Here is a 57,671-nt window from a genome sequence, read left to right as displayed (position 1 = left end):
TTGGCCTGGGTCGATAACAACGCCGCTTCTCCCGCTTTTACGCGCACGCTGTGCCCTTCACTGTCGCGGTACTCGGCTTCCCCCTGTAATACCAGATTCAATACATCCACACGTGGATAAGTTCGTGGCTGAAAACTGGCACCTGGCGCCAGCACTTCCTGATTCAGCACGCGCAATGAGGCGTAGCCCATCAATTTAGGATCGAAGTAGTGGCCAAAGGAAAACGTGTAGCGGGCTTGCAGCCAGCCAAAGTCAGCGGTGCCGCACTCTTTTGCCGTTCTGCTGGTAATCATGGCGGTCGCCTCAGTTAAAAATTTCAATGGATAAATGGTAAGCGTCTGGACGTGTGATTGTTAGCCAGTTAATCTGGTCGCTATATTCAAATTTCCTGAAAGAGAAAAGAATGGCTAAGGATCGCGCACTCACACTGGAAGCTTTAAGGGTCATGGACGCCATAGACCGGCGGGGCAGTTTTGCCGCCGCTGCCGATGAGCTGGGCCGCGTCCCGTCAGCCCTGAGCTACACCATGCAAAAGCTGGAAGAGGAGCTGGACGTAGTGCTGTTTGACCGTTCAGGTCATCGGACAAAATTCACCAATGTGGGCCGTATGCTGCTCGAACGTGGCCGCGTACTGCTGGAAGCGGCGGATAAACTGACCGTCGATGCCGAAGCGCTGGCGCGTGGCTGGGAAACGCAGATCACCATCGTCTGTGAAGCGCTGTCACCGGCGACTAAACTCTTTCCGCTGGTTGAAAAACTGGCGCTGAAAGCCAATACGCAGGTGTCGCTAATCACCGAAGTCCTGGCCGGTGCCTGGGAACGTCTTGAGCAGGGCCGCGCTGACATCGTCATCGCCCCCGATATGCACTTCCGCTCATCGACGGAAATCAACAGCCGTAAGCTGTATAAGCTGGTCAGCGTGTACGTGGCCGCACCGGATCATCCCATCCATCTGGAAGCGGAACCGCTTTCAGACGTCAGTCGCGTAAAATATCGCGGGATTGCCGTGGCCGATACCGCCCGCGAGCGCCCGGTGCTGACCGTGCAGCTGCTGGACAAACAACAACGTCTGACGGTAAGTACGCTGGAAGAAAAACGTCAGGCCCTGCTGGCAGGCTTAGGTGTGGCGACGATGCCGTATCCGATGGTGGAAAAAGACATCGCCGAAGGGCGTTTGCGGGTGGTGAGTGCGGAATACAATCACGAAACCGACATCATTATGGCGTGGCGTCGCGACAGCATGGGCGAGGCCAAAGCCTGGTTCCTGCGTGAAATCGTTAAACTGCTGGGCACGCGCGAAGCGAAGTGATTTTGTCTTCGCTCATCACTCCCATACTTTTCCAGCCTTCCCCCTTGTGAAAGGGGAAGGAGCAGGTCAGAAGCGGGTATCGCGACCGTGATCCGATTCTAAATCCTGCGCCGGGCCGGTGGAGATAATGCCGTAAGGATTGATCGTCGCGTGGCTGCGGTAATAGTGGTTGCGGATATGCGCGAAGTCGGTGGTATCACGGATGCCCGGCATCTGATAGATATCGCGCAGAAAGCCGTAAAGATTTGGGTAATCGCTGATGCGGTGACGGTCGCATTTGAAATGCGTAACGTAAACCGGATCAAATCGCACCAGCGTAGTCCACAGGCGAAGATCGGCCTCGGTCAGCTGATTGCCGGTCAGAAAACGGTGTTTACCCAGTAAATCCTCCGCGCGTTCCAGCGCAGTAAACACGCCATTCACCGCTTCATCGTAAGCATCCTGAGACGTTGCGAAACCGGCTTTATACACGCCGTTGTTGATCTGCGGATATACCCATTCATTAATCTCATCGATCGCCGGACGTAAAGACTGCGGATAATAATCGCCCGCTCGCGCACCCACGGCGTCAAACGCGCTGTTGAACATACGGATGATATCGGCGGATTCATTGCTGACGATGGTCTGCTGCTTTTTGTCCCACAGGATCGGCACCGTGACGCGTCCGGTGTAATCCTTCTGCGCGCGCAGATAGATTTCATAGGCAAAGTTCAGGTGATACAGATCGTCGCCCGTGGCGGCCGGGAAATCGGTCCCGAAGGTCCAGCCATTTTCCAGCATCAGCGGATGTACTACGGAAACCGGAATAATATCCTCAAGGCCTTTTAGCGTACGCATCAGCAAAGTCCGGTGCGCCCACGGGCAGGCGAGAGAAACATACAGATGATAGCGGTCGCGTTCTGCCGCAAAGCCGCCCACGCCATGTTCACCGGGAGTGCCGTCTGCAGTTACCCAGTTACGGAATTGCGATACGGAACGTTTGAAGTGTCCGCCGGTAGACTTGGTGTCGTACCAGGTGTCTTGCCAGATACCATCTACTAATTGTCCCATGGTCTTCTACCTTGCTTTCAGATGTTTTTTCAGAAATAAAAAAGGGCGAGGTGATAAATCACATCGCCCTGCAGGTCTTACATATTATCTAATTATTCAAGTATAGCCGGGTATTGCCGGCGCGATGTCCGGCGTTATCCCTGGTGTCGGACGATTACCAGTTTTTCTTGATCAAACGGTCGATGCTGAATGCACCAGGACCTGAAGCAAACAGGACGAAGAAACCACCGGCAATGGACAGGTTTTTCATGAACATCATCTGGTTAACGCCCTGAGCGAAATCAGTATGGAAGATAAGCGCGGTCAGGATGGTGAAGACGGCGGTAATCAGCGCGGTAGTACGGGTCAGGAAACCGAAAAGAATTGCCAGGCCGCCGCCGAATTCCAGCAGGATGGTCAGTGGCAGGAAGAAGCTTGGCACGCCCATGGAAGTCATGTAACCGGCGGTTGCGGTGTAACCATTGATTTTGCCCCAGCCTGCGACGATAAACAGAATTGGCATCAGAATACGGGCAACCAGCAGGGCAGTGTCTTGTAACTTAGTCATCTAATTTCTCTCCGAACGTCATGTGCTCAAATTGAGCTTTAAATGTTACCGGCCCGGTCGGAAAATGTTTCCTGCCGTTACCGCATCAGTTGATGACGAGATAATAGGGGGAATGACGATGCTTTGTTAGCAAGTAAATCTGTCTGAAAGCTTCAAAAAAATTGAACGGGCTTAGGATTGTTATTCAAAAAGAAAAGGGCCAGATGAATGTTCATCCGGCCCTCAGAAGTGAAAGCATTGACGTGAAGAGCAGAGCGCTTATTTCTGAGCGAAGGTCTTACGGAACAAACGTACCGTTCCCCAGATCCCGAAAGCACGTCGTGACCAGCGGACAATCACGCTGGGATGGCGAATACCGTAGACGGCGACCAGACTGGAGCCAACCACCAGATATTTACGCATATCCACGAGTTTCACCCAGCCGCGGTCGATTTTTGCAGTGGCATCCAGCCAGTCAGCACCGGCATGAGATAACTCATTCCGCTGGCGCTGTATCTTGCGCAAAATTCTGACTTTCTCGATAGCGCGGTCCGGGGTGCTCATTGCTCGTCATCCTTCTCAAGCAGGGCGCGATCGACGTCAAGTTGCTTGCGCGTGAGGCTGAGCAGTGTGGATCGCTTAGCTTTCGCCAGCGTCATTGCACCAAGAATCACCGCCAGCAGCAGCAGTACGCCGGTCGTAGTGCCCATGGCCATCAGGCGATAAGCCGGATCGATTGCCCAGAAGAGGACAACCAGCAGGCTCATCAGGCCGAAGGCAGTAAAGATCAGGGTAATACCGGCCATGAGCAGCAATTGGAAAATATTGGCCTTTTCCTCTTCCAGCTCAATTACGGCCAGTCTGACGCGCGTTTCGACAATGCCGACCACCACGGTGGCGACACGTTGAATGATGTCGAAAAGCCCTTTACCCGGTCCTTGTGGTGCAGGTTTTAACGGTTCAGCCATAATTATCGGCGAGCTAACAGAACGCCGATGACTACGCCGACCGCGGCACCAATACCGACGCCCGTCCAGGGTTTTTCATGTACATAATCGTCGGCTTTGCCGGCAATTTCTTTTGTCTGATAGGCAATTTTGTCACCCGTATCGCTCAGACGTGCGCGCGTGTCTTTGAGCAGGGATTCTGCTTTACCGCGCAGTTTATCGAGTTCAGCTTTCGGCTTATCGGTAGAAGTCTGGAGCACCTCTTCCAGGGTATCTGCCAATGACTTTAATTCAGCCCGCAGTTGTTCTGATGTATTACTCGCCATGTGTAAGTCACTCCATACGTTAACTGATTCGAACTTTTAACATAGCGGATATTCAGGTGATCGCAAATGCGAATTGTCTGTTTCAAAAAGCAAGATCACCCAAAAATCCTCCGTGGCAGGGTGCAAAATCACCTCTGACGGAACGAAATTAGTGGCCCTGAGCCTCTTTCAATTCCGCTTGTGCTTCCTGTAACTTCTGCTGTTTTTTAACGATTTTATCGTGATCGCCTTTTGCCTGAGCTTCTTTCAGCTCCTGCTCGCGCTCGCTGACTTTTTCACGTTTCTCTTTAACACCTTTTTCATTCTCAGCTTTCAAGCCAGCGTCGGTACAATGCGCCTTATTTTCACGCAGCGCTTTCTCAAGACCATTAACGCGGTTCTGATTTTTGTGCGCGCGGGCTTCGTCGATTTGTTTCTGAATTTCGTGTTGTTTGGTCACGCAGCTTTCAGGCTGTGGTGCAGCAAAGCTGGTTGTGGTGAAGAGTAACGCAGGGGTGAGCAGCAGTGCAGATAAGGTCAGTTTCATCGTATAGCTTCCTTTTGATGTTTAAGTGAGTGTGGCACTTAATTCCTTGAACAGAGAACGTCAAACAATAGATTTTGTGTATAACTAGCTTATAAATAATATCACCGCCAAATGGGCGGTGATATCAGACAATTTAACCAAAACAGCCGAAGTGCTTACCCAAACTTCAACCGGTCCCGGTTGAGCTTATCCAGCCACACCCTCGCATGGGGCGGCTCACAGTTCTGAATAAGGAATCCTGGCGGCAGAATATCCTGCAAAACGCTTTGCGCCATCTGGCGCTGTTCAGAGGAATCGAGCTGAATAACCAGTCCGTCATCGAGTGGCGTAATGCTTTTGATATGGATCCCACGCTGGCTGAGCCCCTGATATACAAAAAAGCCGTCAGGTAGCGAAATACCTGCTTTAGCCGGGCGGATTTGCAGCGCATTGCCGCTGGCGGGTATCCGTGAAACAGCCAGCCCTATCATGGCGGCGGCGGCCAGCAGCATGATCATCACCGGCAAAAGAAAAGAACGTTTAAGAAACCTGCGGCTCATTATGCGCTTTTGCCTTTATTCTGGCGGTCGGCGTGCTTTTTACGCCACAGCACCACAATCGAACCGACCAGCCCGCCGATCAGCAACAGCACCGGTAATAACATCAGACAGTTCATCACCTGATCTTCATATTTGAGGAACAGCGGCGTTTTACCGAGGAAATAGCCCAGCGAGGTAAGGATCATGATCCACAGGAATCCGCTGACCCAGTTGAAGAACTGAAAGCGGCTGCTGCTAAGCCCTGATAAACCGGCGATGGTCGGCAACAGGGTGCGGACGAAGGCCAGAAAACGGCCCACCAGCAGGGCCGAAAGACCGTGTTTATGGAACAGCGCGTGGGCGCGTTCGTGATAATGAACAGGCAAGTGCCCGAGCCAGCTTTGGACTATTCGCGTATTTCCCAGCCATTTCCCCTGCACATAACTGAGCCAGCAACCCAGGCTGGCAGCGCTGGTCAGCAGGAAAATGGTGAGCGGGAAATTCATCGCGTCTTTGGCGATCAGCACACCGACCAAAATTAACAGGCTGTCGCCGGGCAAAAACGCCGCAGGTAGCAGGCCGTTTTCAAGAAAAATGATCATGAATAAAATCAGGTACAGCGCCCAGACCAGCGATGGGTCAGCCAGGGTTTTATAATCTTGTTGCCAGAGTGCATCGATGAGAGAACTGATAATTTCCATCTGTTTCTTAAAACTCCATCATGTTCAGTGAGTCAGCGAAATACATCAGCGGAGAAACTGTCTCGACGCTACCTGTAAGGCTGATATTGGTCGCCTCTTCCCTGGCGTGCGGTCTGGTTGCGAGTCTTGTGCGTTCCTACGCGTCGTTTTGCCGTGTTTCACCTGGCGCAAACGGGTAAGAAAAGTCGTCTAACTGTAACAAAATAACAATAGCTCAGACAGGTAAATATAGCGCGTCGGGGCCGATCATTTAAGCCTGAAGCACGTTATGGAAAAGGGTTTTACATTGACTGACACTACTCGACAGTGACTGACAGGGAAGAGAAGTTTCTTGCAGAGGCAGGAAAATGGCAGGTTGGGTGAATGAACCTGCCGTAATGCGGGTTTATTTATTATTCACCAGAGGCTGATCGAGATGAACCACCGGATTTTCTGAATACAGATAACGGTCTACATTGAACTCGAAATCATCACTGGTGGCGCGGAAAAGCATTTGTTTGGTGTTTTCCAGATGCTGCCACATTGCCAGTTTTGCCGCGTGCGGATCGCGGCGGATCAACGCTTTAAGGATCAGGTCATGATCTTCACACCAGCTTTCGATCGACTTTTCGTCGATATGTTCATGCAGCTTGCGCCAGTACGGGTTGTGCAGACGCTGGCTCCACATCTTTTCGACGATGGTGGCCAGCGCGCTGTTTTGCGTCGCCTGCGCCACCTGCACGTGAAATTTAAGATCCCATTCTGAATCACGGAACCGGTCTTCCTGCCGCGCATGCTCCTGAATTTCCATCAGGCGCATGATGTCCTGCTTGGTGACCTGCGTGGCGGCAAACTCCGCAATGTTACTTTCAATCAACTGGCGCGCCTGCAATAACTCAAACGGACCTGCGGTGCCAAATTCACTGCCGCAATCCGGCACGACCAGATGGCGCTGCTGGTTGGACATCACATGAATGCCCGATCCTTTACGGACTTCCACATAACCTTCCACTTCCAGCATGATTATCGCTTCGCGTACCACGGTGCGGCTGACGTTCATTTCATCGGAAATCAGACGTTCGGCGGGAAGTTTCTCGCCAACCGGATAGACTCCGGTCTCAACGCGCTCCTTGAGCGTGGCAGCCAGTTGTTGATAAAGGCGTCTGGTGTCTGTGGATTCCATGTGAGTGCTCTTTAAAGTAGTGAACCTGCAACGAATGAGTCTGACAGATCCCGGGACCTGTTATACAAGTACCAGTATACGGTTTAAGAAGAGGGGATGCACCGTGCATTGGTCAGAAAGGCAGGGGGGATATCTCAGAAAAAGCAAAGCCCGGCAAAGGATCTTACCGGGCTGCAATCAGCGGATCAGGCTTTCGCGGTTTTTAGCGGAGCCGGTACCGGTTCAACGGCGGAACGGTTCTGCAATACTGTCCAGATGATGATTGCACCCAGCAAGTCGAAGACGGCGAGCGCCGCAAACAGCGGGCTGAAACCGATGGTATCGGCCAGCGCACCAACGACCAGTGCAAACAGGGTACTTGCTGTCCAGGCGGCCATCCCGGTCAGTCCGTTGGCTGTCGCCACTTCGTTACGACCAAACACATCAGAAGAGAGCGTAATCAGCGCGCCAGACAGTGACTGGTGAGCAAAGCCACCCACACACAATAAAGCGATAGCAGCGTAAGGGCTGGTGAACAGGCCGATCATGCCAGGGCCTATCATCAGGACTGCACCCATGGTCACGACCATTTTGCGGGAAACGATCAAGTTCACTTTAAAATGTTTCTGGAAGAACGGCGGCAGATAACCACCCAGGATACAACCGAGGTCAGCAAACAGCATCGGCATCCAGGCGAACATCGCGATTTCTTTCAGGTTGAAGCCATACACCTTGAACATAAACAATGGGATCCAGGCATTGAATGTGCCCCAGGCCGGTTCAGCCAGAAAACGTGGCAGCGCGATACCCCAGAACTGACGGTTACGCAGGATCTCCCAGGCAGACATTTTCTTGCCGTTGGTGGTTTGGTGCTGTGCTTCCTGACCTTCCAGAATGTAATCGCGTTCTTCGTTACTGAGTTTTTTCTGGTCTTTCGGGTGTTTGTAGAGAACTAACCAGCTGATTGCCCAAAGCATGCTGAGCCCACCGGTGATGACGAACGCGAGCTGCCAGCTGTGCATGATGATGCACCAGACAACCAGCGGTGGCGCAATCATCCCGCCGATAGAAGAACCAACGTTAAAGTAACCGACGGCAATAGAACGTTCTTTTGCCGGGAACCATTCGCTGCTGGCTTTCAGGCCGGCAGGGATCATCGCGGCTTCTGCCATACCGACAGCACCACGCGCGATAGCGAGTCCACCCCAGCTGCTGGCCAGCGCGGTCGCCATACAGAAGATGGCCCACATGATGGCAAACATGGCGTAACCGACTTTGGTGCCCATCACGTCGAGAACATAACCGGCTACCGGCTGCATCAGGGTATAGCAGGCAGAATAGGCGGCGATAATATAAGAATATTGTTGTGTACTGATGTTGAGCTGACTCATCAGTGTCGGTGCTGCAGCGGCTATGGCGTTACGTGTTAAATAACCCAGTACAGTCCCGACTGTGACCAGCCCGATCATGTACCAGCGTAACCCTTTGATCTTACCCATTTAACTCACTCCCAGTAAATAATCCGGCAATGACGGCTGAGCCTGTCATCGCACATTTCGCGCCATCTGACTCAGCATGGGCTTCTGGCTTTTCCTTAAAGTGTTTTCCGGGAACATCGCCGCCAGAGGATTTCGCTGGGGGAGCTGCCCGATGACTCACGCACTGCTTTATTCTTATCTGTGCGTAAGGATCCGATGAACTTCCTGCACACCAGAACAACTGCTTCACCTTCCGGCTGACTGCACCTGAGAAGTGTTGTCCGGCAACAGCGAAAGGACGTGGCAGGTAATCTCTGACGCTCTTGTCCGGACGCAGCAAAGATAACTTGTCATACAGATTTAAAATTTGAATGACATCACAAAACCACATTTAAACTGTGTGCTTACTTAACTTTTTTAACTTCACGGTTATTTACTTGATTTTACAGAGTTAATAGTTTTTTTGTCGACATGCGTCACACTTTTCACTGGTTACGTAACAACCAGTACCGGAAAAATCAAACGAAAGTGGTGTAACAACTTTACGATTTGTTCACAATCGAGGAAAAGAGAGTTAAAACGGCTTTATGCAAGCCGTCAGCGGGCGGCGGGGATTGCTGACAGAGAAATAACTTGTCATACCGATTTAAAGTTTGAGTGACATCACAAAATCACACTCGGAATGTGAGGATAATAGCGGTCAGTGCTTAAAGACTCTAAAGTTTTTGTTTTACAGAGAATTAGTGTGTGTTTTACAACGGAAATCGCCCACTTTCGCGGAAGAGTACCCCTAAAAAGAGCTGGACGATAAACTGAATTGGTGTGATAACTTCTCACCATTGAGAGACAACTCTACAGAATTCATGATGAGGATCCTAAGATGGCGCAGTTTTTAACGGAAGATTTCCTTCTCGACACAGAATTCGCACGTCGCCTGTATCACGACTACGCGAAAGATGAGCCCATTTTCGACTACCACTGCCATTTGCCGCCTGAGCTGATTGCGCAGGATTATAAATTTAAAAACATGTACGACGTATGGCTGAAAGGCGATCACTACAAATGGCGCGCGATGCGTACCAATGGTGTGCCTGAGCGTATGTGTACCGGTGATGCTACTGACCGCGAGAAGTTTGACGCCTGGGCAGCAACGGTTCCGCACACCATCGGTAACCCGCTGTACCACTGGACTCACCTCGAGCTGCGTCGTCCGTTCGGCATCACCGGTAAATTGCTTTCTCCGTCTACCGCAGGCGAAATCTGGGAGCGCGGTAATGCTTTACTGGCGCAGGATAACTTTTCTGCCCGTGGCATCATGAAACAGATGAACGTGAAAATGGTCGGCACCACCGATGATCCGATCGATTCTCTGGAACATCACAAAGCCGTGGCGCAGGACAGTAGTTTTGACGTTAAAGTTCTGCCGAGCTGGCGTCCGGACAAAGCCTTCAACATCCAGGCCGCGACGTTCGTGGACTATATGAAGAAACTGGAAGCGGCCTCTGATGTGTCAATTACCCGTTTCAGCGATCTGCGTGATGCCCTGAAAAAACGTATGGATCATTTCGCAGCGCACGGCTGCAAAGTCTCCGACCACGCACTGGATGTTGTGGTGTTTGGCGAAGCGGATGATGCGACGCTGGACGGCATTCTGGCCCGTCGTCTGAACGGTGAAACGCCAACGACTGAAGAAATTGCCCAGTTCAAAACCGGCGTTCTGCTGTATCTGGCTTCTGAATATCAGCGTCGTGAATGGGTGCAGCAGTACCATATTGGCGCGCTGCGTGACAATAACACCCGTATGTTCCAGCTGATTGGTGCGGACGTTGGTTTCGATTCTATCAACGACCAACCGCTGGCAGAGCCGCTGTCTAAGCTGCTGGGTGCGCAGGGTATGGCTGGTGGCCTGCCAAAAACTATTTTGTACTGCCTGAATCCGCGCGATAACGAAGTGATCGGCACCATGGTCGGTAATTTCCAGGGTGAAGGGATGCCGGGCAAGATGCAGTTTGGTTCCGGCTGGTGGTTCAACGATCAGAAAGACGGTATGCAACGCCAGATGACTCAGCTCGCCAACCTCGGCTTACTCAGTCGTTTCGTGGGCATGCTGACCGACAGCCGCAGCTTCCTGTCTTATACGCGTCATGAATACTTCCGCCGCATTCTGTGCCAGATGATCGGCCGCTGGGTGGAAGATGGCGAAGCGCCGGCGGATATCGAACTGCTGGGCAGCATGGTGAAAAACATCTGCTTTGACAACGCCAAACAGTATTTCCAAATCGAGCTGAATTAAAAACGCACGACGGAGCGCAGATTCCTGCGCTCCGATAATAAGCAGAGTAATAACAACTAATTATCCCCTTTAGCACGGCGGCCACAGGACACATTCTTTGTCCTCAAAGACCGGCGTCTGAGCAAATTAAGGTAAATGTGAGATGCAAAGGTTAAATCGCCGTGACTTTCCAGGCCGTCATCATCCCGACAAAATTATTCAGTTCGGTGAAGGTAACTTTTTGCGGGCGTTCGTTGACTGGCAAATCGACCTGTTAAATGAACATACCGATCTGAACGCCGGTATCGTGATCGTTCGCCCGATTGACACCGATTTTCCGCCTTCGCTCAGCACGCAGGATGGCCTGTACACCACCATCATCAGCGGCCTGAACGAGCAGGGCGAAACAGTGCGTGATACGCGCATCATTCGTTCCGTAAACCGCGAAATCAATATCTACCATCAGTTTGACGAATATCTGGCGCTGGCGCGCGATCCTAATATCCGCTTTGTGTTTTCCAACACCACCGAAGCAGGGATCAGCTACGTCGAGAGCGATCGTCTTGAAGACGCGCCACCGGCCAGCTTCCCGGCCAAACTGACCCGTTTGCTGTTCGAGCGTTTCACTCACTTCTCCGGCGCCGCCGATAAAGGCTGGGTTTTACTGCCGTGTGAACTGATCGACTACAATGGCGAAGCCTTACAAGAACTGGTGCTGCGTTACGCACAACAGTGGGCGTTACCTGCTTCCTTCACCCACTGGCTGGAAACCAGCAACACCTTCTGCTCAACGCTGGTTGACCGCATCGTGACCGGTTATCCGCGCAGCGAAGTGGACAGCCTGCAGCAGGAACTGGGCTATCAGGACAGCTTCTTCGACAGCGCCGAACACTTCTACCTGTTCGTGATCCAGGGGCCGAAAAGTCTGGCCCAGGAGCTGCGTCTGGACAAACTTTCGCTGAACATCCGTCTGGTTGATGACATTAAACCGTACAAAGAACGCAAAGTGGCGATCCTCAACGGTGCGCACACCGCGCTGGTACCGGTGGCATTTCTTTGTGGTCTGAACACCGTCGGCGAATCGATGAATGATGCGCAGTTAAGCCGCTTTGTAGAGCTGGCTATCGCTGAAGAAATCTCGCCGGTGCTGGATCTGCCGCAGGATGAACTGACCTCCTTCGCGCAGGCAGTGCTAAGCCGTTTCCGCAACCCGTTCATTCAGCATCAGCTGTTGTCGATTGCCCTGAACGGCATGACTAAATACCGTACCCGCATTCTGCCTCAGCTGCTGGCGAGTCAGGAAAAGCATCAGATCCTGCCACCACGCCTGACCTTCGCGCTGGCCGCCTTGCTGGCGTTTTACCGTGGCGAACGCCATGGTGAAATCTATCCGTTGCAGGATGATGCCCACTGGCTGAGCCGTTTCTCAGAATTGTGGAGCGGCGTGCGTACCGGCGAATTACCGCTGGCCGGGCTGGTGGAGAGCGTGCTGGCCGATGAAGAACACTGGGGACGGGATCTCAACACCGTACCTGGCCTGACCGCCAAAGTGACCGAACAGTTACAGGCGATCGAAGACCGTGGCATGCGCGATGCGCTGGCGGCTTACAGCTAAGAGGGCGACTATGCAAAGTATCATTCAAATTCATCCTGCTGATAACGTTGCCGTGGCACTGCGCGACATTGAAGCCGGTGAGCGCGTCGAAGCGGGCGATTATCATGTCGTATTGCCAGAAGCGGTTGCCCGTGGTCACAAATTTGCCCTGCGCCCGATTGCGGCCGGGGAAGATATTGTCAAATACGGTCTGCCGATTGGCCATGCACTGACTGCGATCGAACCAGGTGTGCATATTCATTCACAAAACGGTAAAACCAATTTAAGCGATCTGGATCAGTACCAGTATCAGCCGGAATTTGTGACCGTGCCTGAGCAGATGGCCGATCGCGAAGTCCAGATCTACCGTCGTAAAGACGGTCAGGTGGGGATCCGCAACGAGCTATGGTTAATCCCGACCGTCGGCTGTGTGAACGGTATCGCCCGTCAGATCCAGACGCGCTTTCTCAAAGAGACCAATGACGCAGAAGGTACCGACGGGGTTTATCTGTTCACGCATCCGTTTGGCTGTTCGCAGCTGGGCGACGATCACGTCAACACCCGCACCATGCTGCAAAATATGGTGCGCCACCCGAACGCCGGGGCGGTGCTGGTGATCGGCCTGGGTTGTGAAAACAATCAGGTGGACGTATTCCGCGAGACGCTGGGTGAAGTCGACGAAGATCGCGTGCGTTTCATGACGCTGCAAAAATTCGATGACGAAGTGGAAGCCGGTCTGGAGCGTCTGCGCGAGCTGTATGCCGTCATGCGTGATGACAAGCGCGAGAGCGGCAAACTCAGCGAGCTGAAGTTTGGTCTGGAATGCGGTGGCTCCGACGGGCTGTCCGGCATCACCGCCAACCCGCTGCTGGGGCGCTTCTCCGACTATGTGATTGCCAACGGCGGCACCTCCGTGCTGACCGAAGTGCCGGAAATGTTTGGCGCAGAACGTATTCTGATGAGCCGTTGCCGCGACGAATCGACGTTTGAAAAAACCGTTCATATGGTGAACGACTTCAAGCAGTACTTCATCGAGCACAATCAGCCGATTTACGAAAACCCGTCTCCGGGCAATAAAGCCGGGGGGATCACTACGCTTGAAGAGAAGTCGCTAGGCTGTACGCAGAAAGCCGGTCAGAGCCCGGTCATGGACGTACTGAAATACGGCGAGCGTCTGACCACGCCGGGGCTAAACCTGCTGAGCGCGCCGGGTAACGACGCCGTCGCGACCAGCGCCTTAGCCGGTGCCGGCTGCCATATGGTGCTGTTCAGCACCGGTCGCGGTACGCCTTATGGCGGTTTTGTTCCGACGGTGAAACTGGCGACCAACAGCGAGCTGGCGGCGAAAAAACCGCACTGGATCGATTTCGACGCAGGCCAGCTGATCCACGATGTCAGTATGGATCAACTGCTGGGCGAATTTGTGGATCTGATCGTGGCGATCGCTGATGGCCGCAAAGCTAAAAACGAACTGAATGATTTCCGTGAATTAGCGATTTTTAAAAGCGGTGTCACATTGTAACCCTGCGGCTTTATCGTTAGGATGAAACGGCGTTTCAATTATGAAACGCCGTTTTTACGTTAGAGCTTTGCGTAGCAGCGATACGTAAAAAAATCGACGAAGTCTTCTACGCAGAGAGCCTGATAAATGACGTATTACTGGTTTGCCCAGTCGATTGGTGTGGTGGCTTTTGTTGTCGGCATCACCATGTTTTTCAACCGCAGCGATCGACGTTTCAAACAGCAACTTTCCGCCTACAGCGCCATTATCGGCGTGCATTTTCTGCTGATGGGCGCCGCACCCGCAGGCATGAGCGCCTTGCTCAACTCCATCCGTACTCTGATTTCTCTGCGCACCCGCAACCAGTGGATTATGGTGATTTTCATCGTCCTGACGCTGGTGCTGGGCCTGAGCCGCGCGCATCACTGGATGGAATTATTACCGGTAGGCGCCACCGTGGTCAGTACCTGGGCGCTGTTCCGCACCAGCGGGCTGACCACGCGCTGCATCATGTGGTGTTCAACCTGCTGCTGGGTGGCTCATAACATCTGGCTTGGCTCGATTGGTGGCTCGCTTATCGAAGGCAGTTTCCTCGTCATGAACGGTTTTAACATCATCCGCTTCCGCCGCCTGCAACTGCGGGGCATCGATCCTTTCGAGGTGGAAAAGAAGATTGTGAAGAAGATGGATGAGAACAACGCGGCGGAGTGAGATTTCACTCCGTCTCAGGAAAATTACTCTTCCAGCTTAAGCGGCGGCAGCTGCGCGAAGATACTCAGCAAGCCTTCTCCCCAGCCTTTGCGGATCATGTCGAAATATGGGTGTGTTTCGGTTATCCGGTATTGTTGCGCGGTGCTGTAGCTGTCAGTCGGATAAGTCAGAACGTCCAGCGGCAGGCCGACGGACAGATTGCTGCGCAGCGTCGAATCCATCGAAATCAGCGCGCACTGCATCGCCTGATCCAGCGGGGTATCGAAGCTCAGCACGCGATCGATAATCGGCTTGCCGTACTTGCTTTCACCCACCTGAAAATAGGGCGTGTCGTGCGTGGCTTCGATGAAGTTGCCCTGCGGATAAATGTGGAACAGCCGCAGGCCTTCGCCCTTGATCTGGCCGCCGAGCAGCAGGTTGCAGCTGAAATCCGTGGTGCTGCCCTGATTGGCGCCGCTGTCGCGGGCAATCACTTCACGCACCGTTTCCCCGAGCAGGCTGGCGGCGTCATACATCGACTCCACGTTGAGCAGGTTTTCCCGATGATCATCCAGACAGCGGCGATGGAGCAGGCTGATAATGCTCTGTGTGGTTGCCAGATTTCCGGCACTTTGGAGCACCAGCACGCGTTCATCGCTTTGATGAAAAACGTGCAGTTTTCGGAAAGTGGAAATATGGTCCACCCCGGCGTTAGTACGCGAATCTGATACAAACACCAGGCCAGAGGACAAGCGCATGGCCACACAGTAAGTCATAGAAAAATCTTCCTATTTTAAGCAGTCAGGATTATTGCGGAATGTCGAACATCTCAACCGCCGCGACAGTGCGCATGTCTTCGCATCCCCCACCTAACCGGATACCGCGGACCGGGCACGCATCAAGATAATCTATGCCGATAGCCAGTTTCAAATGCTGATTGGGCTGGCAGGTATTATTCGTGACATCGAAGCTTTGCCAGCGGTCATCCAGCCAGGCTTCTGCCCACGCGTGCATTGCCACATGGGCGGAGTCCTGGGTATAGAGATAACCGCTGACGTAACGCGCCGGAATGCCCAGACTGCGGCAGCAGGCGAGGAAAACGTGGGTATGATCCTGACACACGCCCTGTTGCGCGGAAAACGCCTGTGAGGCGCTGTCTTTCACGGTGGTAGTGCCGGGGCTGTAGGGCATTTTCAGCAACAGTTCACCCATCAGACTACACAAACTTTCGTGTTGTGCCTGCGGCCGGTAATAACGGTTTGCGAAATCGCGGATCGCCCCATCGGCCAGCGTCAGTGGGCTGGTGCGCAAAAACACCAGCGGCGAAAGATGCCCGCAATTATCGTCTTCGGTATTGTCTTCAATCTCCACTACGCCGTTGGCTTCAATGGTGATCGCCTGATGCGGCTGATCCAGCGTCAGCACATGCAGTACATTGCCGTAAGCATCGAATGTGCGGGTGGCGTATTCCGGCAGCGTTAAATCCCACGACAGGATTTTTTGATGGCTGGAGTTCTGCGGCGTGAGGCGCAGATACTGTGTGCTGTGCTTGACCTGTTGTGCATAGGTGTAATGCGTCTGATGACTGACATTCAGTTTCATTATTGTGCCTCCAGATAGGTCTGATGGATGCTTTCTGCGATAGCGCCGGTCTGGTCGAGGAACTGCATCAACCAAGGGCTAAGACCCATTTCGACAATTTCTTCCATTTCGGTGAAGCGTAGCTGTGCATGCAGGGTGTGAACGCGGCGACGTGGCAGATTGCCCGCCGTACCGCCGATTTCTTCCAGCTGCTCGGCCATGATTTCCACGCATGACAGCAGGGATCGCGGCAACTCACGGCGCAGGATCAGCAGCTCGGCGATGTGCTTCTGGCTGAGCTGCTGTTTGTAGAGCGTGTGGAAGGCTTCACGGGCGCTGACGGCGCGCAGCAAGGTATCCATCCGGTAATATTCGCGCACCGGATCTTCATCGGCATTGAGCAACTGATTTTTGGCATCCAGCAGGCGTGCAGTGCTGTCTGCACGTTCAAGCATGGTGCCGAGCCGGATGAAATTTTGGGCATCGCTGCGCAGCAAAGTGCCGAACATCGCGCCACGGAACAGATGTGAGCGCTCCTTAACCCAGTCGAAGAAGGAATCCGCACCGGCGGAACCGACACCCTGACGGCGGATGAGTTTCATCTCAATCCATGTGGCGTTGATGCTTTCCCAGACTTCGGAAGACAGGCTGCCGCGCACCGCATGAGCGTTGTTCCACGCCATTTGCAGACAGCTGTAAATACTGCCGTGATTGATGTTATCCAGCGCGAAAAAGTTGAGCAGATTGCTCATGGTCAGCTGCGGATAATGTTCATTGAACAGCGTGCGGGTACCGGTCATGGTCAGCGGCACCAGCAGATCGTTATTTTCATCGCGCGCCGTGACGTCACGGATCGACATCATCGACAGCTTGTTGGTGACGTCCAACAGACGGGCGATATTCTCGGCGCGTTCCAGATAACGCGCCATCCAGTACAGCTCACTGGCGGTTCTGCTTAGCATGCGTCATCCTCCGTCGAATCTTCTTCTTCCAGCACCCAGGTATCTTTGGTGCCGCCGCCCTGCGATGAGTTGACCACCAGGGATCCTTCGGCGAGCGCCACGCGGGTTAAACCGCCGGGAACCAGACGGATTTCCGCACCGGTGAGCGCGAAGGGCCGCAAATCGATATGGCGTGGTGCCAGACCGTTTTCGACAAACGTCGGGCAGGTTGAGAGCGCGAGCGTTTCCTGCGCGATGTAATTCTCGGGGCGGGTTTTCAGCAAATCGCGAAAACGCGCCAGTTCCTCCAGGCTGGCGGTCGGGCCAATTAACATGCCGTAACCGCCCGCGCCGTGAACTTCTTTCACCACCATTTTGTCCAGATTCGCCAGTACGAAAGACAGGTCGGATTCTTTGCGGCATTGCCACGTCGGCACATTGTTGAGGATCGGATCTTCACCCAGGTAATAACGGATCATCTCAGGCACATACGGGTAGATGGATTTGTCGTCGGCAACGCCGGTGCCGATGGCATTTGCCAGCACCACGCCACCGGCACGATAGACCGACAGCAGGCCGGGCACGCCAAGCATGGAGTCAGCGCGGAATGCCAGCGGATCTAAAAACGCATCGTCGATGCGCCGGTAGATAACGTCGATCTTGCACGGGCCTGCCGTGGTACGCATCAGCACCGCTCCGTCTTTAACGAACAAATCGGCGCTTTCTACCAGTTCAACGCCCATTTGCTGCGCCAGGAAACTGTGCTCGAAATAGGCGCTGTTAAAGCGCCCCGGCGTCAGTACGACGACGGTCGGATCGTTAACCGGCGTGCTTTCACGCAAAGTTTGCAGCAGATGAGAAGGGTAGCGTGAGACCGGCGCGATACGCTGCTCGGCAAACAGTTCCGGGTACAGCCGCATCATCATTTTGCGGTTTTCCATCATGTAGGAAACGCCGGACGGTGTGCGCAGGTTGTCTTCCAGCACGTAATATTCGCCATCGCCGCCACGCACCATGTCGGTTCCGGCGATGTGGGCATAGGTATCGCGATGAAGATCAATGCCCTGCATGCAGGGTTGATACTGATCGTTGGCCAGCACCTGTTCGGCAGGTACCAGTCCGGCTTTGAGTATTTTCTGGTCGTGATAAATATCATGCAAAAACGCGTTCAGCGCCTGTACCCGCTGGCGGATCCCGCGATCGAGCATTTTCCATTCCCCGGCGGGAATAATGCGCGGCACGCTGTCAAACGGGATCAGCCGCTCTGCGCCATCATCTTCGCCGTAAACATTAAAGGTAATCCCCACCCGGTGGAAAAGCAGCGCTGCTTCCTCTTTTTTGCGCTGGACGGCCTGTTGATCGGCCTGCTGCAACCATTGCCAGTAAGCCTGATAATGGCTGCGGTGTTTCCCTTCAGCCATTAACATTTCATCAAAAAAGGGTGAATCGGAAAGGTCAATCTTAATCATCATCACCTCACAAACTGGACCGGCTGCAATGGAATCGTTCAATAACAATGAAGATCACGCATAAAGTGTGCCATCGTGCAAAACCCGCGGGAAATCAGGAGTCAGGACGTGCATCTGCTCTCAAAAGGTGCAGAAAAAACCACGGCTGAGTGAAAAGAGGGCAAAAAAGGTCGGGATATAATGAGTATGGTCGCTGATGAGGCAATCGCCACTGCCGGGCGAAAACAACAGAAAGGCTAATGGGTGAGGGGATGCGTAAAAAGCAGGCGAAAAAAAACCAGCCCGAAGGCTGGCTCATCAAAACCTGATGCTTTGGCGAATTAACGGCGAACAGCGATGGCTTCGATTTCGATTTTCACGTCTTTTGGCAGACGGGCAACTTCAACGCATGAACGCGCAGGGAAAGGCGCTTTATGCTCGGTGAAGAATGCTTCGTAAGTGGCGTTAACGGTGGCGAAATCATTCAGATCTTTCACGAAAACGGTAGTTTTCACGATGTCTGAGACTTTCAGGCCAGCAGCTTCGACGATAGCTTGTACGTTTTCCAGTGACTGACGCGCCTGAGCGGCGATGTCTTCGGCTACGGCACCGGTTTTAGGATCCACAGGGATCTGACCGGAAGTGATGATCATGCTGCCAAGATCTACGCCCTGAACATAAGGACCGATGGCGGCTGGAGCGTTTTCAGTGCTGATTTCGCGGGACATAATGTCTCCTGATTATTGAGTAGTGGGAACGAGATTCGCGCCAGTATAATCGGTCAGTCGTTGTTGAGCACGACCTGATGCTCAAACTCTTTCTCGCAATACTTACATTTCAGATGCACGCCGTCAGCACGCTGTTTCACCGCAAAGCTCGAATCCACCGGCTCAAAACGACTGATGCAATTGCCGTTCGGGCAACGCAGCACACCGATGATCCGGTCCGGCAGCGTCGGCATTAGCTTCTTCACCACTTCGTAATCATCGATGCGGTTTACCGTCGCGCGCGGCGCATAGACCGCCAGCTGATTGACCTGCTCATCGGTCAGGAAGGTGTTCTCGATTTTGATGATGTCTTTGCGGCCAAGCTCGCCGGACGGCAGATTCAGGCCGACCGTGACGCGTTGTTCCGTCTGGGTAAATTTGAACAGCGACAGCAATTTAAACCCGATCTGCGCCGGAATATGGTCGATGACCGTACCGCATTTAATCGCTTCAACCTGAAGTTTATTGTCGTGAGTCATAGTCGTTTTCTCCTCAAGTTTACTGTGCAGTGTCTGCGTTCAGAACCAGCGCCAGCAATGCCTGACGCGCAAAAATCCCGTTACCGGCCTGCTGGAAGTACCAGGCATAGGGCGTTTTATCGACGTCAGGGGTGATTTCATCAATGCGCGGCAGTGGGTGCAGGACTTTAAGATGCGGCTGTGCGTCCGCCAGATCCGCGGCGCGCAGCACAAACTGGGCTTTGACGTTGGCGTATTCGGATGGATCCAGACGCTCTTTCTGCACCCGGGTCATGTACAGAATATCGATTTCGGGCACCACGTCGTCGATGCTGCTATGCAGACTGTATTCAATTCCTTTCTCTTCCAGCAGCGCCAGAATATAGCCCGGCATCGCCAGCGCGTCGGGCGCGATAAAGTAGAAACGGTTGCCGTTAAATTTCGCCAGTGCCTGCGCCAGAGAGTGGACGGTACGACCATATTTCAAATCACCGACCATCGCGATTTTGATGTTATCCAGACGCCCCTGCGTTTCCTGAATGGTGAAAAGATCCAGCAGCGTCTGCGTCGGGTGCTGGTTCGCGCCGTCACCGGCGTTCAGGATCGGAATGCCGCCGGAAAATTCTGTCGCCAGGCGCGCTGCACCTTCTTGTGGATGGCGCATCACGATGGCATCGACGTAGGTGCTGATGACCGAAATGGTATCGGCCAGCGTCTCGCCTTTTTTGCCGAGCGAGGTGTTGCTGCCGTCGGCGAAACCCACCACCGATGCGCCGAGACGATGGATGGAGGTCTCGAACGACAGCCGCGTGCGGGTTGAGGCTTCGAAGAAGCAGCTGGCGATCACTTTGTGTTTCAGGAGCTCAGGCTGCGGCGTGGCTTTCAGGCTGGCGGCGGTGTCGAGCACCAGTTCGAGCTCCTCGCGGCTGAGATCGTTGATTGAAATGATGTCTTTTTGATACAGCGGGTTCGCCATCGTCATTCTCCTGTTTCTTTGTTCTTAAAAGATGCGCTTCCCGACAGGTGCGCACTCAAATTTCAGACAAAAAAAAGCCCCTACAATGAGGGGCCTTTCTTTTTGATCAACTGAACGCTGACCGGCAATACAACGGAAGAACAACGGCAGCGGGCTGCCTGATGGCACGGCGTTTGGTCGATCGTCTGAGCGCAAAACGTGGCAATTTTTCATGGGTTCTCCCGGCAAATTGTGGCGCATTATACGCGCGTAACTGACGACATCAAGCGGAAAAATCACGCAAAGGCAAACGGTTGGCTGCGTGTCTGCTCACAAGTGAAAACTGTTAACTGGATCAAGTGGCGGACGGTCGCGGTGCTTTATCATAAGTTGACATTGAAACATCATTTCATTTTTTCTTTAACAAAGGGAAACTCATGATCACTGGTAATATTCATCAACTGCACCTAGTGCCGTATCTGCCCGCCGCACTGCGCGAAGCCATCGAGTTCGTTAAACAGCGCATCACCGCCGACACTCCGCTGGGTAAACACGACATCTGCGGTGACGACGTCTTTGTGCTGATTTCCAATGATTCCACTGCGCCTCAGGCAGAACGCCGCGCCGAGTTCCATGCGCGATATCTGGATATCCAGATTGTTCTCAATGGCACCGAAGGGATGACGTTCAGCAACTTACCGGCGGGTGATGTCGATACTGACTGGCTGGCTGATAAAGACATCGCGTTTCTCGCCGCCGGCGAACAGGAAAAAACCATGATCATGCAGGCCGGTGACTTCGTGGTGTTCTATCCGGGCGAAGTCCACAAACCGCTGTGCGCCGTCGGCGAACCGGCCAACGTGCGCAAAGCCGTGGTCAAAATGGACGTCAGCGTGTTACCCGTTTAAGTTTTTAAAGTTAGCGCTTACTTCGCTTAAACAGCTTCATACGCCAGCGACGCAGCCTGCCAAGGCGTTCTGGCGCTTTCAGTTTGTGCTTGATCCACACCACTTGCCATGGCTGGAGTCGTGTCTGGCCGGTAAACGCGTTTCCACTGATAAGATCCTTGCCTTCCACTGCCAGTTTCAGCACCTGTGAATGGCTGCTGATATTAAACACGCAGGTGATGCGATCCTCGGTTTTGGGATCATAACGCTCCATCGCAAACAGCGATTTTCCCAGATCAAACACCCGCTGACCGGCCTGCGGTGAAAATGCAGGATGGGCGCGCCGGTGCTTAATCAGGTCCTGCAATCCGTTGAACACGCGGGCGCGCAGTCCCTCTTTTTTCTCCAGCTCGGCTTCCAGTTTATCCAGATCCAGCTTTTTACGGTTGATGCGCCGGTTGATGCCCGACTGGTGCATTCCCTCGAGATCGTTTTCGCTGCCCAGCAGGCTGTGAATATAAATCGCCGGCACGCCGATGAACGACAGCAGCAGCGCCTGCGCTGCCAGAAACTTGCGCGCTTTCATCGCGACGTCATCTTCCGGCTCGGTCAGTGCGCTCAGGTAATTGATATTCAGCTCGTATGGCGAATGAGTGCCGTCACCGTTGTCTTTGTAAGAGACGCGGCCTTCTTTGCGCAGCGTTTCCTGCGCCATGTATTTGCGTTCTTCATCGCTCAGGAAAGTTTCCGTCGGGCGCAACCCGATGCCGTCGTGGCTGGCGAGGAAGTTAAAATAGGTGGTATCCGGGTAACGGGCTTCGGCATTCAGGCTCTGCGCCCACTTCGTCAGCGTGGTGGTGTCTTCGCGCAAAAAGGCGTGCAACGTCAGTGGCGGCAACGGGAACTGATACACCATGTGCGCTTCATCGCCTTCACCGAAATAGCTGATATTTTCGTGATGCGGCACATTGGTTTCGGTAATCAGCCGCGTGCCGGGGATCACTTCATCCAGAATGGCGCGCCACACTTTGATGATGTTGTGCGCCTGCGGCATGTGAATGCACGACGTGCCCACTTCCTTCCAGATATAACCAATCGCATCAAGGCGGATCGATTGCCCGCCGCTGGCCGCGTATTGCAGCAGCACGTCGATGCTTTCCAGCAGTACCTGTGGATTTTTAAAATTGATATCCACCTGGTCTTCGCTGAACGTTGTCCACAGATACAGCTCGGTGCCGTCGGTTTTGATAAACGGCGTCAGCAGCGGCGAGGCGCGGGGGCGAACGACGCGGCTGTAATCGAGCTCGGGGTTGGAGGCAATAAAGTAATTTTGGTAGTACGGATCGTCGTGCAGATAACCTTTCATCCAGTCGCTCGAGCGCGAGATGTGGTTGATCACGCAGTCAAACATCAGATTAAAATTTTCAGAAAGATGGTGAATATCGGACCAACCGCCGAGATTTTCGTCGATCCGCCGATAGTCGATCACGCTAAAGCCGTCATCCGAACTGTACGGATACATAGGCAAGATATGAATGTCACTGATGATTTCACGCAGATAAGTATTGGCAAAATGATTGAGCGTCGCCAGTGGCGGTTGTTCACCGTGGCGTAGATTGTCGCCGTAGGTGATCAGATAAATATTGGTGCCATCAACCCAGTGCGTGGTGCGATGTCTGCCGTAATTCCATTTGTCGGCGAGATGCAGGATTTTTTTCAGCAGATCGGCGATGTGTTCCCTGGGGTAAATCCTGCTTAACAGGCTTTCCAGCCGCAGGACATACTCAAGATTAACTGAGCTCATATCGGTTCCTTCTTACTGCGTTTGTGTTTTTCTGATGGAGTTATAAAACCAACGCGCTGTAAAAAGGTTAGTTGAAAATGAAGGGGTGTGATGGCCAAAAGGGGAGATAGCAGAGGATTCTGGTGGAAAAATGCGGCATCATCCGGGAAAAGCGCGAATGATGCCGGAATAAATTATTCCGTGCCGAGGGTCGCGACCATCACGGCTTTGATGGTGTGAAGACGGTTCTCAGCCTGATCAAACACCACGCTGTGCGCCGATTCAAACACCTCATCCGTCACTTCCATACCGCCGTGCAGGCCATACTCTTGTGCCATCTGTTTGCCGAGCGACGTTTGATCATCATGGAAAGCCGGCAGGCAGTGCAGGAACTTGACGTTCGGGTTGCCGGTCAGCGCCAGCATCGCGCTGTTGACCTGATAAGGGCGCAGCAGGGTGATGCGTTCCTTCCAGGCTTCTTTCGGCTCGCCCATCGACACCCAGACGTCGGTATAAAGGAAATCCGCATCTTTCACACCGGCTGCGATATCCTCGGTCAGGGTGATCTTGCCACCGTTTTCGGTGGCGAGATGTTGGCAGGTCGCGACCAGTTCAGCATCCGGCCAGCAAACCGACGGTGCGACAAGGCGTAAATCCAGCCCGCACAGCGCCGCAGCTTCCAGCAGCGAGTTACCCATATTGTTACGGGTGTCGCCCAGATACGCGAGACGCATCCCTTTCAGCGGCTGATTGGGCAGATGTTCCTGCATCGTCAGCAGGTCGGCCAGCAGCTGCGTCGGGTGGAATTCGTTGGTTAAGCCATTCCAGACCGGCACGCCCGCGTATTCCGCCAACGTTTCGACCTTATCCTGACCAAAACCGCGATACTGAATACCGTCATACATTCTGCCAAGCACGCGGGCGGTATCTTTCATCGATTCTTTGTGACCGATCTGGCTGCCGCTTGGGCCGAGATAAGTGACTTTCGCCCCCTGATCGTATGCGGCAACTTCGAAAGAGCATCGGGTGCGGGTTGAGTCTTTTTCGAAGATGAGCGCGATGTTTTTGCCTTGCAGGCGGGCTTTTTCGGTGCCGTTTTTCTTTGCTGCTTTTAGTTCAGCGGAGAGTTTCAGCAGGGACGAAATCTCTGACGGGGTAAAATCCAGTAACCTGAGAAAATGACGTTTACTCAACAAACTCATGATGTCGCTCCATAGCGCGTAAGCATTTCGGATTGAATTAAAATTCAATTTATCTGGATGAATATGCAATTACAACCCTGAAGTAAAAACTTTGTCGTTGTTTATAGTGGAGGCTGGCTCTGCGGTGTGTGAAAATAGCCTACAAACGTCAAATTGATTGAGGACAGAGAAATGGCAAACCGTGAATTGCTGGAAGAACAACGTGAAGAAACTCGCTTAATCATCGAAGAACTGCTGGATGATGGCAGTGATCCTGACGCGCTTTACACCATCGAACACCACTTATCTTCAGAGAAGTTCGAAGTGCTGGAGAAAGCGGTCGTAGAAGCGTTCAAACTGGGTTACGAAGTCTCCGATCCGGAAGAGCTGGAAGCGGAAGATGGTACCGTCATGATGTGCTGTGACGTGATCAGTGAAGTCGCGCTGAATGCAGAACTTATCGACGCCCAGGTTGAGCAACTGATGAATTTGGCTGAAACCAACGGCGTAAACTACGACGGCTGGGGCACTTACTTCGAAGGCGATGACGACGAAGAAGGTGAAGAAGGCGAAGATGAAGATTTCATCGATGAAGACGATGACGGAAAGCGTCATTGATTCTTCCGTAATCTGAAAAAAGGCTGCTGAATTTAGCAGCCTTTTTTATGTGAGCAGAACTGGCATTAATAGGGTTTCAGTTAAAATATAATTTAGGGTATGACAATTTTAGATATTATCCCACCCTCAACTTTTTCTTTTTACGAGGGCTTTGATAGTTTAGTAGGAAGAGTTTTAAGTATGCTTTTCGGGCTCGTTCATTGATAGTCCATACTATTGCTGTTCTAATAAGTTCAGTATTGAGAATGAAACGTGTTAGGAATAGAGGTAAAATCATTAGCAAAACATGGATCATATCTATAGTGTCAATGAATTTATTAGAAAATAATTTATATGAGTAATAGATTGAAAAAATACAGGCCATTATTACAATGAATATAAAAGATAAGTATATAACCCTCAACCCCAACGGTATTCCTCTGGCAAGCAAAAACACAGACCCTATATAAATAAATATATACGGCATGGTAAGTGCTATGTACATTGAGAAATGTATTGCAGGTGCGTTTTTTATATTTGCAATTTGAATTATGGTAAACGCAATGAAAATCCAGGAAATCATCATTGAAAATAACGCAGCAGAAAGTATCATGAAATTTCTTTGAAAAAATAATACTGTTACATAATTATTTGATTTTGTTTCAACCTTTCTTTCCAATGATACGATGTCATTTCTTTTAATATCAGAATAAATTTCTTCTCCATATTTCATCAAGTCAAAAAAAGAGGAGCCTATGATTTTTTTCATTCTGAAACCTCGAGGGTTTGTAGCATTCCCACAATATACTCTCCGGTATCTAAGAAGCTTTCAGAGGAATTAATGACTCCTCCGATCGCACTGCCTGATAGAGCAGTCGTGCTATTTAAGCTATTCAATAATTGAACTTGTAGTGACTTTTGTAAACCTTCACTGGGAAAACGTTTTGGATACCTTCCACTTAATATAAAAGCTTTAATTAGTTTATTGGATATCCCAGGGTTTTGTGTTCGCATTATTTGTTCAGTAATTCTGGCGCGATCCTGCCTAGGAAGAGTTTTTAGCCAATGACTGGCCTTGAGTGAGGATGCTGCTCTCATTGTTCGATAGGTAATGATTACATCCTTCAATGCTGCACCAGCGGATGCAATAGATATGACATCCAATAAACTGGTTGTTGCAAGATACCATTTCTGAGAATCCAGCCAGGTGGTGTTTTCACCAGCATTTGTATTAATGTCGTAAATTCTGTATAAGCCCAAAACACATTGCGTTGCGGTGGCTGCAGTGCCTCCAATTGCTATAGCTACCATTGCAGTACTTGCTCCCGCCGTAAAAGGTATCGCTCCAGTGCCTACAATTGCTGCCCCAATAGTCAACAACAAACCACCACATGATAATGCCGTTGATAATAACTCTTTACTCAATGAAGGAGAGGTTACAGCTTCTTTCAGCGATTTTTCTGCAATGTCACGGTTTATGTGGAAAACTTTTGTCACGACGATATATGCGACTAATTTAGTATTTGTCGGTGGTCTTACTACATACTGTCTTTCATCTTCGGAGTATATTATGCCGACACCATATAAATCTTTGGTGCAATCCAACGCATTTGCCAGTGCATCGAAGTCGAAGTCGACATAGGAGATGTTGTGTAAAATGCTGGCAATTCTGAAATCGCCGAGATGTTCACCGGTTCGTGATAAAACTGACATGTTATAAATTCCATTTTAACAAGCGTTACTGGAAGCATATGTAGTTAAAATCAACTGGTCAAGAAGACATTAAAACTACATCTCACGTCTATAAATATTTATTCTTTAAATTGCCACGAGTCATTTGTTAATTAAATGATTCGTGGTTTTTTATTTTCTACATCTATGGGTACATTTATGTATTAATGTTGTTGAATGTGTTATTGCGCCATAAGTACATTAAAACACTCTATCTTCCCAGAAACTGTAGGCACTTGTTCCTCCAATGCAATGATCCCATGTTATTGATTTGTAATTTATCCCAACAATCTCAACAGGTTGGCCGCCATTTTCTCTTAATGAGTTTGGGCTATGTAAACGAATATTTTTTATTCTCGCCTCAGTTAACTTGACCTTGTAATATAATTCGCTTATTCCAAATCTGTTCGTACGATAAAAATCGAAATCACAGGTCATTAGTTCATTATCAGAAATTGCTTTCCCTAACAATGGTGAAGACTTATCGATAGGTTTCTGGATGATTATGGGTTGATGACTGGTATTTTGCTCTCTTGCGATTATATGCGACAACTCATAAACCATAATCTGATCCAAGTGCGCGATCTGCGCCTTATTTCCTATCGAGTCCAGTGATGAACATCCTGCGGAAATCAGGCCCTGGGTCTGGCCGTTAAGGGTTAAATAAATAAGATTTGCCATGATATTATTCCTTTAGCTTATTCATGAGTGTTAGCGTGATTATTTAACGATGAATCGATTTGGGAAATATCTCGGATTAATAAATAGCGGCTGGATAATGCCTCCATCCTTTCATTTATTTGTTTCTCTAAGATTTGTGTATTCTGATTCTGTTTTTTGGCGTCTTCCAGCCGTGTTAACAGTATTTCGAGCGGCGTTTCCTGATTCAGCAGGTTTTCGGCCTGATAGGCGACGGTTTTGAGATAAGAGAGCGTGATGCCTTCTTTACTTTTTTCGCGCTGCAATAACAGCGCAGCGAACTCATGTAAATCCTGCTGAACCTGCATATAGCCGCGCAGCGTCGGGCTGTTGTCTGCGCGCAGTTTGATTGCTGCGTGCCAGCGGGCGGTAGCCTGCTGTTGCTGTTCATTTTCCGGCCAGACGGAGGCAGCGGTTTTTGTCAGATGCTCGCCGGTTTCCAGTGGTTGAAGTGGAGATACGTTCAGTAAACGGTCCAGACGCTGAGGGTATTCTTTCAACTCAGGGGATGTCAGCCAGAGTGCTGCGCCGCCCTGCGGGGTGTCGTTGACGATGGTGATTTTTTGCTGCAGCGGTGACACCTGCCACCACCATAATCCGCTGCATACTATGGCCGTGCAGGCGATACCCGCCAAAAATCCGCCAATTACCGGCATTCGTGAAGGGCGCTTTTTGTTTTCTGAACCGGTGAAATGGACTTCAACTTTCGGCGCCTGATGAGCGGGTTCCATGGAGGGCAGCGGCGAATATATTGGCTCAGTTTGAGCTGTTGGCTCTGGCATATAAACCAGCGTCGGCGAGACATAATGATAAGCCTGCGTGTTATGCGCCTGCTGTTCAGCCTCGGTACGTTTACGGATGTTTTGCACAAAATAAAGCAGATTTTCTACCCGAGGGACACGCTTCAGTTCGACCTGCTGAAGCTTGTCGCAGATGAGTTGCAGAGTGCGTTCGGTGCGATACAGCAGCTGCAAGTCGCCGAGCGCCAGGGACGGATTTCTCCGCAGAATATTGCCGATGCGGGTGTTGAACCACTCCAGCATATCGCTGCGTGCCTGATAGTTTTGCGGCCAGAAGCGTTCCCATTCGGCGGTGATCAACCCCGCCAGCAGTTCGCATCCTTCACAAAAACCTGAGAGCCCGTTAAGTTTGGTGCGCGCCAGCGTGTAGTACGTTGCGGTGTGCAAATCAACGCCGTTACTTTTAAACAGCGTCAGCGCCAGCGATTCGACCAGCCGCCAGTTCACCTCCGGTTGCGTGGGATGATTGGATTTGTTGATTTCTTCGCGGATGGCACTGAATTCCGGCAAAAAGCGCGGATCGTCGCCGATTTTAATAATGTGTGTATCGTCGTTCATGTTTTTCCTTAATACCCCGGCATGGCTACCGGGGTTGATCCTTAATACAAGGTATCCGGCAGGGTGAACTCGCTGAAAAGGCCGCCGGTGAACGGGTTGTCTTGCGTATCGAAATGCACGCGGTAAATCATGTAACCACCGTCGACGTTGAAACGGACGTCAAACGAACCGTCATCGACGTTGGTCAGGTTGCCGGCGTCGATCAGGCGGAACTGCGCCCACGGTCCTCTGAAGCTGATGCTGCGCGGCGATCCGCTGTCGTTGCCGACCAGCGTCAGTTTGCTTTCGGTGCCGTCGCGCATAGTGTTTGGCCAGACCAGGTGCGCGGTATAGTTACGGCCGTGGCTGTAATCCAGCAGTTGCCCGTCCATGTTCAGGACGCTGCGGCGTTTGTTGGATGACAGTTCGGTGGTCTCGACAGCGTACTGAGTGCCGAGCGCGCTTTGCTGCGTAAAGAAGGTCTCACGGATTTTTTGTGCGGTGTCCAGCTGCTGCTGAACGTCGTCGCGGATCAGCACATCATCGTCTTCGCCCCACGTGAGTTTGTTCTCGATAAACAGCTTCAGGTTTTGCTGATAGAAACTGTCGAGCACGCCATCGGGTTTGAAGAAGCGGTTGAAGGCGTCGAGGGAGGCATCCTGCGTGGCGTCCGGGTTGAATGGATAGCGATCAGCCAGTTGCTCATTGAACGTTTTGACCACTTTGTCATTCCACTCGACTTCCATGTAGTGAACGGCTTCGATCATCAACACGTGCCACGCCTGGTCGGCCAGCTTTCCGACCCAGCGATTGAGCGGTGCAGGCAGCGTTTTGGCCATCTGACGTGTGGCTAGGATCGGATCGCTGTAGTTCTGATCGAGCCGCATCTGCACGGCTTTCAACGCCGATTTACCCGGTACCGGCGAATTCTGGATCGCCAAAAGGTAGCGGTGCAGCTCGGTCAGTTGCTGATAAACCGCCTGTAACGTACTTTCTTTGTCTTTAGTCTCAGTGAGCACGCCGTTTTCCGGTGCAAATTCGCGGCTTAACCGCGTAAGCAGCTGGAAGTCGAGTGAAGACATCAGCGCTTCCCGCGCTTTGTCTGGCATGTTGGCCGGCGGTGGCGGGAGCTGCGTGTTATCCCGCAGCGTTTGCAGCGCACGATACAACGGCTGATCGCCGCTGATGATTTGCTCCAGTGCATCGGTAACTTCCTGCATATCCTCATATTCACGGATATCCAGATTATTCATCCCTGCCTGCCAGGTCGCGGTGTAATCGCTCACGTACTGTTCGGTGATGTGACGCTGGATCTCTTCACGGTCGGTGTCACTGAATGTGACGTCTTTGGTGATGTTGAGTACCCAGCTGTCCAGCGCGGTGAGTTCTACCAGACTGTCGCGCTGCTTCACAAAATAGCTATGCAGCCCGTAGCGGGTAAGGAACTGCGGGATCGCCAGATCTTCTTCTTTATTCGCCACAAAGACTTTATCGAAACTCGGCCCGATTTGATCCCGCAGGTTGAGATCGGCCGGCAGCACGCCCTGCGCTTTCGATCTCAGGCTTTGATAAACCCGCTGATAAATAGAGAGTTTACTGAGCTCACGCTGTGCGGCAGCGACAGGCTTATCGTAAGGAACGAAACGGTTTATCGCGTCGTTATCTGCGTTAACTCGCCGCGCATGCCAGTCGGTGTGATCCAGTGCGTAATCCAGATGTGACATCAGCTGCGTCTGAAGTCCGCGCTGGCCATGGAAATTTTCGCTCCAGCGTTGCGCCATGTATTGTTCGACGACTTTATTATCGCGGCCGCTTTTGTCTTCCAGCATGCGGATGACGCGAAGGACGGATAGCTTCTTTTCACTTCCCGGCGGCGCGGCGTTCAGGTCTTTTATCAGGCCGTTCAGCAGTGCCGGTAAAAAGCGCTGTTCGAGCAACTGCAGATAGGTTTTCTCGACATAAGGTCCGATTTTCACGCCCTGATACAGCGCCATATCGGTGAGGGCGTTGTGTTCACGATAATCACCGTAGGCCAGCGTGGCGTCGCGCATCGGATTAAGTAAAGGAAGCTGAAGATTACCCAGCTCATCAATGCCCTGCGGCGGCGGAATATCCATAAAGGATTTTGCCTGCGCCAGCACGGTGACACCCGCGTGATAGTTGGAATTGTAGTAATGATGCCAGCCCGCGATGCAGGCTACGGCGGCGGCCGCGCCTATCGCGGAGAATACGGTGCGGCGGCGACGCGTTTTACTTAGCCAGACGCTGTTTTCTCCGGCCAGATTCGGTTCCGCCAGCAACACTTGCGGAAACAGATCGCGGGTAAAATAGGGTTGGGTGACGACCATCGGCCACGAAGAGAGAGCAGTCTGACCCAGGCGATATTGAACGGCGGCGGACTGAATGAACATATCGTCAACCTGACCGCGCTGGAGCGAAGAGGTGAGATAAACCCCGCGCAGCATCACCGACATGTTATCGCCCGCAAGCAGACTGCTGAGTAATGCTTCCAGATGTTCGTTAATCCCGTGCATCTGGCGGTTAAAACTGAACAACATGCTGCGCTGGCTGGCTTCCACATGACTGAGTAACAGATCGGGGAGTGCCTGATTAAATCGCGCTATCCACTCCTGCCAGAACGTATGTAACTCATCGCGCCAGCGATCGTTATCGTGAGAACCTTCCGTAAAGGTGACTCCGAGAATGCTGTCGCGCTGTTGCTTATCCAGTGGCTGAAACAGCGGGGCGAAACCGTACAGCAAGTCCAGTTTAGTGAGGACAATATAGACCGGAAGCTCGCAGTGCAGCTGTTGGCGGATATCCTGCAGTCGCTGACGTAACACCGTCAGCTGACGCTCGCGCTGAGGTTTGGTGGCGGTCAGCAGTTCAGGCAAATCCAGTGAAAGAATAATGCCGTTCAGTGGCTGACGGGGACGGTTCTGACTCAACCAGCCGAGCCAGTGATTCCATAACCTGCTGTAAATATTAGCGTCTTCCTGACTACTTACCGGCTGATCAATCAGAACACCGTTGATGTCAAAAATGACGGCATGTTCACCGACGTGCGGCCCAATGTGCCAGACGCCGGTGTTTTCGCCACGCACTTTCTCCGGTACATAAATCGTGTCGGAAGAATAACCTTCGCGCAGCAGCGTACTTTTGCCACTGTCCGCCGTACCTATGACGATGTACCACGGAAGATGATAAATGTAATTACGCCGCGCCAGATGTCGTTGCAATCGTAACAGCCAGTGATCGAGATGGCGCTGTTGCTGGTGGACTTCCAGAGTCTGGGGATCTTTCTCATGCTGGCGCTGTTGTCGCTGCAATGTTTCCAGATGCTGAAGGCGTTTGATTACCCGCCATGTTAGCCAGGCCAGGGCGATGAGCACCCAGACAGACGTCGCCAGCCAGCGGTTAGCCTGCGCAGCCAGCGGATGCTGTTGTCCAAGCGTCCATGACGGCCCCTTCCACCAGATCCAGACCAGTGATAACACCCAGCCGATGATCACTACGATCAGGGCGGAGATTTTAAACCGCGGCATGGCAGGTTTGAGCGTGGGTTTTAATGCCCGGAGAAAGCCGGGCTTTGATATTTTGAACACAATTAAACTCCTGTTTTACTTCACTGGTCCGTCGTGATTTTTTCTTCTAATTGTTCAAGCAACGCCGGTTCCCAGTCGGGCAAGGTTGTCTGGCGTGCGGTCTGGTGCAGAGTTTTGTATTGCTGAAACGCGGATGCGGCCATACCGGCTTTTTCGAGGAGCTGCGCGCCGAGATATTGACGGTAAAACAGCTGGCGCGGTTCAGGAGAGTGTTGCTGAAGCTGGTCAAGAAGGTGTAACGCCGGTGCCAGCCCCTGGTCGGAGAAACACTGCCAGACACTGTTGGTTTCATCATCATGCGCTGCCGATACGCCCGAAACGGCTTTCGAGGCCATATCTTCGTCCAGCCAGTCCCGGGTCTGCCCGCACAAAAAGGGCGTGAGATCGGTAAAGTACAGGTTCCTTAGTACCGGGATGCGATCGATGAAAAGATGGAGTTCATCGCGGATCGCTGCGGCTGTTTCCGCGTAGCCCAGCTGGCTGGCGATGCGGGCTGAAAGGCAATGCCCGTCAAACCAATAGGGTGCCAGCAACAGGCTTTTTTCGACCTGCTCCCAGAATTCATGATTTGCCGTGGGCAGTCTGGCCTGATAATCCGCCATCATATCCAACGGAAAGGCCGCCAGTGAGGTTCGCCCGCCGTTTTCAGCCTGCGGTGCAGATATGATGTTTTGCCAGAGGGCATGACGGCGAAGACGGTATCCGGTTGTGCTCTGCGGATGGCGTTCGCAAAGCACGTCTGCGACTTTCAGCAACGTCTGACGCCATGATTTGTCGTCATGAGTTTCGACGTTAACCGTGACGATCGGGTGCGCATTTGGGGTCTGGCTGATGTCGCCATTTTCACCTCCAGTCTGTGACTGCGCAGGCGTTTCCTGTCGGAGGACGGCCTCTGCGGCCTGCTCCTGAACACGGCGTTGATAGAGCAAAAAGAGTTCGTCAGCTGCTTCTGCCAGTAACGCGTTTTCTGCTTTTCTCCAAAGTCGCGCCAGATGAGCAAACGCCTCCAGCATCGCCTCCCGCTGTGCCTGATTGGCATCGTCGGCAAAGCTGACGGCCGTCGTCTCAAAGCGTTTAATGACCTGCTGTGCAAAGCGATTTTTATGGGCAATTTTTTGCGGCCACGCAGGCACCCAAAATTGTTCGATGTATTGGGTCAGCAGTTGCACGGCCAGAAGAAGCCCGGCCGCTTTGCCACCATGTTGCAGTGTGCGCAGCAGATGAACCATCAGGCGAAAATCTTTGCTTTCTGTTGCCAGTAATTTCAATGCTTTGTGCTGAATTTCTGCGATGTCGAGCTGGCCGTGCGTCAGCGATCCCAGCTTGACCATTTCGCTGTCAATAAACTCCCAGTCTGGATCGGTTTCGCTGATTGCACAGCCGATCTTCTCTTGCGGTAGTGAAGCCAGAACCTGCCCGTGCCATGTTCCTGATGTCTGTATATCCATGAAAATTCCCTTTAAAAATCGGTGGAACTAGTCGGCCCAGTGGCAGGCAACTCTCATTGGCAAGAGCGTTTTTTCCAGTTCACTGATATTGAACGTCAGTGAAGGAACCGCCGTGTTTCTGCTGGCTGATGCGCCCTGAGTTGGCGTGTTAAATGCCACCGTCAGCGTTTTCGCACCGAAGAGTTGTTTAATCTCATCAATACCCGGAAGACCCCGGCTGGATTCCAGCAACGAGTCGTTTTCGCGCAGAAACCAATGGGCATTGATGTGAATTTTCTCTGTAATCATCATCAGCTCCGGTTGGCCGTTGAGCGGTTTAGGTAATGCGATTTGCATACGGGTGATGTTGTCGATGCAGCTGAACATCAGCACCGGCCGGGGAGGAAGGCTCCCCAGCGCTGGCGTGGTGATCACCACTGAAGGACGTTCACTTTCGGTTTGCCGGGTAAGGAACTGCGTCGAGTGGTCGTCCCTCTGTGCTTCCTGAGCGAATGCCCGTTGCCAGGCCTCGCCCTGAACCTGCGCCTTGACCAGCGCGCCGGAAAAGTCCGGGTACGCCGGGACCAGCAGGCGGTCATAGCAGTCGAGGCGCTCAAGGGACGCCGGCTCAATCCTGCAGGCGTTCATCGCCTGAAGCGTTGATTCTGCCGGGCTCAGGTCCGGCTCAGAGATTTCGCAGAATGCCTGCCCTGAGACAAAGGGCAGCAGCAGGCAGGCCAGCATCACTCCACGCATAACTCGCCTTCATTCTCAGAGACGACTTCCTGAATATCGGCAGTAAAACAATGGTCGGTGACGGCGATATTCACGCGGCTGATGGCGGAACCGGCAGCAAGTTTTTGCAGAAGCAATAAGGAAAGAGGAGGTAGCACTTGGCCGTCGATAATGGATTCGAGCATACGGGCTCCGTTTTCCGTGCGCGTTACCCGCAGCATGATTTCATCGCTGACCTCAGCATCAATGAAGACTTCAGCACCAAAGCGCTGTTTAAGCAGCGTCTCCAGCCTTTCCAGTTTTGCCGCAATAATAGTGATTAACGTTTCACTCGATAACGGCAGGAACGGGATGGTTTCCATACGCGCCAGCAGGGCAGGTTTGAAGAAATCCACCAGAACCGGGTAGAGCGCTTCGTGCAGCTGTTCCGGTTGCCCGGCATAATCAACAATCACCTGATACCCCAGATTCGACGTAAGGAAGAACGCCACATTTTTGCAGTCGATCAGGCGTCCTTCGCCGTCTGCCATTTCGCCTTTGTCAAAGGCCTGATAGAACAGATTCAGCACATCGGGGTGCGCTTTCTCTACTTCATCGAGCAGAACAACAGAGTAAGGTTTTTGCCGAATCGCTTCGGTCAGCACGCCCCCTTCGCCGTATCCGACATAGCCAGGAGGCGAGCCAATCAGACGAGAAACGGTATGTTTTTCCTGGAACTCAGACATGTTGATGACCGTGAGGTACTGGCGGCCGCCAAACAGTAATTCGGCCAGTTGCAGTACGGTTTCGGTTTTGCCGACGCCGCTCGGACCGGCCAGTAAAAATGCGCCCAGCGGGCGACCGGGACGGCGCAAATCCGCTCTGGCGGTCAGTAAATGTTTGTGTAAATGGGCAATAGCCAGCGACTGGCCTTTGATTTTTTCACCGAGCCAGACCGGAAGTTCGGTGATCAGTGCCATTTCGCTTTGTGATAAACGGTTCAGCGGTACGCCCGTCCATTCTGCAATCACGGCGGCGATCTGCCCTTTATCGACGTGCGGGGATACCAGCGTGCGCGCCTGATGCAGGTCGTCGAGCTCAGCCATCAGCGACGTCAGTTCTTCACGCTTTCCGGGCATCTCTTCGTTAGCCGTTTCGTCGTCAGTCATACTTAATAACTCGTGGCGCAGCGAGATTATCTGATGCACCCGATCGCGCTGATGTTTCCAGCCCATGTCCAGTTCATCGAGCTGAAGTTTGGTGTCTTCGTGCAGCTGATGGAGTTCATTCAGACGCGTATCGTTCTGATATAAACCAATACGCTGCTCACGTTCCAGCTGACGAATTTCTGCCTCATATTGAAGAGTGGCCGTGGTCAGCGCAGAAATCTGTCGCGGCGGGGATGACAAATTGATGGCTACCCTGGCACAAGCAGTGTCGAGCACATCAATGGCTTTGTCCGGAAGCTGGCGTCCGGACAGGTAACGCTCGCTGAGCGTTGCGGCGGCCTGCAGGGCTTCATCATCAATAAGTACGCCGTGTGATTGCTCGTAGATACTGGCCAGACCGCGCAAAATGATCGTCGCTTCGGCGGCGGTGGGTTCGGTCACTTTCACCGGCTGAAAACGGCGTGAAAGCGCAGCGTCTTTCTCGAAGTATTTTTTGTATTCGCTCCACGTCGTCGCCGCGATGGTTTTCAGTTCGCCACGGGCCAGCGCGGGTTTGAGCAGATTAGAGATATCAAGGCCACCCTGCTGATTGCCTGCGCCGATCAGCGTGTGGGCTTCATCGATAAATAAGATCACCGGCGTCGCCGACAACCTGATTTCCGTCATGATGCCTTTGAAGCGTTTTTCGAATTCTCCCTTTACCGATGCGCCGGCCTGAAGTGCGCCTAAATCCAGCGTCACCAGCTCCGTGTTTAGCAGTTTTTCAGGGACCTGACCGGCCACAATCCGTAAAGCCAAACCTTCAATCAGTGCGCTTTTACCGACACCCGCCTCGCCGACCACAATCGGGTTGTTTTTACGACGGCGGCACAGAATATCGATCATCAGGTCGATTTCGTTATCACGGCAAAGAACGGGATCAAGCTTGCCGTTGCGGGCATCTTCCGTCACGTTGCTGGAGTACTTCGCCAGCAGGCTTTCTTCATCGGAGCTCAGCGAGCGGTTTGCGGTGCCGTCATTTTGCGTGACGGACTCTGCGGAATCTTTTGTCCAGCGGGTAAATTCCAGACGCAGAAGATCACGATTAATCCGGGCCAGCAGCTGTGCGGCTTGCGGCGTAATATACCGTAATGGGGAGTGGAGTAAAGCCAGCAGCAAAACGCCGCCGCGTAGCTGGGAAAGCTGCATGTCGGCCGAGGCCAGCAGCCACGCATCCTTGAGCCATTCGACCAGCATGGGTGAAAAACTTGGGTAACTCTCTACTGTTTGAGGGGAATTGCTTATGGTGAGCGCGTCGTGAAGCGCATCGGTGTCGATATCAGTTTGTTCGATAATGACGCGAACATCGCTGCGCGACGTCAGTAACATCTGTGTAAGAACGTGGGCTACTGTGATTTCACTTGCCCGTTGATTGATGCATTCAGCGGCGGCCAATTCCAGCGACTGTTTAGACAAGGTATTCAGCCGGTTAACCAAAGTGGGTAAATCAATCTGGATCATAGAAATATCCTTTTTCTTATCTCAGCAAATTATTCAGTTGAAGCAAAATGTCCTGAGTTTGGGCATTAAGGCGCAGTAAATAGAACAGGTAGACAACGATAAGCATGGCGATCCCTCCCGTGAGCAGGTGTCTGATCCCCAAACGCTGAGCTAAGTGATAAAGATTCCGTTCACCTTTCTTATTCTGATGCAGCAGCGGGAACGTACTGTCCCCACGTAGCTGATGCAGAACATGGTGAAGGCGGCGGAAAATCTGTTCAAACTCATCATTATTCTGTGTGCTGACTTTGTAGCGGCCACGGAAACCGAGCGAGAAGCACAGATATAAAAACTCCAGAAGGTCCTGGTAACGCCTGGGTTCCCCCATCAGCCTTTCAAGCAAAATAAAGACCTTTTCTCCGCCCCAGGTTTCATTGTGGAAATGCACCAGTAAAGACTGTTTTACCCACTCATTCTGTGTCGACCAGCCCTGACCCAGCGCCGTTTCGTCGATGAACGTACACAGTACGTAACGAAACGAAATGATAGTGCCCGGCTCATAGCCATGGTTCTGAAGCAACTGCTCGATGGCGCGAATGTCCGTGACCACCTGACCAAACAGGTGGTCCGGCAGGCCACGGCTGCTCATACTTTTCAGCCGCAGTACCATGCCGAGCAGCGGGGTGGCGGCATCGATCATGGTGTTCAGGCTGTTGCCGCGTAACGTCAGCCGGTACTGCCGATGCTCATCATCACGGGTTTCGTCCGGCAGCAGCGACGTCACTGAAGGCATATCGCTCATGCGTTATCCCCTTATTGCCCAGAGCTGCAAATCCAGCTCAGGGAAGGAACCGGAGACGTGCATCGCCAGACTGTTTTGTTTCATGATCTCTGCCCATCCCGGCGCGCTCTTATCCAGTGAGAAGTAGACATAGTTGGCGTGATATGGGATCTGGCGGGGTGCGGTATGCAGCACGACTAACGGAACGCCCGGAACCTGAACGCTCACCACGTTGCGAATTCTTTCTACAGAGCTGATTTTTGATTGCTGAACGAACTGGCGCTGAAGGGCCTCATGCGGCAGCTGGGATTTGACCGCCAGCACAAAGGTGGCTGATTGCAGCAGGGAAACTTCGTTGATAAGGGCGACATAAATCCCATCGGTATGGCTAAACGGCAGATTCACTGCGCGCGGAGCAATCAGGGTACCCAGCGCTTTACGCAGGCGCTGCATTGCCACGCCGAAAGTCTCGGTGAGGTTTTCGTGTTGATACTGGGCAAGTTTTTCCGGCAATCGCGATTCTTCGGTAAACGTCACCAGTTCGCCATAAAGCGCAATCAGATCCCTGTAGAAATCTTCCGGATGAAGATGGGACAGCGTCGCCCGGTGAGCAAACTTAATCTGGTTGCGGTTGAACATTTGCAACATCATAAACTCAGCCACATCGGCAATTCCTTGCTGAGAAGGTGAGCCGATACGTGCGGCCAGCTCAGCACATCGGCTCGCCAGAGCGGACGTGATTTCATACTGATATCTTTTTAATGTCGCACTGGCCCGGACGGTCTGGCAGCCTGGAATAAAATCAGGATCCAGATCCAGTCGTCCGTCAGGGTATCTGTTTTTAATTCGGCAAACCGGAATGGCGACCCATGAACTCAAATCCTCTGAACCCTTCATCAGACGGGGGATCAGCTGGCCCAATCCTAATTGCGCGGCGTCGCCTTCATTGGTATGCAAGTCCCTAACGTCGCTGAAGTTTATTCTGTAGCGGCTCGAACTCTGACCCGCGCTGTGCATCCCTTCAACTTCATTGATCACGTCGCTGATAATCGGCAGAGCCAGAAAAATATCACGGCCATTCGCCGAGTTTGAGTTATCCACCAGTAAGGGAACCGGAACGATATCCTGATCGGGGACGCTGAACACCGTACCGTCCGACAGGCAGCCTGTGGCTTTGTTGATGCTGATTTTACCGTGCTGCAGCTGTGTCTCATCGATGTCGAGCTCGGTGAATCCCCAGAGAATATTACTGACAGCCGACAGGCGGTTGTGGACCACATAGTCGTTATAACGCTGAAGCTGTTGAAAATGCTGAGGCTTCACAAACAGCCCTTCCTGCCAGATCACTTTATTTTTCATGGTAGCCACGATCATTCATCCTCTTTTTTTAATTCGATACTGTTGTCGCGAACGTGTACCAGCAGGTGGTAGTGATGGCCTGTGCCTGTAACGCGCTCAATTGCTTTCCATTCGGTTACCTGATCGTCAGAAAAATAGGCCACCACGCCGATGTAGCGGGTGGTGGGTTCTAATTTCATGAGCGGTAATGTTTTCATGGTGTCTGGCAGTAAATTGAAGTCCTGATGGTCGATGTAGTTTTTACCCAGAACCTCATCCAGTTTTTTGGTCGTGATCTGGTCGAAGTCAGCCTCGCGGAGCTTCGAATCCTCACTCATATAAATAAGCTGGAAGCTCACCGGTGAAGCCTCACCGCTGTCGTTAGGGTTAATGTCCGGCTCGGTTAACAGCGTGACCGTTATATCTGAAGGCTGGGTCGCGTTTTCACCGACTTTGATGTCCGGATTGGCGATCACTTTGCCAATTTTCTTCACGGTTTCGCACCCGCTCAGAGATACGGCCATCAGGAAAACCAGTGACAAAGACAGGATAAAACGCCATTTCATGATGCATCCGGCTCCCGGTTTGACTGGCGTAATACCCGGTCATATACCTGGGCGTAAACTTCATTAAAAAGCTTCTCAAAACCCAGCTGGCGGCTGGAAGCCAGCTCTTCGTAGTAGTTGCAGTACATACGCCATGCCCATGCGTCGTTCATTTCCTGACGTTGTTCATGACTGCGGCGATATTGCGAAAAACGGTTCATCAGTTGTGCGGGAGAAAAGGCATCGAGCATCATTCTTAATGCTTCGACGATGGCAATCTGATTGGCCTGATTGTGCAGTTTCATATTGCGCAGACTTTCTGAAATGGCTGCCGGCGCGGAAAGATGTACCGGGCTTTTTTGATCGGCAAACAGAACGCTTAATGCGGTTTCGTAATTCAGATTTAGACGCAGTGGATTGTCTTCCAGCGGGCGAAGGTGCTTATCGGACAGGCTGTTTTGCTGGAATTGCAGATCCAGTAAACCTTTCACCGCTGCCTGCAAGGTTCGCCCGATTTCCTCAAGGAAATCATCCGCATCCTGCGAGTCGTGCAGCGGCACGGCATGACCCAATCCGCGCATCAGCGGGGTCATCGCAACGTGCTGACAGGTCAGATCCTTTTCTTTCGGATTAAAAGGGTCTTCTTCGGCATAATCGCGATGGGTATGAATATTGGGCAGGTCCATAAAATTATTGTCTATTCCACTCTTAGGGGCGATATCGGAGTCAGGAGCTATCGGCGAGATGCGATGGGAATATTGCAAATGAGAAGGCTCGTCAAAGGCAGAAAACTCGGCGTGCAGAGTCGTCAGACTTTCTCTTTGCAGCGCCGCCAGCGGGTCTTGTGAAAAGCTGTTAACCAGCGTCGGGGCGGTTTCACGGTGGGTCTGATGGCCCTGATAGGCTGGCTGCCCTTCGGTGGTTAACAGGGTCTCAGTCAGGTGATCCCGGTTCATGACAATCGTTTCTGGCGTGGCATTCTGCATCTCATAATCGACGGCTTCACCAAGGTGAAACTGGGCTTTGATGCGCAGCGAGCCGATGTGGATCTCGTCGCCCTGGCTCAGACGAATCGGACCTGAATTGAGCGAAACCGGTGCCTGGTTGATCTGCAGGTTTCGGCTGTAGTTTTGCAGACAAAAGGTCCCGTCATGCCAGCTGACCGTACAGCTTTTCTCTTCAATGCTCAGTTGTCGGTCCTGAACTGACCAAAAACACGTTTGTGCATGACCAATATCACCGCCCTCGGTGGAGAACAGGCATTTTGCCGCCCGGCCACTTTCCAGTTCATTACCATTCAAAATCTGTAATGAGAGTGATGGCTGTTGTTGTTTATCCTTTGCCATACTGCGCTCCATTTTTTGTTCTGATTACGATCTCACGGCGATTGTCACGTGAGGATGCTGCCCTGGCTGTCCGATAAAACTGGTCCACCCCAGCAGAGAATTTTGCTCATTGCCCAATGTCATTCCGCCAACCTGATTGGGCGCGATCCCCAGGCGCAGGTCCCAGGCGAACTGATCGCGTAAAATAAAAGCGACGAAAAGCGTCAGCGGCAGGAAGTTATCGCCATTGGGCAGGAAGGAAAGAAAACGCTCACGTGACAGATTATCAATACATAACAGGAATTTACCTCCGCGATCCGGCACCTTGCTGCCAAGCGTGAAGTTCTGACCCAGCACGGATTTTTCAATGATTTTGCAGCCTTTCAGATCTTTGCCACCCAGACGGTTTTGCTGCGCAGGGTCGATAATCATTTTTCGCAGTTGCCAGCCGTGGAGGGAGACCTCATCGAGATCAAAGCAGTGCGAAACCAGACTACAAATTACCTCCGGAGAGCGGCCTGGGTTGGCCAGCGCTCCGGCATACGCCAGCATTTTGCTGTGATTGATGGCCAGCCGGCCGCGAATGCTCTGGCTGCCTAACCCGACCAGGGAATACATCCGCTGCGAGAACTCATCCGTTCCGCCATTGCGAAAACAAACGTAATAGCGATATTTCCGCCACGTGTGATAGATAAACTGCGTCCAGCGATGTGAAAACAGATCGAGGAAATCCGTCAGTTTCCGTTCACCCTGCGCCGCCTCCCAGGCAAGGTTATCCAGGTAATAGCCTGGCAATGGCGACTGGCTCCCGTTCAACCCTGTGAAGGCAATCGTCATGATGTACTGATGTGACTTATTGAGCTCAAGGCCCTGAACATCGCTTAATGGGAAAGCAATGCTGGCATCCGCTTCAAAGCGTACCGCTTCCTCATGAGGCTCAGTCTGCAGGGAAATATGTTCATAGTTTCCCGTATGCTTATAAATAGCCTCCACCAGCGCATAGAAGTTATAACGACGCACATCACTGAAAGGCATATTTGTCATTAAATCAGCGCGTGCTGACCTATTCTTTCCGGCCATTCGTAGCACTCCTGATTATCGATATTGACCACTTTTAAAATGTGGAAGCTGTTCACGCTGGCATAGAGCGAAAAGAAATGAGAAAGCACCGTGCCCAGTAAATACAAATCGCCTTCGCAGACAAACGGTGCCTGACGAATAGAAATAGTGGAGGAAAGGCCGCGGACCGGTACGCCTTTAAATAATCGGTCAACGGGATGCGTTTCGATTTGTTCAATGGCATCCAGCTTTTGCTGAGATAAACGGGCGGCCTGAGGGTGATGAATACCGGGGAGATCGTAGGTGCGTAAAACCTGCTTTAATGCCTCAATATCGAGTAATGACAAATAGTTAAGGCTCATGTTAGACAGCAGAGACCAGTGCAAACTGCCATCAAGAACCGGATAGAGGGGAAGGGAAGGTCTGGTCACATTACGGAATGAACTAATGGCCGGATCTTTTCCGTCGGCCAGATTAATATCGCCTGTCATCAACTGCGCAGGGAGATCCCTATTTGTACAAGTTATTACGACAGAAACGATTTCCTCAATACCGGCGGTTAAATTGTGCTTTTTTGAGATTCCGTCGCCGTGGACAAAAGAAATGAGATGTTCAAATCCCTGATGAGCATGCGATCTTTGCGTTTTGACACGGTAATATACCGCCTCACGTTGCTGAGAATATTCCACCTGATGTTGAAAACTTTCGAAAGAAACATAGCTTCGGGAAAATGTTTCTATCGTTCGTCCATCTGCGCTTTTAAGGGTCCATCCACTCTCAACATGATCTACGGAAAAAATATCGTAGCACTCCATGAGTTTGTGATTCGCTTCGAGAATATATTCTGTGGATGTTTCATCCAGAACGATTGTCTCAGAATGTGCCGGAAACAGGTTCACGGCAGGCGTGCAAAATAAACGAAGGGAATCTTTCCGTAATTTCAAATCCGGCGGTAACGGGCGTGAAAAATTCAGGCGCAGAGTAAAATTTTCTGCCATCAAGTCATCGGGAAGTTTTTGTACTCCGGTGACATCAAAGAAGAAAAAACTGTCGAGAAAACAGATATATTCCTGCAATACCCGGTAGCCGCTATACACATTTTTCGGATACGGCAGTAGGGCATCTTCTTTCTCAAAACCCACCGGGTATAGCCTGAAATCAGGCAGGCGTATTGTTTTATCGCCAACAATTAATTCAACGTCAGTTAAGTACTCACAAAACCATAAATAGAGCTGATAGCGGGTGTAATTATCATCGTTGCCCAGCCATAAGCGAATTTTACTAAAATCTAAGGAACCGATGTTTTGCTGTCCGGTATGAAAATTGATATCAATCAGGCCATGTTTATGGCTGCTGCTTGATGACAAGCTCTCCAGAGTAAGCGGCAGCAACCACAGGTCACGACCCAGCGTGAATTTGCAGGCGGGGACGGGATCGGCTGACCCGTTGTCTAATTTCTTGCCGGTGATCTCGCCCGGCGGGCTCATGACCTGACCCCCTGCCGTCACCCGAAATGCCGTCGTGACAGTTTGAGTGTCGGGGACATATTCCATGATGGTCATGCTGGGCGTAGGGCGGAGATAATTGGGCCACAACATATTCAGCAGGCTGTGGGTAAGCTCGGGGAATTCATCTTCGATCCTTGAACGCATATTGCCAGACAAAAAGGCAAAACCTTCAAGCAGGCGCTCGACGTCAGGGTCGGCTTCTTTTTCTGCTAAAAACGGGGCCAGATGAGGTTTTTCTTTAGCCAGTAGTTTCCCCAACTGACGTAAATAATCGAGCTCTTCCCGGAAATACTTTTCCTCAAATGACATATCGCTTAATCCAGTTGATAGTGGTGATGATTATCGAGTTGCATATTAAATTCCACGACATCCCGTAAACCGTTGAAGTCCACATGGGCAACAATATGGAAGTTAAGATCCATCGGGCTATATCCATCGTTATTGACCGCCTGGACTTCTGCTTTTCTTACCCGTGGCTCGTACTGTTCAATACATTCCTGAATAGCGTCTTCAACCGTTTTTCGGAAATCAGCAGAGGTTGCTGTCGCATCATTAAGATCGATAACCCCTAACCCTGATGTGCTCTGGCAACTGCCAGGCCGGGCATTGAGAATGTTGCGCAGATTCCGTTTAATCGATTTTTGTAAACGCTCGACCTGTGCCGAATGGGAGAAACCTGATGTTTCTCCTCCGATACGTTCAAACAGACTGGCTGAGACATCCCTTTTCCGACCTGGCATCATCGTGATTATTCCTTATCCAGCCGGCCAACTAAGGACAGTTCGAAATTGGCTCCCATGTATTTGAAATGTGGGCGAACAGAAATCGCGACCTGATACCAGCCCGGATCGCCATCTACATCCAACACGTCAATTTTGGCGGCGCGCAGCGGTTTGCGGCTGCGGACATCCGCCGGTGGGTTTTCCTGATCGGCGATGTATTGCTTGATCCAGTTGTTCAGCTCGCGTTCCAGATCGTTACGTACTTTCCAGGAACCAATTTGTTCACGTTGCAGGACTTTGATGTAGTGAGCGAGGCGGTTAATGATGAACATATAAGGCAGTTGGGTACCCAGCTTATAGTTGGTTTCAGCCACTTTACCTTCAGGGGTGCCCGGGAATTTACGCGGTTTTTGAACGGAGTTGGCGGAGAAGAACGCGGCATTATTGCTGCCTTTGCGCATGGTCAGTGTGATGAAACCTTCTTCTGCCAGTTCAAATTCACGGCGATCGGTGATCAGAATTTCGGTCGGTATTTTGGCCTGCGTTTGGCCCATCGCTTCGAACATATGCACGGGCAGATCGTTCACGGCACCGCCGCTTTGCGGGCCGATGATGTTCGGACACCAGCGATATTTCGCAAAGCTGTCGGTCAGGCTGCTGGCCAGCAGATAAGCGGTGTTGCCCCACAGATAATCCTCGTGGTGACTGCTGACATCTTCCTGATAGTTGAACTTCTTCACCGGGTTTTCTACCGGGGAATACGGAAGGCGTAACAGGAAGCGTGGCGCGGTCAGACCTAAATAACGGGCATCTTCTGTTTCACGCAGTGCGCGCCATTTGGTGTAGCCGGGGCCTTCAAAGATAGAGGAGATATCTTTAATTGTTGGCAGCTCGGTGAACGAGTTAAGGCCAAAAAAGTTGGGTGCTACGGAAGTCAGGAATGGCGCATGAGCCATGGCTCCGACGGCGCTGACATAATTCAGCAGTTTCATGTCTTGTGCGGTGTTGTTAAAGGCATAGCTGCCGACGATGGAAGCGATCGGTTCGCCGCCGAACTGGCCATATCCTGAGGAATACACGTGTTTATAAAAACCGGACTGGACAATCTCAGGGGCAAATTCAAAATCTTCCAGCAACTCTTCCTTCGTCGCATGCAGGATATTGATTTTAATATTTTCTTTAAAATCAGTACGGTCAACCAGCAGCTTCATCGAGCGCCAGAATGACTCGACCTGCTGGAATGCTTCTGCATGCAGAATATTATTCATCTGCTGGCTGAGTTTCTTATCCAGTTCAGCAATCATGCGGTCAACGGCAAGCTTGTTGACGGGTTCTGCATGGCTGCCGCTTTCCAGAATACTGGCAACAAACGCAGCCACACCCTGACGGGCGACATCATAGCCATCGGATTCAGGCTGGATGCGGGTCTGCGCCATGATTTCATCCAGAAGCGACGTTTGTGGCGCGGCCGATCCCACAACGGATGAGGACAGTTCTTCCTGTAATGACATAGTTAAAATCCCTTTTTAAATTACGCCTTGTTGACGATGTCGAGCTCTTTAAGGAGCTGCATACGAGACTCTTCCTGGTCCAGCAGAGCCTGCAATTGAGTCCGGAAAGCGGGCACATTGCCCATCGGCCCTTTGAGAGCGACCAGCGCTTCGCGTAGTTCCAGAAGTTTTTTCAGTTCAGGTACGTGTTTAACGATGTTATCCGGGGAAAAATCTTCCATTGCTTTGATATCCAGTTCGATCTGAATATCTTCACCTTTCTTAGGACTCAGCGAGTTTTCAACGCTAAAGTTCAGGCTGATGCCTGTTTCGCCCATCACTGAGTTGAAATTATTTTTATTCACCGAGACCGCTGAACGTTCATCAATTGGCATATCTTCCGGCCGGCCTTTCATGTCACCGACAATCAAAAGATTTAGCGGTAACTCTACTTCAGAGCTTAATCCATCCGCTTTTGGTACATAGCGAATATTAATCCGCTCTTTAGGTGCGACACTGCCGTCTTTAGTATTGCTCATATTTGGTTATCCTTAATGTTACATGCCTGTCGGTGATGTGATTAGCTTTTTTGATAAAAATACGGGTATGTACATCAAGCTCATGGAGCTTTTTGATGTTTTATTGGATTCTTGTTGATGCTGGCTAAATTACCACTATCAAAATTTATTTGTATATAAAATTCATTAAAAAATTTATTAAAGAAAAACAAAAACATTTCGCCATGCGCGGCGGTTTATCTTTAAGGTATTGTTTTTTAGTGTTTTATTTGTATTTTTAATATTATTTCAATTGTTTTTAAATATGCTAATTCTTTGATTCATTCATGAGTTGTATTTAATTTCATGAGTGCTTGTTATACGATTTTATCATTTGCAAGTTTTAAGAATGGTGTTATTTTACTGCCGTCCCCACCCCGTCAATATGACCCGTTTCAGACAGTTGTTTTGGAAAGTACTTTCCAAAAATTAATCTAAATATACATGTATGGTTTCTCTATTTTTGTTTTATTTCATTATAACGAGCGCTGAGTGGTTAACGAATTGATGGGTAAGGGACATTCTTAATAACCACTGGTATGTTCTATTTACAAGGAGTTTTACGATGCCTACCCCATGTTATATCTCTATGAATGGTCAGACCCAAGGTAATATCACTGCAGGTGCTTTTACAGCAGAATCTGTGGGTAATATTTATGTCCAGGGCCACGAAAACGAAATGCTGGTGCAAGAATTTCAGCACATCGTTACTGTTCCAACTGACCCGCAATCAGGTCAGCCAGCCGGTCAGCGTGCGCATAAACCTTTCATCTTCACCGTGGCGCTGAATAAAGCCGTTCCGCTGCTTTATAACGCATTAGCTTCTGGCGAAATGTTGCCGACCACCGAACTGAAGTGGTTCCGTACATCGGTTGAAGGTAAGCAGGAACATTTCTTCACGACTCGCCTGACTGACTCAACCATCGTGGATATTAACTGCCACATGCCTCACTGTCAGGATCCTGCAAAACGTGAATTCACCCAATTGATCGAAGTCTCACTGGCTTATCGAAAAATTGAGTGGGAACACGTCTCTGCCGGTACTTCTGGTGCAGACGACTGGCGCGCACCGCTGGAAGCCTGACCCCTCAGGTTTTAAGTCAACGCCCTGCGCATTTTGTGCAGGGCGTTATCCTCAGTGTATCGAAGGAATGACATCATGCCACTCAACGGAACCCGCTTTACCTTCACCGTAGGCACCGCGACGCGCGACACCTTCGCCGTCGTCAGCTTTCATCTTTCCCAATGTTATTCCGAACTTTTTACCCTGAACGTGGTGCTGGTGAGCAGCGACCCGGCCGTCGGCGTCGATAAAGTCCTGGACGAAATGGCGACGCTCACCATCTGGCAGGGCGATGAGATAAAACGGCGGGTGCGCGGCATTGTCACTTTTTATGAGCAGGGGGACACCGGAAAACACCAGACGCAGTACCGCCTGACCATCCGCCCGTATTTCTGGCGCAGCTCCCAGCGGCAAAACTGCCGCAGTTTTCAGAACCTGAACATCGTCGCCATTCTCGACCCGTTGCTCAGGGAGATGGGCGTGCTTAAACACGACACGCTGTTTCGCTCCAGCCACAACTGGCGGGAGTTTTGCGTCCAGTTTATGGAAAGCGATTACGATTTTATTTCGCGGCTGCTCGCCGAAGAGGGGATTTTCTTTTACGAGGAAGAGTTCCTCAAGGCCAACGATCAGAAGCTCACCTTCGCGGACAACTGCAGCGCACTGATCAGCATCGGCGCGTTTGCGTATAACCCGAACGCTGCCTCCGAAGCGGCCACCTACTGCATCAACAACTTCCGCCGCACTGCGCAGGTTCGTCCTTCCAGGGTCATCACGCAGGATTACACCTTCACCGCGCCGAACTGGCAGGCGCAGTATCAGGAAAAAGCCTCAAATATGGTTCACCAGCACACGGTGTATGACGTGTTCGACTACCCGGGGCGATTCAAAGACGAGCAGCACGGCGCCGATTTCGCCAAATATCAGATGGAAGGCTGGCGCAACAACGCCGACGTGGTGATTGGCAGCACCAACTCGCCGCAGTTTTATCCCGGCGTGCGCTTTGCCCTGACCGACCATCCGCGTGAAGACCTGAACGCCAACTGGCAGGTGGTCGCCATCGAGATGCACGGCGATCAGCCGCAAGCGCGGATTGGTCAGGAAGGCCAGGGCACCACGCTCAATACCGAGTTTGAAGTAATCCCTTCCACCCAAACCTGGCGCCCCACGCCCAAGCCTAAACCGCGCATCGACGGCCCGCAAATCGCCATCGTCACCGGCCCGCCGGGGGAAGAAATCTTCTGCGACGCGCACGGCCGCGTGCGGGTGAAGTTCGCGTGGGATCGCTACAACAAAGCCGACAACTACAGTTCCTGCTGGATCCGCGTCTCGCAGGCGTGGGCGGGCACCGGCTTTGGCAACATCGCCATCCCGCGCGTCGGGCAGGAAGTGATCGTCGATTTCCTCAACGGCGACCCGGATCAGCCAATCATCACCGGCCGCACCTACCACGCCAGCAACCGCTCCCCCGGCAGTCTTCCGGGCACCAAAACTCAGATGGCGATCCGCTCGCAGACGTACAAAGGCAACGGCTACAACGAGCTGATGTTCGAGGACGCAACCCTGCAGGAACTCCTGTCGATGCATGCGCAGAAGGATATGAAAACGGTGGTGCTGAACAACCGCATGACCGACGTGGCCGTAGACCATACGGAAACCGTGGGGAAAGGGCAGACGGTGACGGTTGGGAAAGAGAAGGCGGGAGGGCATGACCAAAAGACGACCGTGGCGAATGATCGCGAGATTAAGGTCGGCAACGACCAAAAACTCGATATTGGGCATGACCACCGTACCACTGTGGGAAATGACCAGCATCTGGATGTGACAAATGACCGGCATGCCAAAGTCGGCAACAACCAAAGTAGCGAGATTACAGGAGGCGATACTGAAAAAGTCACAAAATCTCAGGACATCACTATCGGTGAAAGTTACACGCTGACGGTAAAAGAGAGTCTGATCATTAAAGTGGGGGAGTGCCTGCTGAAAATGAATAAGGACGGGACGATTACGTTGAATGGCGTAAAAATCCTGCTGGATGCGGAGCAAGACATTAAACAAGTCTCAGGGAAAGTGAATATCAACTGATGATGAATCTAAAAACAGGTATTGCGCCTGTGCTCGCGGAGCAATATGCCGATATGTTATCGCTGGATTTTCGTCGACGAAATGGTCTTCTGGAATCCTATCACCATAATACTGACGACCTGGTTAAGTGGGATAAGCGTCTACAAACTTACATTGGAGGATTGCTTTATCTTAAAGACGACGCTTGTGCTTATTTGGAGTCTCAACTTGAATCTCCATTGAGTTGTGGCGATGTGTTTGCCATAGGTACTTTTTCTTCCCATTCGGGTAATTATAGACTACTTGAGGGATGTATGGGGCTTATACAAGCAATGCCGCATTTACTCTCTGCGGTTGAACCTTTAGTTGCATGGTCTGCTTCAAAGTCGTCATTTTTGGATTTAGCGATATTTAGCCCGGTTGTTGGTGTCATAGCAGCATATCAAACAGGTGTTGCTTCGCAGATGCCAGTATTAACTAATAGTGAAATTAGCAGATTGACTACACTGCCAATAGCAATACCCGGATTGATTTATGTACTTTACCACCAGCAACATCCAAACTATTTTTCACTGATCAGTCAACTTGCCAATTCGTCGGATGTTCAGATCAGTCTGGGGGTAATAAAAGCAATATTGGAGCGTAATTTACCGTATCGGGATATTTCAATTGAATTGTTACTTATCAGACTTATCGAGTGTAGTAGTGGTAAGGTTCGTGAGCGAGCGGTTATGTTGTATCTGCTTAATACGGATTATGTAACAGTTAACTGCCTTAATTTACTCAGCCAGAAATCATCAGACAAACGCCTTTATCTGAAGGCACTTGGCATGTCGGGTATACCGGAAAATATCTCCATACTCAGTGAGTATCTTGAGTCACCAGAATATGCCCGTCTGAGCGCTGCTTCAATCGTTATGATTACGGGCAGTAGTCTGGAACAGGCTGGCTGGAGGAGTGAAATTTCGCTTCTCTCATCGACTTATCATAACGATCAGCACGATATCATCCCAGTGAATGAGTCTGATGAGGCACTCAGTTGGCCCGACAAGACTGCTTTTCAGAGATGGTGGAATATTAATTCCAGCAACTTTGATAAGTCCTCTCCTTATATTGGTGGCTATCCTGTGACAGTTGCAGGGCTAAAAACAGTATTGCATCAGGGTTTACTTGCGTTACATCCTTTGGCTGTTGCTCGTCTGCAATATCTTAAGCAAGAGGTAAGCTCTCTTTCAACTCCCTCTTTTCTTCGTAAACCCAGATGGTAATGAAGATAAGGATAAATAATCATGTTAATTACAGAAAATAAAAAAATATCAGAATCTGATAATTCCAAATGTGAAGCCCCTCAGGAAATTGTTTTTCATTCAGAGAAAAAAATAACGCTCAGCTGTGGGAAGTCAAGCATCACTCTCTATCCCAACGGAAAAATTGTGCTGAAAGGCGACTATATCCTCAGCGATGCTGAAGGCGTTAATCGTCTTTCTGGTGGGCGTATCGACCTTAACTAAGGAACACAGAATGTGGAACCTCAAAAATGATACGCCTTATAGTGCTGAAAGAGGATGGTATAGAGATGTTAATGGCGCTGAAGTTTGGACTGTGGCGGTGAAAGCGACCTATGATATTCGAACCGATGGCTCAACCTTATTATCCTCATCTTTGCCTGTAAATAGTGGCGTAACAATGTTTTCCAATAGTGATGAGATGTTGTATGAAACAGATTTAGGGCCGGAGAAAAACGCAACTGATATTCTGTTATTGGGACATGCTTGGGCACCAAATAATACGCCGGTTAGCACAGTATTTATTGGTATGAAAGTTGCCGGGATATGCCGTCTTGCGAAAGTGAGTGGGGTACGAGTTTGGGATGGGGGGGCCTACCATACTCCCACTAAATTTCTGAGAACACCCTTACGATATCCCTTTATGGCGTGCGGGTGTTTGCCTGACGCTGATGTTTGTAATCCTCTTGGAGTTGCCGTTGATGAGACGCCAGTGAAGGGGAAATCACAGCTTCCACAAATAGAGTTTTTATCTGACTCAGGTTACCCGGGATTTGGCGTCGTTCCTCGCCATTGGCCGGAACGATTACGACATGCTGGTGTTTATGATCAACGTTGGCAGGAAACGCGCGCCCCGTTATTACCGGAAGATTTTGATTCTCGTTTTTGGCAAATAGCACCTCCTCCACAGTATGCCGCCGGACAATTACGAGGGAATGAGGTCGTCACGTTGGCGAACCTTACGCCGCCGTCATTCAGCAAATCAAATATTATCAGTTTCGCAATCCCAAAAATTTCTTTGAATTTCAGAACCGAGTTTACCGATGACAGTGTGAGCGTACACAGAGCGAAGTTACATACGGTCATTATTGAGCCAGATTATCCACGCCTGAGTGTGGTATGGCATACGACATTACCATGCCACCGCAAAGTCAATATGTTGGACGTCACGACGATTACAGAGAAAAAACGTCTGCATCCGCGCCTACCGGTTCTGCAAGCGCAGTTCAAAGAGTGGGAGCAATTAATATGAGTGTCGGAATTATCGCGGCTGGTTGTTCGTTCCCATCGGGGCCGACGCTGGCATTGGCTGATATCGCTGTCAGAACACAATTTTCACTCACGCGACAGCATCCTTTTGTTGTCGATCGTTGCGGTATGCCGGTGAAAGCCAGTTATTTTCCTCAGCATGAATTAACTTTCGACATTTCACGCTGGCAGGTGATTGCAGACAATGCAGTAGAGGATGCGTTGCTATCAGCCGGAGAATATGCGGCTTTGCCATCGCGCCTCTGGTTGATATTACCTCCAGCTGAACGACCTGGAGTTCCCTTAACATTGGCATCAGCGCTAACTGCATCAATATCATTACGCCTGCCAGATTGCCTACAGATTGTGGTGCTGCGGGGCGGCCATGCAGAGGCGGGGAATGCCATTCTTCAGGTCCGCCAGCTGCAGACGCAGGATCGCGCATTGACTATTGATATCGTCGTTGCCGTCGAGAGCTGGTTACCGCCTGAAACGCTGATGTGGCTTGAAGATCAACACCTGCTCCATAACAGCCACTCTTTTTATAAAGGCGAAGCCCGAAGTAATCCTTACGGAAGGATCCCCAGTGAAGGCGCTGCGGTACTGATACTGGTACAGGAAAAATCCCTGCCCTGTTGGTGTCATTTACAAGGGATTTCAACAGGCCAAGAACGCGTTTTGCGTGATGATGACCAACCCTGCCTCGCTCTCGGGCTTAGCGGTGCTGCTCAGGCAGCGATAAAACTAGCCAATACCAATGCGGTTTCGCATCTTTTTACCGATGTAAACGGTGAGATTTATCGCTTTGATGAATATGGCTTTACGCTATCTCGGCTGAGCGGCGTTCTTAGGGATAATTTTCAGCGGGTTGCGCCAGTACTTGCCAGCGGCGACCTTGGGTGTGCGAGCTTGATAACACATTTGGCATTGGCCGCATGGCAATTAAAAACAGAAACCGGCACTGAAACAGGTATTTTAGTGCTATCGAGTTCGGATGATCATCAGCGCTGTGCTGTCGTGCTGAAGCCATTAATCCAGGGAGTGGAAAAACATGATAACCATCAATATTAATGGGTTAACTCTATGTCATAAAGGCAGTGGCGGGATCACTCACAACACCTTACCAGATGTCTGTAAAACACCGCCTTATGCCATACCTGTTCCCTATGAAAATGAAGCGTACTCAGCTGATCTAACGAACGGCACAAGCAGCGTCTTTGCAGACGGTGGCAATATGATCGCCAACTTTGGTTCGATGTTTGCGCGCAGCGTTTATGATGAATCTGGCTCAATGGGCGGGGTCAAATCTGGCACAAACAGGGCGGAAGCTGACTGGATTAGCCACTCATTTGACGTGTTCTTCGAAGGTAAGCCCGCATGCCGGTTAACTGACAAGATGTTCATGAATCATCGAAATACGGTGAATATGGCGGGTCTTGTTCAGGACCCACTTCCGCAACTGGCGGAAGAAATCCGTGTGGCGGATCTTCCCACGACCGGTGCCGAAGTGAACAGTAAAGATGAAGACAAACTTAATCCGATGCCCTGCATCGTTATTCTGATTCATGGTGTGAACGATGTGGGTGAAGCCTACCAGAATCAGGAAACGGGCATTGTTAACGGGCTGAAAAAGCGGCTCAGTCGCACCGATTTATGCGCGCATGAGTGGCGAAACTACCTCGCCATTCCTGGTCAAAACGTGCAGGAAAATAGTTCCGCACCGGGACGTTCGCCCGTCATTCCCTTTTACTGGGGCTATAAGCCCGTCACGCACGATGATTATGTTGCCGACCAGAAACGTTATCGTGACGAAGTCAGTAAATTAAGCGATGGCGCGAAGGTGCCCTACGATGCCTACCAGGAAAATGATCCGAAAAAGATGGCTGCTCAGGGAAATGATGGGCACAACAGCGTGAAGTTTCAGAACGACTGTTTCAAAAATGCCCTTGATTCACACTTTGCCAAAAATGGTGGCACCTTTGCCAATGCGACAACCAATATCCCTGATATGTTGGGGCCGGGTTCGAATGGCATGGTGGTCGCAGCGGCAGGTTTTGGCACTTTGTATGCCAACGGTGGAGATTACACGCATCCCATTTACCACAACCCGCATCGTATCTATCAGTTCTTTGCCGCACAGCGGTTGGCCGATTTGATACTGCAGATTCGTCAAAAACAAGAAACCAGCAAAGATGTCATTAATATCGTCGCCCATAGTCAGGGCACCATCATCACCATGCTGGCGAACATGATTGTGAAACAAATGGGGTACGATCCGGTAAATTGCACGATCCTCAATCACTCACCGTACTCGCTGGAAAGCCGTTTTAGTGAAAACCTTCAGGAAGGGCATCACCAGACCACTGACGCACGTCAAAAAACGTTCAAAAATTTCTGCAAACTGATGGCGACGCAGTACAAAGGTGGCTCCCATACGGAGAATGAAATTGCCGATTTCGAGGATTTATCTGTACTTGGGGGGGCGGATCAGAACCACTGGCATAGCGATCCGCGTTTCAACCGTAACAATAATGGCAAGGTTTACAATTATTTCTGCCCGGATGATGGCACCGTTTCGTTGCAGAATATCAAAGGTTTTGGCTGGCGTGGTATAGAGCAGGAGATTTCTCTAAATATCCCTAATCTGTATCAGCGTGTATTTTATCAGCACGGCGTGGTGGGAAATAAACCTGAAAGAAAACCATTTTCAGTGCCCATAAAACAAGTCGGCGATTTCAAAACTACGCCAGTGATGAACGCCAGTTATAACTATCAGGATGTGATAGTCAACGGTGAGGAATTACCTGAAACCTTTACCTTTAAACTGATGGGTGAGGACAATCATCCTGATGATGATCCGAAGACCTGTGACACACCTTATGAGGGGGATATTAATCCGGAAAGCCCCGATCAGAATATTTCATATTCTGCGAAGGCAGGCGTTATCAGCCGGACATTCACTGAAAATTTCCCAATAAGCAACAGGATGCCATATTCCTGGAGACCGGGGCACGTTCTGACAAAAGAAGAGCGGGAAATCGAAAGTGCCGAGAGGCAGAAGGAGGTCATCAAAGGTGTGGTGGTCGGAAATAAAGAACACATGGAACTGGAGCTGACGTGGCTAAAAACACGTGAAGAGCTGGAAAGGGAATGGCTGGCGACGGATCCTGTGGGTTACAGTCAACATTCATCCATTGTGATGAGTGAATTTTCTCCTTCTCATGCAATGGCGTTTGATCTGGCTATTGGTCAGTGTAAATCGTTTGACTTTAGGGATGGACAATTTTGGGCAGACTTGCTGCATCGTGCTGACTGGCGCGACCCGAAAAATGGATTTGATGATGCTTTAGAATATTATCGGTCAGGGCAATTACCCATTGGTACAAAAGACTTTATGAGCAAACCGGATAGAATTTTACCCAAGGATGTGGTGAACCAGTATTTCAACAGCACCACAGTTACGCCTGCCCGTTATCCGGAAATTCACAATCATGAAGTGGTAAACCTGCAATGGGATATGCCTAAACCACTCAAGGACTTAGAATTAAAATAACAGGGAAACTAAAAATGAAAGGATTAGCCATACTGATGCTGGTAGTGGCAGTTACAGGGTGTCAGTTCAGACCGCAGCAACCGCCCACGCAGGTGGTTTACCGTTTCGACGACCATCGCTATCTGGAACTAACCGGATATGACTGTGAAGGTGAGCTATGGTTCACTGATACGCAGCGGGGTATACACTCTCAGTTATATTTCCAGTTTTATCGGATCTTTACCCGTAAATTTGTTCACCCTTCAGAACGTTATATTGCTGTTCCTGCCTGGGATGTTAGTGGTTTTAGGGTCTCAAAAGACAATGGTCTGACATGGGAAAACGTAGGATTTTCATCCGGGCCTAATGAACCTAGTGGAATGGATCGTGCTTCTCGTGAGGACGTTAAGTCCTTCACCGTGGTCAATGACCAGGGTTTTTTACAGACAAAGCACAGCCTGTATATGTCGTCGAAACCTTTTGAAGACTCACGCATTCTTCCCGGCGGCCCGGGTATTCCTTATACGCTAGAGGATGGGACTGTTCAGGTTCTTGAGGCTCGTGCTCCAGGCGAAGCATGGGGAATGGTTTATATGACCAAACTAGGATTAAAAGACTCTACCCAGATACTTAAAACCAACTGGCAAGATTTACCCCAACAAATCCCCGAAATAAAAAACTATCAGGGTTGGGATCATATGCGCTGTGATATGGACGCGGGGAAAACAGATTAGCTCAGAACATATCTGGCCTGCGCAATGGGATATGCCTAAACCACTGAAGGACTCAGAATTAAAATAACAGGGAAACTAACAATGAAAGGATTAGCCATACTGATGCTGGTAGTAGCAGTTACAGGGTGTCAGTTCAGACCGCAGCAACCGCCCACGCAGGTGGTTTACCGTTTCGACGACCATCGCTATCTGGAACTAACCGGATATGACTGTGAAGGTGAGCTATGGTTCACTGATACGCAGCGGGGTATACACTCTCAGTTATATTTCCAGTTTTATCGGATCTTTACCCGTAAATTTGTTCACCCTTCAGAACGTTATATTGCTGTTCCTGCCTGGGACGTTAGTGGTTTTAGGGTCTCAAAAGACAATGGTCTGACATGGGAAAACGTAGGATTTTCATCCGGGCCTAATGAACCTAGTGGAATGGATCGTGCTTCTCGTGAGGACGTTAAGTCCTTCACCGTGGTTAATAACCAGGGTTTTTTACAGACAAAGCACAGCCTGTATATGTCGTCGAAACCTTTTGAAGACCCACGTATCCTACCCGGTGGGCCTGGTATACCGTTCACCTCTGAAGACGGTGCCGATCATATTCTTAAGCCAAGTGCACCGGGGGAAGGCTGGGGAATGGTTTATATGACCAAACTCGGGCTGAAAGAAAACACCTCCCAATTCAAAACCAACTGGCAAGATTTACCCCAACAAATCCCCGAAGTAAAAAACTATCAGGGTTGGGATCATATGCGCTGTGATATGGACGCCGGAAAAACTGGTTAACTCAGAACATATCTGGCCTGCGCAATGGGATATGCCGAAATCTCTTAATGATGAAGAGCTTAAATAATAGGGACATAAATGAAAGGATTTAAAATAATAGTGACATTAACTTTGTTGCTGGTTTGTACAGCAAGTGCTAAAGACCAACCTATTCAAGTAGTTTATCGTTTTGACGACCATCGCTACCTCGAGCTTAAAGGTTGGGGCTGTAGTGGCATAGTTAATTTGGCCACCTGAATAGAGGTGATATCATCGCCTCATAGTCAAAACAGGTGACATTATGACCGGACGTAACAAACGC

The 57,671-nt window shown here is 51.0% G+C and carries 55 protein-coding genes (1 of these 55 running past the window's edge); 17 read left to right on the top strand and 38 right to left on the bottom strand.

Annotated elements, in window-relative coordinates:
• Positions 1-293 carry the start of a pirin family protein gene (locus AC0Z7K_RS16385; RefSeq protein ID WP_413530590.1) on the bottom strand. The gene continues 412 nt to the left of window position 1, outside the view, so only the first 293 of its 705 coding nucleotides appear in the window; it begins with the start codon at positions 291-293; its stop codon lies beyond the left edge, outside the window.
• A 110-nt stretch (positions 294-403) separates the two neighbouring features.
• Here AC0Z7K_RS16385 and AC0Z7K_RS16380 point away from each other — a divergent pair, with 110 nt between their 5' ends.
• Complete coding sequence (locus AC0Z7K_RS16380) at positions 404-1,309, top strand: LysR family transcriptional regulator (RefSeq protein ID WP_413530591.1); 906 nt, start codon at positions 404-406, stop codon at positions 1,307-1,309.
• A gap of 66 nt (positions 1,310-1,375) precedes the next feature.
• Here the strand turns inward: AC0Z7K_RS16380 and AC0Z7K_RS16375 are convergent, their stop codons facing one another.
• From AC0Z7K_RS16375 to AC0Z7K_RS16325, 11 genes are all read right to left on the bottom strand, one after another.
• On the bottom strand, positions 1,376-2,359 hold the full coding sequence (locus tag AC0Z7K_RS16375) for a glutathione S-transferase family protein (RefSeq protein ID WP_485615211.1): 984 nt from the start codon (positions 2,357-2,359) through the stop codon (positions 1,376-1,378).
• Between the two features lie 154 nt (positions 2,360-2,513).
• Positions 2,514-2,906, bottom strand: coding sequence for a DoxX family protein (locus AC0Z7K_RS16370; protein ID WP_413530593.1), 393 nt, complete (start codon positions 2,904-2,906; stop codon positions 2,514-2,516).
• Between the two features lie 258 nt (positions 2,907-3,164).
• Positions 3,165-3,449, bottom strand: coding sequence for a YqjK-like family protein (locus tag AC0Z7K_RS16365; protein ID WP_485615210.1), 285 nt, complete (start codon positions 3,447-3,449; stop codon positions 3,165-3,167).
• Positions 3,446-3,853: a phage holin family protein gene (locus AC0Z7K_RS16360; protein WP_112169259.1), complete on the bottom strand. Its 408-nt coding sequence runs from the start codon at positions 3,851-3,853 to the stop codon at positions 3,446-3,448. The genes AC0Z7K_RS16365 and AC0Z7K_RS16360 overlap by 4 nt, the downstream gene beginning before the upstream one ends.
• Before the next feature lie 2 nt (positions 3,854-3,855).
• Positions 3,856-4,158, bottom strand: coding sequence for an ElaB/YgaM/YqjD family protein (locus tag AC0Z7K_RS16355; protein WP_101074995.1), 303 nt, complete (start codon positions 4,156-4,158; stop codon positions 3,856-3,858).
• Between the two features lie 148 nt (positions 4,159-4,306).
• Positions 4,307-4,684 carry a DUF1090 domain-containing protein gene (locus AC0Z7K_RS16350; RefSeq protein ID WP_485615209.1) on the bottom strand — a complete coding sequence of 126 codons (378 nt, stop codon included), beginning with the start codon at positions 4,682-4,684 and terminating at the stop codon, positions 4,307-4,309.
• A 155-nt stretch (positions 4,685-4,839) separates the two neighbouring features.
• The gene (gene mzrA, locus AC0Z7K_RS16345) at positions 4,840-5,223 is read right to left on the bottom strand and encodes an EnvZ/OmpR regulon moderator MzrA (protein ID WP_485615208.1); all 384 of its coding nucleotides are present in this window, start codon (positions 5,221-5,223) and stop codon (positions 4,840-4,842) included.
• The gene (locus AC0Z7K_RS16340; protein WP_485615207.1) at positions 5,223-5,903 is read right to left on the bottom strand and encodes a DedA family protein; all 681 of its coding nucleotides are present in this window, start codon (positions 5,901-5,903) and stop codon (positions 5,223-5,225) included. The genes mzrA and AC0Z7K_RS16340 overlap by 1 nt, the downstream gene beginning before the upstream one ends.
• Before the next feature lie 385 nt (positions 5,904-6,288).
• A complete protein-coding gene (exuR, locus tag AC0Z7K_RS16335) occupies positions 6,289-7,065 on the bottom strand; it encodes a transcriptional regulator ExuR (protein ID WP_112169267.1) in 777 nt (258 codons plus the stop codon).
• A gap of 185 nt (positions 7,066-7,250) precedes the next feature.
• Positions 7,251-8,543 carry an MFS transporter gene (locus AC0Z7K_RS16330; RefSeq protein WP_413530598.1) on the bottom strand — a complete coding sequence of 431 codons (1,293 nt, stop codon included), beginning with the start codon at positions 8,541-8,543 and terminating at the stop codon, positions 7,251-7,253.
• Positions 8,536-8,913 carry a hypothetical protein gene (locus AC0Z7K_RS16325; protein ID WP_485615206.1) on the bottom strand — a complete coding sequence of 126 codons (378 nt, stop codon included), beginning with the start codon at positions 8,911-8,913 and terminating at the stop codon, positions 8,536-8,538. Before AC0Z7K_RS16325 ends, AC0Z7K_RS16330 begins: the two co-directional genes overlap by 8 nt.
• 489 nt (positions 8,914-9,402) lie before the next feature.
• On the opposite strand from AC0Z7K_RS16325, the gene uxaC reads away from it, so the two are divergent.
• The 4 genes from uxaC to AC0Z7K_RS16305 all read left to right on the top strand — a co-directional run bounded on the left by uxaC (position 9,403) and on the right by AC0Z7K_RS16305 (position 14,600).
• Positions 9,403-10,815, top strand: a complete 1,413-nt coding sequence (gene uxaC / locus AC0Z7K_RS16320; RefSeq protein ID WP_485615205.1) for a glucuronate isomerase — start codon at positions 9,403-9,405, stop codon at positions 10,813-10,815.
• Between the two features lie 142 nt (positions 10,816-10,957).
• A complete protein-coding gene (locus tag AC0Z7K_RS16315) occupies positions 10,958-12,409 on the top strand; it encodes a tagaturonate reductase (protein ID WP_485615204.1) in 1,452 nt (483 codons plus the stop codon).
• A 10-nt stretch (positions 12,410-12,419) separates the two neighbouring features.
• Positions 12,420-13,910 carry a UxaA family hydrolase gene (locus AC0Z7K_RS16310; protein WP_485615203.1) on the top strand — a complete coding sequence of 497 codons (1,491 nt, stop codon included), beginning with the start codon at positions 12,420-12,422 and terminating at the stop codon, positions 13,908-13,910.
• 126 nt (positions 13,911-14,036) lie between these two features.
• Complete coding sequence (locus AC0Z7K_RS16305) at positions 14,037-14,600, top strand: YgjV family protein (protein WP_485615202.1); 564 nt, start codon at positions 14,037-14,039, stop codon at positions 14,598-14,600.
• A 23-nt stretch (positions 14,601-14,623) separates the two neighbouring features.
• On the opposite strand, the gene AC0Z7K_RS16300 is transcribed toward AC0Z7K_RS16305, so the two are convergent.
• The 7 genes from AC0Z7K_RS16300 to pyrB all read right to left on the bottom strand — a co-directional run bounded on the left by AC0Z7K_RS16300 (position 14,624) and on the right by pyrB (position 20,750).
• Entirely contained in the window at positions 14,624-15,355 is a 732-nt protein-coding gene (locus AC0Z7K_RS16300; RefSeq protein ID WP_485615201.1) for a proteasome-type protease, read from the bottom strand.
• 31 nt (positions 15,356-15,386) lie between these two features.
• Positions 15,387-16,181: a transglutaminase family protein gene (locus AC0Z7K_RS16295; RefSeq protein WP_112169281.1), complete on the bottom strand. Its 795-nt coding sequence runs from the start codon at positions 16,179-16,181 to the stop codon at positions 15,387-15,389.
• Complete coding sequence (locus AC0Z7K_RS16290) at positions 16,181-17,122, bottom strand: alpha-E domain-containing protein (RefSeq protein WP_413530605.1); 942 nt, start codon at positions 17,120-17,122, stop codon at positions 16,181-16,183. The genes AC0Z7K_RS16295 and AC0Z7K_RS16290 overlap by 1 nt, the downstream gene beginning before the upstream one ends.
• Positions 17,116-18,570 (bottom strand): circularly permuted type 2 ATP-grasp protein, encoded by a 1,455-nt coding sequence (locus tag AC0Z7K_RS16285; protein WP_413530638.1) that lies wholly within the window; start codon positions 18,568-18,570, stop codon positions 17,116-17,118. Before AC0Z7K_RS16285 ends, AC0Z7K_RS16290 begins: the two co-directional genes overlap by 7 nt.
• A gap of 320 nt (positions 18,571-18,890) precedes the next feature.
• Entirely contained in the window at positions 18,891-19,277 is a 387-nt protein-coding gene (ridA, locus tag AC0Z7K_RS16280; RefSeq protein WP_112169291.1) for a 2-iminobutanoate/2-iminopropanoate deaminase, read from the bottom strand.
• Between the two features lie 53 nt (positions 19,278-19,330).
• Complete coding sequence (pyrI, locus tag AC0Z7K_RS16275) at positions 19,331-19,795, bottom strand: aspartate carbamoyltransferase regulatory subunit (RefSeq protein ID WP_413530607.1); 465 nt, start codon at positions 19,793-19,795, stop codon at positions 19,331-19,333.
• A 19-nt stretch (positions 19,796-19,814) separates the two neighbouring features.
• The gene (gene pyrB / locus AC0Z7K_RS16270) at positions 19,815-20,750 is read right to left on the bottom strand and encodes an aspartate carbamoyltransferase (protein WP_485615200.1); all 936 of its coding nucleotides are present in this window, start codon (positions 20,748-20,750) and stop codon (positions 19,815-19,817) included.
• 416 nt (positions 20,751-21,166) lie between these two features.
• Here pyrB and AC0Z7K_RS16265 point away from each other — a divergent pair, with 416 nt between their 5' ends.
• Positions 21,167-21,637, top strand: a complete 471-nt coding sequence (locus AC0Z7K_RS16265; RefSeq protein WP_485615199.1) for a NanQ anomerase/TabA/YiaL family protein — start codon at positions 21,167-21,169, stop codon at positions 21,635-21,637.
• Positions 21,638-21,647: 10 nt separating this feature from the next.
• Here the strand turns inward: AC0Z7K_RS16265 and AC0Z7K_RS16260 are convergent, their stop codons facing one another.
• Positions 21,648-23,420, bottom strand: coding sequence for a sugar phosphorylase (locus tag AC0Z7K_RS16260; protein WP_485615198.1), 1,773 nt, complete (start codon positions 23,418-23,420; stop codon positions 21,648-21,650).
• A gap of 173 nt (positions 23,421-23,593) precedes the next feature.
• Entirely contained in the window at positions 23,594-24,601 is a 1,008-nt protein-coding gene (gene argF / locus AC0Z7K_RS16255; RefSeq protein WP_413530611.1) for an ornithine carbamoyltransferase, read from the bottom strand.
• A gap of 171 nt (positions 24,602-24,772) precedes the next feature.
• Here argF and rraB point away from each other — a divergent pair, with 171 nt between their 5' ends.
• A complete protein-coding gene (gene rraB, locus AC0Z7K_RS16250; RefSeq protein ID WP_056776511.1) occupies positions 24,773-25,198 on the top strand; it encodes a ribonuclease E inhibitor RraB in 426 nt (141 codons plus the stop codon).
• A gap of 115 nt (positions 25,199-25,313) precedes the next feature.
• On the opposite strand, the gene AC0Z7K_RS16245 is transcribed toward rraB, so the two are convergent.
• The 17 genes from AC0Z7K_RS16245 to tssB form a co-directional block, all read right to left on the bottom strand.
• Positions 25,314-25,946 (bottom strand): hypothetical protein, encoded by a 633-nt coding sequence (locus tag AC0Z7K_RS16245; protein ID WP_485615197.1) that lies wholly within the window; start codon positions 25,944-25,946, stop codon positions 25,314-25,316.
• Entirely contained in the window at positions 25,943-26,890 is a 948-nt protein-coding gene (ssp4, locus tag AC0Z7K_RS16240) for an Ssp4 family T6SS effector (protein WP_485615196.1), read from the bottom strand. Before ssp4 ends, AC0Z7K_RS16245 begins: the two co-directional genes overlap by 4 nt.
• A 219-nt stretch (positions 26,891-27,109) precedes the next feature.
• Positions 27,110-27,589, bottom strand: coding sequence for an Hcp family type VI secretion system effector (locus AC0Z7K_RS16235; RefSeq protein ID WP_485615195.1), 480 nt, complete (start codon positions 27,587-27,589; stop codon positions 27,110-27,112).
• 17 nt (positions 27,590-27,606) lie between these two features.
• The gene (locus AC0Z7K_RS16230) at positions 27,607-28,965 is read right to left on the bottom strand and encodes a VasL domain-containing protein (protein ID WP_485615194.1); all 1,359 of its coding nucleotides are present in this window, start codon (positions 28,963-28,965) and stop codon (positions 27,607-27,609) included.
• A gap of 41 nt (positions 28,966-29,006) precedes the next feature.
• Positions 29,007-32,489 carry a type VI secretion system membrane subunit TssM gene (tssM, locus tag AC0Z7K_RS16225; RefSeq protein ID WP_485615244.1) on the bottom strand — a complete coding sequence of 1,161 codons (3,483 nt, stop codon included), beginning with the start codon at positions 32,487-32,489 and terminating at the stop codon, positions 29,007-29,009.
• An 80-nt stretch (positions 32,490-32,569) separates the two neighbouring features.
• Entirely contained in the window at positions 32,570-33,997 is a 1,428-nt protein-coding gene (gene tssA / locus AC0Z7K_RS16220; RefSeq protein WP_485615193.1) for a type VI secretion system protein TssA, read from the bottom strand.
• Between the two features lie 27 nt (positions 33,998-34,024).
• Positions 34,025-34,732: a type VI secretion system-associated protein VasI gene (gene vasI / locus AC0Z7K_RS16215; RefSeq protein WP_485615192.1), complete on the bottom strand. Its 708-nt coding sequence runs from the start codon at positions 34,730-34,732 to the stop codon at positions 34,025-34,027.
• Positions 34,720-37,359, bottom strand: coding sequence for a type VI secretion system ATPase TssH (gene tssH, locus AC0Z7K_RS16210; RefSeq protein ID WP_485615191.1), 2,640 nt, complete (start codon positions 37,357-37,359; stop codon positions 34,720-34,722). The genes vasI and tssH overlap by 13 nt, the downstream gene beginning before the upstream one ends.
• Positions 37,360-37,375: 16 nt before the next feature.
• Positions 37,376-38,140 carry a type IVB secretion system protein IcmH/DotU gene (gene icmH, locus AC0Z7K_RS16205; protein WP_485615190.1) on the bottom strand — a complete coding sequence of 255 codons (765 nt, stop codon included), beginning with the start codon at positions 38,138-38,140 and terminating at the stop codon, positions 37,376-37,378.
• Between the two features lie 3 nt (positions 38,141-38,143).
• Complete coding sequence (gene tssK / locus AC0Z7K_RS16200) at positions 38,144-39,487, bottom strand: type VI secretion system baseplate subunit TssK (RefSeq protein ID WP_485615189.1); 1,344 nt, start codon at positions 39,485-39,487, stop codon at positions 38,144-38,146.
• 2 nt (positions 39,488-39,489) lie between these two features.
• A complete protein-coding gene (tssJ, locus tag AC0Z7K_RS16195) occupies positions 39,490-40,023 on the bottom strand; it encodes a type VI secretion system lipoprotein TssJ (RefSeq protein WP_413530621.1) in 534 nt (177 codons plus the stop codon).
• Complete coding sequence (tagH, locus tag AC0Z7K_RS16190; protein ID WP_485615188.1) at positions 40,020-41,348, bottom strand: type VI secretion system-associated FHA domain protein TagH; 1,329 nt, start codon at positions 41,346-41,348, stop codon at positions 40,020-40,022. The genes tssJ and tagH overlap by 4 nt, the downstream gene beginning before the upstream one ends.
• A 24-nt stretch (positions 41,349-41,372) precedes the next feature.
• Complete coding sequence (gene tssG / locus AC0Z7K_RS16185; RefSeq protein WP_485615187.1) at positions 41,373-42,407, bottom strand: type VI secretion system baseplate subunit TssG; 1,035 nt, start codon at positions 42,405-42,407, stop codon at positions 41,373-41,375.
• Entirely contained in the window at positions 42,371-44,203 is a 1,833-nt protein-coding gene (gene tssF / locus AC0Z7K_RS16180; protein WP_485615186.1) for a type VI secretion system baseplate subunit TssF, read from the bottom strand. Before tssF ends, tssG begins: the two co-directional genes overlap by 37 nt.
• 5 nt (positions 44,204-44,208) lie before the next feature.
• Positions 44,209-44,637 carry a type VI secretion system baseplate subunit TssE gene (tssE, locus tag AC0Z7K_RS16175; protein ID WP_485615185.1) on the bottom strand — a complete coding sequence of 143 codons (429 nt, stop codon included), beginning with the start codon at positions 44,635-44,637 and terminating at the stop codon, positions 44,209-44,211.
• A gap of 5 nt (positions 44,638-44,642) precedes the next feature.
• On the bottom strand, positions 44,643-46,127 hold the full coding sequence (gene tssC / locus AC0Z7K_RS16170) for a type VI secretion system contractile sheath large subunit (RefSeq protein WP_485615184.1): 1,485 nt from the start codon (positions 46,125-46,127) through the stop codon (positions 44,643-44,645).
• Positions 46,128-46,147: 20 nt separating this feature from the next.
• Positions 46,148-46,645, bottom strand: coding sequence for a type VI secretion system contractile sheath small subunit (tssB, locus tag AC0Z7K_RS16165; RefSeq protein ID WP_413530627.1), 498 nt, complete (start codon positions 46,643-46,645; stop codon positions 46,148-46,150).
• Positions 46,646-47,228: 583 nt separating this feature from the next.
• On the opposite strand from tssB, the gene AC0Z7K_RS16160 reads away from it, so the two are divergent.
• The 10 genes from AC0Z7K_RS16160 (at position 47,229) to AC0Z7K_RS16115 (ending at position 57,607) form a co-directional block, all read left to right on the top strand.
• Positions 47,229-47,747: an Hcp family type VI secretion system effector gene (locus AC0Z7K_RS16160; protein WP_413530628.1), complete on the top strand. Its 519-nt coding sequence runs from the start codon at positions 47,229-47,231 to the stop codon at positions 47,745-47,747.
• 75 nt (positions 47,748-47,822) lie between these two features.
• Complete coding sequence (gene tssI / locus AC0Z7K_RS16155; RefSeq protein WP_485615183.1) at positions 47,823-49,811, top strand: type VI secretion system tip protein TssI/VgrG; 1,989 nt, start codon at positions 47,823-47,825, stop codon at positions 49,809-49,811.
• Positions 49,811-51,058 (top strand): hypothetical protein, encoded by a 1,248-nt coding sequence (locus AC0Z7K_RS16150; RefSeq protein WP_485615182.1) that lies wholly within the window; start codon positions 49,811-49,813, stop codon positions 51,056-51,058. Before tssI ends, AC0Z7K_RS16150 begins: the two co-directional genes overlap by 1 nt.
• Before the next feature lie 21 nt (positions 51,059-51,079).
• Complete coding sequence (locus tag AC0Z7K_RS16145) at positions 51,080-51,301, top strand: hypothetical protein (RefSeq protein WP_413531433.1); 222 nt, start codon at positions 51,080-51,082, stop codon at positions 51,299-51,301.
• Positions 51,302-51,311: 10 nt separating this feature from the next.
• Complete coding sequence (locus AC0Z7K_RS16140) at positions 51,312-52,328, top strand: DUF2169 family type VI secretion system accessory protein (RefSeq protein ID WP_485615181.1); 1,017 nt, start codon at positions 51,312-51,314, stop codon at positions 52,326-52,328.
• Positions 52,325-53,395 carry a hypothetical protein gene (locus tag AC0Z7K_RS16135; RefSeq protein ID WP_485615180.1) on the top strand — a complete coding sequence of 357 codons (1,071 nt, stop codon included), beginning with the start codon at positions 52,325-52,327 and terminating at the stop codon, positions 53,393-53,395. Before AC0Z7K_RS16140 ends, AC0Z7K_RS16135 begins: the two co-directional genes overlap by 4 nt.
• Positions 53,376-55,877, top strand: a complete 2,502-nt coding sequence (locus tag AC0Z7K_RS16130) for a T6SS effector phospholipase Tle3 domain-containing protein (RefSeq protein ID WP_485615179.1) — start codon at positions 53,376-53,378, stop codon at positions 55,875-55,877. Before AC0Z7K_RS16135 ends, AC0Z7K_RS16130 begins: the two co-directional genes overlap by 20 nt.
• Positions 55,878-55,891: 14 nt before the next feature.
• Positions 55,892-56,590 (top strand): T6SS immunity protein Tli3 family protein, encoded by a 699-nt coding sequence (locus AC0Z7K_RS16125; RefSeq protein WP_485615178.1) that lies wholly within the window; start codon positions 55,892-55,894, stop codon positions 56,588-56,590.
• Between the two features lie 81 nt (positions 56,591-56,671).
• Complete coding sequence (locus AC0Z7K_RS16120) at positions 56,672-57,370, top strand: T6SS immunity protein Tli3 family protein (RefSeq protein ID WP_485615177.1); 699 nt, start codon at positions 56,672-56,674, stop codon at positions 57,368-57,370.
• A 78-nt stretch (positions 57,371-57,448) separates the two neighbouring features.
• Entirely contained in the window at positions 57,449-57,607 is a 159-nt protein-coding gene (locus AC0Z7K_RS16115) for a T6SS immunity protein Tli3 family protein (protein WP_485615176.1), read from the top strand.
• The last annotated feature ends 64 nt before the right edge of the window (positions 57,608-57,671 follow it).

The organism is Rahnella sp. 1L-D-7-B-C2 (assembly GCF_057290995.1).
Note: the sequence above shows the minus strand (reverse complement) of the source record. Positions and strands in the feature narration are given on the sequence as shown.

Excerpts from the sequence above, each read along its gene's own strand:
- tssE (WP_485615185.1), bottom strand. The coding sequence starts at position 44,637 with ATGATGCCAGGTCGGAAAAGGGATGTCTCAGCCAGTCTGTTTGAACGT.
- exuR (WP_112169267.1), bottom strand. The coding sequence starts at position 7,065 with ATGGAATCCACAGACACCAGACGCCTTTATCAACAACTGGCTGCCACG.
- ridA (WP_112169291.1), bottom strand. The coding sequence starts at position 19,277 with ATGTCCCGCGAAATCAGCACTGAAAACGCTCCAGCCGCCATCGGTCCT.
- tssF (WP_485615186.1), bottom strand. The coding sequence starts at position 44,203 with ATGTCATTTGAGGAAAAGTATTTCCGGGAAGAGCTCGATTATTTACGT.
- AC0Z7K_RS16330 (WP_413530598.1), bottom strand. The coding sequence starts at position 8,543 with ATGGGTAAGATCAAAGGGTTACGCTGGTACATGATCGGGCTGGTCACA.
- AC0Z7K_RS16310 (WP_485615203.1), top strand. The coding sequence starts at position 12,420 with ATGCAAAGTATCATTCAAATTCATCCTGCTGATAACGTTGCCGTGGCA.
- tssI (WP_485615183.1), top strand. The coding sequence starts at position 47,823 with ATGCCACTCAACGGAACCCGCTTTACCTTCACCGTAGGCACCGCGACG.
- AC0Z7K_RS16290 (WP_413530605.1), bottom strand. The coding sequence starts at position 17,122 with ATGCTAAGCAGAACCGCCAGTGAGCTGTACTGGATGGCGCGTTATCTG.
- pyrB (WP_485615200.1), bottom strand. The coding sequence starts at position 20,750 with ATGGCGAACCCGCTGTATCAAAAAGACATCATTTCAATCAACGATCTC.
- AC0Z7K_RS16375 (WP_485615211.1), bottom strand. The coding sequence starts at position 2,359 with ATGGGACAATTAGTAGATGGTATCTGGCAAGACACCTGGTACGACACC.
- ssp4 (WP_485615196.1), bottom strand. The coding sequence starts at position 26,890 with ATGTCAGTTTTATCACGAACCGGTGAACATCTCGGCGATTTCAGAATT.
- tssA (WP_485615193.1), bottom strand. The coding sequence starts at position 33,997 with ATGGATATACAGACATCAGGAACATGGCACGGGCAGGTTCTGGCTTCA.
- vasI (WP_485615192.1), bottom strand. The coding sequence starts at position 34,732 with ATGCGTGGAGTGATGCTGGCCTGCCTGCTGCTGCCCTTTGTCTCAGGG.
- AC0Z7K_RS16350 (WP_485615209.1), bottom strand. The coding sequence starts at position 4,684 with ATGAAACTGACCTTATCTGCACTGCTGCTCACCCCTGCGTTACTCTTC.
- AC0Z7K_RS16145 (WP_413531433.1), top strand. The coding sequence starts at position 51,080 with ATGTTAATTACAGAAAATAAAAAAATATCAGAATCTGATAATTCCAAA.
- AC0Z7K_RS16260 (WP_485615198.1), bottom strand. The coding sequence starts at position 23,420 with ATGAGCTCAGTTAATCTTGAGTATGTCCTGCGGCTGGAAAGCCTGTTA.
- AC0Z7K_RS16245 (WP_485615197.1), bottom strand. The coding sequence starts at position 25,946 with ATGAAAAAAATCATAGGCTCCTCTTTTTTTGACTTGATGAAATATGGA.
- tssG (WP_485615187.1), bottom strand. The coding sequence starts at position 42,407 with ATGGCCGGAAAGAATAGGTCAGCACGCGCTGATTTAATGACAAATATG.
- AC0Z7K_RS16300 (WP_485615201.1), bottom strand. The coding sequence starts at position 15,355 with ATGACTTACTGTGTGGCCATGCGCTTGTCCTCTGGCCTGGTGTTTGTA.
- tssC (WP_485615184.1), bottom strand. The coding sequence starts at position 46,127 with ATGTCATTACAGGAAGAACTGTCCTCATCCGTTGTGGGATCGGCCGCG.
- AC0Z7K_RS16360 (WP_112169259.1), bottom strand. The coding sequence starts at position 3,853 with ATGGCTGAACCGTTAAAACCTGCACCACAAGGACCGGGTAAAGGGCTT.
- AC0Z7K_RS16140 (WP_485615181.1), top strand. The coding sequence starts at position 51,312 with ATGTGGAACCTCAAAAATGATACGCCTTATAGTGCTGAAAGAGGATGG.
- AC0Z7K_RS16325 (WP_485615206.1), bottom strand. The coding sequence starts at position 8,913 with ATGTGGTTTTGTGATGTCATTCAAATTTTAAATCTGTATGACAAGTTA.
- tagH (WP_485615188.1), bottom strand. The coding sequence starts at position 41,348 with ATGGCAAAGGATAAACAACAACAGCCATCACTCTCATTACAGATTTTG.
- tssH (WP_485615191.1), bottom strand. The coding sequence starts at position 37,359 with ATGATCCAGATTGATTTACCCACTTTGGTTAACCGGCTGAATACCTTG.
- icmH (WP_485615190.1), bottom strand. The coding sequence starts at position 38,140 with ATGAGCGATATGCCTTCAGTGACGTCGCTGCTGCCGGACGAAACCCGT.
- AC0Z7K_RS16115 (WP_485615176.1), top strand. The coding sequence starts at position 57,449 with ATGAAAGGATTTAAAATAATAGTGACATTAACTTTGTTGCTGGTTTGT.
- AC0Z7K_RS16380 (WP_413530591.1), top strand. The coding sequence starts at position 404 with ATGGCTAAGGATCGCGCACTCACACTGGAAGCTTTAAGGGTCATGGAC.
- tssJ (WP_413530621.1), bottom strand. The coding sequence starts at position 40,023 with ATGAAATGGCGTTTTATCCTGTCTTTGTCACTGGTTTTCCTGATGGCC.
- AC0Z7K_RS16135 (WP_485615180.1), top strand. The coding sequence starts at position 52,325 with ATGAGTGTCGGAATTATCGCGGCTGGTTGTTCGTTCCCATCGGGGCCG.
- AC0Z7K_RS16265 (WP_485615199.1), top strand. The coding sequence starts at position 21,167 with ATGATCACTGGTAATATTCATCAACTGCACCTAGTGCCGTATCTGCCC.
- pyrI (WP_413530607.1), bottom strand. The coding sequence starts at position 19,795 with ATGACTCACGACAATAAACTTCAGGTTGAAGCGATTAAATGCGGTACG.
- rraB (WP_056776511.1), top strand. The coding sequence starts at position 24,773 with ATGGCAAACCGTGAATTGCTGGAAGAACAACGTGAAGAAACTCGCTTA.
- AC0Z7K_RS16125 (WP_485615178.1), top strand. The coding sequence starts at position 55,892 with ATGAAAGGATTAGCCATACTGATGCTGGTAGTGGCAGTTACAGGGTGT.
- argF (WP_413530611.1), bottom strand. The coding sequence starts at position 24,601 with ATGAGTTTGTTGAGTAAACGTCATTTTCTCAGGTTACTGGATTTTACC.
- mzrA (WP_485615208.1), bottom strand. The coding sequence starts at position 5,223 with ATGAGCCGCAGGTTTCTTAAACGTTCTTTTCTTTTGCCGGTGATGATC.
- tssB (WP_413530627.1), bottom strand. The coding sequence starts at position 46,645 with ATGAGCAATACTAAAGACGGCAGTGTCGCACCTAAAGAGCGGATTAAT.
- AC0Z7K_RS16130 (WP_485615179.1), top strand. The coding sequence starts at position 53,376 with ATGATAACCATCAATATTAATGGGTTAACTCTATGTCATAAAGGCAGT.
- AC0Z7K_RS16120 (WP_485615177.1), top strand. The coding sequence starts at position 56,672 with ATGAAAGGATTAGCCATACTGATGCTGGTAGTAGCAGTTACAGGGTGT.
- uxaC (WP_485615205.1), top strand. The coding sequence starts at position 9,403 with ATGGCGCAGTTTTTAACGGAAGATTTCCTTCTCGACACAGAATTCGCA.
- AC0Z7K_RS16370 (WP_413530593.1), bottom strand. The coding sequence starts at position 2,906 with ATGACTAAGTTACAAGACACTGCCCTGCTGGTTGCCCGTATTCTGATG.
- AC0Z7K_RS16150 (WP_485615182.1), top strand. The coding sequence starts at position 49,811 with ATGATGAATCTAAAAACAGGTATTGCGCCTGTGCTCGCGGAGCAATAT.
- AC0Z7K_RS16315 (WP_485615204.1), top strand. The coding sequence starts at position 10,958 with ATGCAAAGGTTAAATCGCCGTGACTTTCCAGGCCGTCATCATCCCGAC.
- AC0Z7K_RS16355 (WP_101074995.1), bottom strand. The coding sequence starts at position 4,158 with ATGGCGAGTAATACATCAGAACAACTGCGGGCTGAATTAAAGTCATTG.
- tssM (WP_485615244.1), bottom strand. The coding sequence starts at position 32,489 with ATGCCGCGGTTTAAAATCTCCGCCCTGATCGTAGTGATCATCGGCTGG.
- AC0Z7K_RS16285 (WP_413530638.1), bottom strand. The coding sequence starts at position 18,570 with ATGATTAAGATTGACCTTTCCGATTCACCCTTTTTTGATGAAATGTTA.
- AC0Z7K_RS16235 (WP_485615195.1), bottom strand. The coding sequence starts at position 27,589 with ATGGCAAATCTTATTTATTTAACCCTTAACGGCCAGACCCAGGGCCTG.
- AC0Z7K_RS16230 (WP_485615194.1), bottom strand. The coding sequence starts at position 28,965 with ATGAACGACGATACACACATTATTAAAATCGGCGACGATCCGCGCTTT.
- AC0Z7K_RS16295 (WP_112169281.1), bottom strand. The coding sequence starts at position 16,181 with ATGAAACTGAATGTCAGTCATCAGACGCATTACACCTATGCACAACAG.
- AC0Z7K_RS16160 (WP_413530628.1), top strand. The coding sequence starts at position 47,229 with ATGCCTACCCCATGTTATATCTCTATGAATGGTCAGACCCAAGGTAAT.
- AC0Z7K_RS16305 (WP_485615202.1), top strand. The coding sequence starts at position 14,037 with ATGACGTATTACTGGTTTGCCCAGTCGATTGGTGTGGTGGCTTTTGTT.
- AC0Z7K_RS16340 (WP_485615207.1), bottom strand. The coding sequence starts at position 5,903 with ATGGAAATTATCAGTTCTCTCATCGATGCACTCTGGCAACAAGATTAT.
- AC0Z7K_RS16365 (WP_485615210.1), bottom strand. The coding sequence starts at position 3,449 with ATGAGCACCCCGGACCGCGCTATCGAGAAAGTCAGAATTTTGCGCAAG.